The sequence below is a fragment of the Pigmentiphaga sp. H8 genome, from assembly GCF_003854895.1.
GTDB lineage: Bacteria > Pseudomonadota > Gammaproteobacteria > Burkholderiales > Burkholderiaceae_B > Pigmentiphaga.
In genome coordinates this window covers 4,053,385-4,109,356 of record NZ_CP033966.1, presented here as the reverse complement: position 1 = coordinate 4,109,356, position 55,972 = coordinate 4,053,385, and the positions used below count along the sequence as shown (strand labels likewise).

The 55,972-nt window shown below is 67.8% G+C and carries 54 protein-coding genes (1 of these 54 cut by a window edge); 33 read left to right on the top strand and 21 right to left on the bottom strand.

Translation table 11 applies throughout. The features are described from left to right. The 8 genes from EGT29_RS19410 to EGT29_RS19375 form a co-directional block, all read left to right on the top strand. Window positions 1–475, top strand: the end of a protein-coding gene (locus EGT29_RS19410) for an aromatic ring-hydroxylating dioxygenase subunit alpha (RefSeq protein WP_124690513.1). Its footprint begins 545 nt before the window's first position; the window shows 475 of its 1,020 coding nt (coding positions 546–1,020); its start codon lies beyond the left edge, outside the window; it ends in the stop codon at window positions 473–475. A 58-nt stretch (window positions 476–533) separates the two neighbouring features. Continuing rightward, window positions 534–953, top strand: a complete 420-nt coding sequence (locus EGT29_RS19405) for a RidA family protein (protein ID WP_124690512.1) — start codon at window positions 534–536, stop codon at window positions 951–953. Window positions 954–972: 19 nt separating this feature from the next. Further along, the gene (locus tag EGT29_RS19400) at window positions 973–1,929 is read left to right on the top strand and encodes a PDR/VanB family oxidoreductase (protein WP_124690511.1); all 957 of its coding nucleotides are present in this window, start codon (window positions 973–975) and stop codon (window positions 1,927–1,929) included. Between the two features lie 221 nt (window positions 1,930–2,150). Next, entirely contained in the window at window positions 2,151–2,621 is a 471-nt protein-coding gene (locus EGT29_RS19395; RefSeq protein ID WP_161567881.1) for a MarR family winged helix-turn-helix transcriptional regulator, read from the top strand. A gap of 47 nt (window positions 2,622–2,668) precedes the next feature. Further along, window positions 2,669–3,646: a tripartite tricarboxylate transporter substrate binding protein gene (locus tag EGT29_RS19390; RefSeq protein WP_124690509.1), complete on the top strand. Its 978-nt coding sequence runs from the start codon at window positions 2,669–2,671 to the stop codon at window positions 3,644–3,646. Between the two features lie 12 nt (window positions 3,647–3,658). Next, window positions 3,659–4,675: an amidohydrolase family protein gene (locus EGT29_RS19385; protein WP_124690508.1), complete on the top strand. Its 1,017-nt coding sequence runs from the start codon at window positions 3,659–3,661 to the stop codon at window positions 4,673–4,675. Continuing rightward, entirely contained in the window at window positions 4,672–5,901 is a 1,230-nt protein-coding gene (locus tag EGT29_RS19380) for a Xaa-Pro peptidase family protein (RefSeq protein WP_124690507.1), read from the top strand. The genes EGT29_RS19385 and EGT29_RS19380 overlap by 4 nt, the downstream gene beginning before the upstream one ends. Before the next feature lie 6 nt (window positions 5,902–5,907). Continuing rightward, window positions 5,908–6,843 carry a D-2-hydroxyacid dehydrogenase gene (locus tag EGT29_RS19375; RefSeq protein ID WP_124690506.1) on the top strand — a complete coding sequence of 312 codons (936 nt, stop codon included), beginning with the start codon at window positions 5,908–5,910 and terminating at the stop codon, window positions 6,841–6,843. A 21-nt stretch (window positions 6,844–6,864) separates the two neighbouring features. Here EGT29_RS19375 and EGT29_RS19370 read toward each other — a convergent pair whose 3' ends face one another. Beyond that, window positions 6,865–7,593 carry a GntR family transcriptional regulator gene (locus tag EGT29_RS19370; protein WP_238160112.1) on the bottom strand — a complete coding sequence of 243 codons (729 nt, stop codon included), beginning with the start codon at window positions 7,591–7,593 and terminating at the stop codon, window positions 6,865–6,867. 204 nt (window positions 7,594–7,797) lie between these two features. Here EGT29_RS19370 and EGT29_RS19365 point away from each other — a divergent pair, with 204 nt between their 5' ends. The 10 genes from EGT29_RS19365 (at window position 7,798) to EGT29_RS19320 (ending at window position 16,986) form a co-directional block, all read left to right on the top strand. After that, entirely contained in the window at window positions 7,798–8,661 is an 864-nt protein-coding gene (locus EGT29_RS19365) for a VOC family protein (protein WP_124690504.1), read from the top strand. After that, on the top strand, window positions 8,658–9,359 hold the full coding sequence (locus EGT29_RS19360) for a class II aldolase/adducin family protein (RefSeq protein WP_202865551.1): 702 nt from the start codon (window positions 8,658–8,660) through the stop codon (window positions 9,357–9,359). The genes EGT29_RS19365 and EGT29_RS19360 overlap by 4 nt, the downstream gene beginning before the upstream one ends. 10 nt (window positions 9,360–9,369) lie before the next feature. Further along, complete coding sequence (locus EGT29_RS19355) at window positions 9,370–10,824, top strand: 2-hydroxymuconic semialdehyde dehydrogenase (protein WP_124690503.1); 1,455 nt, start codon at window positions 9,370–9,372, stop codon at window positions 10,822–10,824. 10 nt (window positions 10,825–10,834) lie between these two features. Next, complete coding sequence (locus EGT29_RS19350) at window positions 10,835–11,026, top strand: 2-hydroxymuconate tautomerase (RefSeq protein ID WP_087840781.1); 192 nt, start codon at window positions 10,835–10,837, stop codon at window positions 11,024–11,026. Window positions 11,027–11,064: 38 nt separating this feature from the next. Beyond that, entirely contained in the window at window positions 11,065–12,225 is a 1,161-nt protein-coding gene (locus EGT29_RS19345; protein WP_124692442.1) for an ABC transporter substrate-binding protein, read from the top strand. 323 nt (window positions 12,226–12,548) lie between these two features. After that, window positions 12,549–13,463: a branched-chain amino acid ABC transporter permease gene (locus EGT29_RS19340; protein WP_124690502.1), complete on the top strand. Its 915-nt coding sequence runs from the start codon at window positions 12,549–12,551 to the stop codon at window positions 13,461–13,463. A 120-nt stretch (window positions 13,464–13,583) separates the two neighbouring features. Then, window positions 13,584–14,594 carry a branched-chain amino acid ABC transporter permease gene (locus EGT29_RS19335; protein WP_124690501.1) on the top strand — a complete coding sequence of 337 codons (1,011 nt, stop codon included), beginning with the start codon at window positions 13,584–13,586 and terminating at the stop codon, window positions 14,592–14,594. Further along, on the top strand, window positions 14,591–15,346 hold the full coding sequence (locus EGT29_RS19330) for an ABC transporter ATP-binding protein (RefSeq protein WP_124690500.1): 756 nt from the start codon (window positions 14,591–14,593) through the stop codon (window positions 15,344–15,346). The genes EGT29_RS19335 and EGT29_RS19330 overlap by 4 nt, the downstream gene beginning before the upstream one ends. A 15-nt stretch (window positions 15,347–15,361) precedes the next feature. Next, entirely contained in the window at window positions 15,362–16,057 is a 696-nt protein-coding gene (locus EGT29_RS19325; RefSeq protein WP_124690499.1) for an ABC transporter ATP-binding protein, read from the top strand. 149 nt (window positions 16,058–16,206) lie between these two features. Next, window positions 16,207–16,986, top strand: a complete 780-nt coding sequence (locus tag EGT29_RS19320) for an SDR family NAD(P)-dependent oxidoreductase (protein ID WP_124690498.1) — start codon at window positions 16,207–16,209, stop codon at window positions 16,984–16,986. 83 nt (window positions 16,987–17,069) lie between these two features. Here the strand turns inward: EGT29_RS19320 and EGT29_RS19315 are convergent, their stop codons facing one another. Together EGT29_RS19315 and EGT29_RS19310 are read right to left on the bottom strand one after the other, a co-directional pair. Beyond that, window positions 17,070–18,047 carry a tripartite tricarboxylate transporter substrate binding protein gene (locus tag EGT29_RS19315; RefSeq protein WP_238160111.1) on the bottom strand — a complete coding sequence of 326 codons (978 nt, stop codon included), beginning with the start codon at window positions 18,045–18,047 and terminating at the stop codon, window positions 17,070–17,072. Window positions 18,048–18,073: 26 nt separating this feature from the next. Beyond that, entirely contained in the window at window positions 18,074–19,228 is a 1,155-nt protein-coding gene (locus EGT29_RS19310; protein WP_238160109.1) for a M20 aminoacylase family protein, read from the bottom strand. 130 nt (window positions 19,229–19,358) lie between these two features. Here EGT29_RS19310 and EGT29_RS19305 point away from each other — a divergent pair, with 130 nt between their 5' ends. After that, complete coding sequence (locus EGT29_RS19305) at window positions 19,359–19,823, top strand: MarR family winged helix-turn-helix transcriptional regulator (protein ID WP_161567880.1); 465 nt, start codon at window positions 19,359–19,361, stop codon at window positions 19,821–19,823. Window positions 19,824–19,836: 13 nt separating this feature from the next. Here the strand turns inward: EGT29_RS19305 and EGT29_RS19300 are convergent, their stop codons facing one another. Next, window positions 19,837–20,751 carry a LysR family transcriptional regulator gene (locus tag EGT29_RS19300; protein ID WP_161567879.1) on the bottom strand — a complete coding sequence of 305 codons (915 nt, stop codon included), beginning with the start codon at window positions 20,749–20,751 and terminating at the stop codon, window positions 19,837–19,839. A gap of 84 nt (window positions 20,752–20,835) precedes the next feature. Here EGT29_RS19300 and EGT29_RS19295 point away from each other — a divergent pair, with 84 nt between their 5' ends. From EGT29_RS19295 to dnaE, 4 genes are all read left to right on the top strand, one after another. Further along, window positions 20,836–21,162: a hypothetical protein gene (locus tag EGT29_RS19295; protein ID WP_124690495.1), complete on the top strand. Its 327-nt coding sequence runs from the start codon at window positions 20,836–20,838 to the stop codon at window positions 21,160–21,162. After that, on the top strand, window positions 21,149–22,129 hold the full coding sequence (locus EGT29_RS19290; protein ID WP_124690494.1) for an alpha/beta fold hydrolase: 981 nt from the start codon (window positions 21,149–21,151) through the stop codon (window positions 22,127–22,129). The genes EGT29_RS19295 and EGT29_RS19290 overlap by 14 nt, the downstream gene beginning before the upstream one ends. A gap of 19 nt (window positions 22,130–22,148) precedes the next feature. Then, the gene (locus tag EGT29_RS19285; RefSeq protein WP_124690493.1) at window positions 22,149–23,120 is read left to right on the top strand and encodes a tripartite tricarboxylate transporter substrate binding protein; all 972 of its coding nucleotides are present in this window, start codon (window positions 22,149–22,151) and stop codon (window positions 23,118–23,120) included. A gap of 69 nt (window positions 23,121–23,189) precedes the next feature. Continuing rightward, on the top strand, window positions 23,190–26,681 hold the full coding sequence (gene dnaE, locus EGT29_RS19280) for a DNA polymerase III subunit alpha (RefSeq protein WP_124690492.1): 3,492 nt from the start codon (window positions 23,190–23,192) through the stop codon (window positions 26,679–26,681). Here dnaE and EGT29_RS19275 read toward each other — a convergent pair. The 4 genes from EGT29_RS19275 to EGT29_RS19260 are packed head-to-tail and all read right to left on the bottom strand — an operon-like array spanning window position 26,678 to window position 31,165. After that, entirely contained in the window at window positions 26,678–27,982 is a 1,305-nt protein-coding gene (locus EGT29_RS19275) for an O-antigen ligase (RefSeq protein WP_124690491.1), read from the bottom strand. The genes dnaE and EGT29_RS19275 overlap by 4 nt on opposite strands. Continuing rightward, entirely contained in the window at window positions 27,979–29,055 is a 1,077-nt protein-coding gene (locus EGT29_RS19270) for a glycosyltransferase family 4 protein (RefSeq protein WP_124690490.1), read from the bottom strand. The genes EGT29_RS19275 and EGT29_RS19270 overlap by 4 nt, the downstream gene beginning before the upstream one ends. Continuing rightward, the gene (gene rfaQ / locus EGT29_RS19265) at window positions 29,052–30,209 is read right to left on the bottom strand and encodes a putative lipopolysaccharide heptosyltransferase III (RefSeq protein WP_124690489.1); all 1,158 of its coding nucleotides are present in this window, start codon (window positions 30,207–30,209) and stop codon (window positions 29,052–29,054) included. Before rfaQ ends, EGT29_RS19270 begins: the two co-directional genes overlap by 4 nt. After that, a complete protein-coding gene (locus EGT29_RS19260) occupies window positions 30,206–31,165 on the bottom strand; it encodes a glycosyltransferase family 9 protein (protein WP_124690488.1) in 960 nt (319 codons plus the stop codon). The genes rfaQ and EGT29_RS19260 overlap by 4 nt, the downstream gene beginning before the upstream one ends. A gap of 129 nt (window positions 31,166–31,294) precedes the next feature. Between EGT29_RS19260 and msbA the strand changes: the two genes are divergently transcribed. Next, window positions 31,295–33,046 carry a lipid A export permease/ATP-binding protein MsbA gene (gene msbA, locus EGT29_RS19255; protein WP_124690487.1) on the top strand — a complete coding sequence of 584 codons (1,752 nt, stop codon included), beginning with the start codon at window positions 31,295–31,297 and terminating at the stop codon, window positions 33,044–33,046. Between the two features lie 34 nt (window positions 33,047–33,080). On the opposite strand, the gene EGT29_RS19250 is transcribed toward msbA, so the two are convergent. The 7 genes from EGT29_RS19250 to EGT29_RS19220 form a co-directional block, all read right to left on the bottom strand. Continuing rightward, a complete protein-coding gene (locus tag EGT29_RS19250; RefSeq protein ID WP_238160108.1) occupies window positions 33,081–34,046 on the bottom strand; it encodes a glycosyltransferase family 9 protein in 966 nt (321 codons plus the stop codon). Window positions 34,047–34,133: 87 nt separating this feature from the next. Next, window positions 34,134–35,300, bottom strand: a complete 1,167-nt coding sequence (locus EGT29_RS19245; protein ID WP_124690486.1) for an ABC transporter substrate-binding protein — start codon at window positions 35,298–35,300, stop codon at window positions 34,134–34,136. Window positions 35,301–35,391: 91 nt separating this feature from the next. Then, entirely contained in the window at window positions 35,392–36,567 is a 1,176-nt protein-coding gene (locus EGT29_RS19240; RefSeq protein WP_124690485.1) for an ABC transporter substrate-binding protein, read from the bottom strand. A 29-nt stretch (window positions 36,568–36,596) separates the two neighbouring features. Further along, on the bottom strand, window positions 36,597–37,493 hold the full coding sequence (locus tag EGT29_RS19235) for an MBL fold metallo-hydrolase (protein WP_124690484.1): 897 nt from the start codon (window positions 37,491–37,493) through the stop codon (window positions 36,597–36,599). Further along, window positions 37,490–38,026: a 3-hydroxyanthranilate 3,4-dioxygenase gene (locus EGT29_RS19230; protein ID WP_124690483.1), complete on the bottom strand. Its 537-nt coding sequence runs from the start codon at window positions 38,024–38,026 to the stop codon at window positions 37,490–37,492. The genes EGT29_RS19235 and EGT29_RS19230 overlap by 4 nt, the downstream gene beginning before the upstream one ends. Before the next feature lie 188 nt (window positions 38,027–38,214). Further along, a complete protein-coding gene (locus EGT29_RS19225) occupies window positions 38,215–39,183 on the bottom strand; it encodes a LysR substrate-binding domain-containing protein (protein ID WP_124690482.1) in 969 nt (322 codons plus the stop codon). Between the two features lie 47 nt (window positions 39,184–39,230). Next, complete coding sequence (locus EGT29_RS19220) at window positions 39,231–40,688, bottom strand: 2-hydroxymuconic semialdehyde dehydrogenase (protein WP_124690481.1); 1,458 nt, start codon at window positions 40,686–40,688, stop codon at window positions 39,231–39,233. A gap of 188 nt (window positions 40,689–40,876) precedes the next feature. On the opposite strand from EGT29_RS19220, the gene EGT29_RS19215 reads away from it, so the two are divergent. From EGT29_RS19215 to EGT29_RS19185, 8 genes are all read left to right on the top strand, one after another. Next, window positions 40,877–41,383, top strand: a complete 507-nt coding sequence (locus tag EGT29_RS19215) for a MarR family winged helix-turn-helix transcriptional regulator (RefSeq protein ID WP_124690480.1) — start codon at window positions 40,877–40,879, stop codon at window positions 41,381–41,383. Window positions 41,384–41,483: 100 nt separating this feature from the next. Further along, the gene (locus tag EGT29_RS19210; RefSeq protein WP_124690479.1) at window positions 41,484–42,305 is read left to right on the top strand and encodes a 2-keto-4-pentenoate hydratase; all 822 of its coding nucleotides are present in this window, start codon (window positions 41,484–41,486) and stop codon (window positions 42,303–42,305) included. Continuing rightward, a complete protein-coding gene (locus EGT29_RS19205; protein ID WP_124690478.1) occupies window positions 42,302–43,081 on the top strand; it encodes a 2-keto-4-pentenoate hydratase in 780 nt (259 codons plus the stop codon). Before EGT29_RS19210 ends, EGT29_RS19205 begins: the two co-directional genes overlap by 4 nt. Before the next feature lie 208 nt (window positions 43,082–43,289). Then, a complete protein-coding gene (locus EGT29_RS19200; RefSeq protein WP_124690477.1) occupies window positions 43,290–44,240 on the top strand; it encodes a sulfurtransferase in 951 nt (316 codons plus the stop codon). Window positions 44,241–44,260: 20 nt separating this feature from the next. Continuing rightward, window positions 44,261–45,418: a YeeE/YedE thiosulfate transporter family protein gene (locus EGT29_RS19195; RefSeq protein WP_124690476.1), complete on the top strand. Its 1,158-nt coding sequence runs from the start codon at window positions 44,261–44,263 to the stop codon at window positions 45,416–45,418. Window positions 45,419–45,434: 16 nt separating this feature from the next. Then, on the top strand, window positions 45,435–45,599 hold the full coding sequence (locus EGT29_RS28595) for a hypothetical protein (protein ID WP_192901763.1): 165 nt from the start codon (window positions 45,435–45,437) through the stop codon (window positions 45,597–45,599). A gap of 193 nt (window positions 45,600–45,792) precedes the next feature. Next, a complete protein-coding gene (locus EGT29_RS19190) occupies window positions 45,793–47,838 on the top strand; it encodes a TonB-dependent receptor domain-containing protein (RefSeq protein WP_238160106.1) in 2,046 nt (681 codons plus the stop codon). Between the two features lie 68 nt (window positions 47,839–47,906). After that, on the top strand, window positions 47,907–48,467 hold the full coding sequence (locus tag EGT29_RS19185) for a bacterioferritin (RefSeq protein ID WP_124690474.1): 561 nt from the start codon (window positions 47,907–47,909) through the stop codon (window positions 48,465–48,467). On the opposite strand, the gene EGT29_RS19180 is transcribed toward EGT29_RS19185, so the two are convergent. The 4 genes from EGT29_RS19180 to EGT29_RS19165 form a co-directional block, all read right to left on the bottom strand. Further along, entirely contained in the window at window positions 48,464–49,303 is an 840-nt protein-coding gene (locus tag EGT29_RS19180; protein ID WP_161567878.1) for an EAL domain-containing protein, read from the bottom strand. The two genes, EGT29_RS19185 and EGT29_RS19180, sit on opposite strands and share 4 nt — an antisense overlap. A gap of 109 nt (window positions 49,304–49,412) precedes the next feature. Further along, complete coding sequence (gene rsgA / locus EGT29_RS19175) at window positions 49,413–50,342, bottom strand: ribosome small subunit-dependent GTPase A (RefSeq protein ID WP_124690472.1); 930 nt, start codon at window positions 50,340–50,342, stop codon at window positions 49,413–49,415. Continuing rightward, window positions 50,339–50,683 carry a 4a-hydroxytetrahydrobiopterin dehydratase gene (locus EGT29_RS19170; RefSeq protein WP_124690471.1) on the bottom strand — a complete coding sequence of 115 codons (345 nt, stop codon included), beginning with the start codon at window positions 50,681–50,683 and terminating at the stop codon, window positions 50,339–50,341. Before EGT29_RS19170 ends, rsgA begins: the two co-directional genes overlap by 4 nt. Then, complete coding sequence (locus EGT29_RS19165; RefSeq protein ID WP_124690470.1) at window positions 50,680–51,990, bottom strand: M48 family metallopeptidase; 1,311 nt, start codon at window positions 51,988–51,990, stop codon at window positions 50,680–50,682. Before EGT29_RS19165 ends, EGT29_RS19170 begins: the two co-directional genes overlap by 4 nt. A 136-nt stretch (window positions 51,991–52,126) precedes the next feature. Here EGT29_RS19165 and orn point away from each other — a divergent pair, with 136 nt between their 5' ends. Beyond that, complete coding sequence (gene orn / locus EGT29_RS19160; RefSeq protein WP_124690469.1) at window positions 52,127–52,672, top strand: oligoribonuclease; 546 nt, start codon at window positions 52,127–52,129, stop codon at window positions 52,670–52,672. Here orn and EGT29_RS19155 read toward each other — a convergent pair. After that, window positions 52,669–54,105, bottom strand: coding sequence for an MATE family efflux transporter (locus EGT29_RS19155; RefSeq protein WP_238160104.1), 1,437 nt, complete (start codon window positions 54,103–54,105; stop codon window positions 52,669–52,671). The two genes, orn and EGT29_RS19155, sit on opposite strands and share 4 nt — an antisense overlap. Then, window positions 54,102–55,904, bottom strand: coding sequence for a glycosyltransferase family 39 protein (locus EGT29_RS19150; protein ID WP_124690468.1), 1,803 nt, complete (start codon window positions 55,902–55,904; stop codon window positions 54,102–54,104). The genes EGT29_RS19155 and EGT29_RS19150 overlap by 4 nt, the downstream gene beginning before the upstream one ends. Between the last annotated feature and the right edge of the window lie 68 nt (window positions 55,905–55,972).

Sequence of the window (55,972 nt, the reverse complement as noted above, 5' to 3'; positions counted from 1 at the left end):
GGCCGAGGGTTCCTCGGTGGCCGATTTCGGCGTGCGCGACACCGAGCACGGCTTCGTCTTCGAGAAGAAGGGCCAGCGCGGCGTGAACTTCGACTGGACCGAATGGGCGAACACCGGCCTGCACTGGCTGCGGCTCGAAATCCCGTATCCGTCCACCGGCGGCCCCGGCGGCAGCTTCGCCATCGTCGGCACCTACACTCCCATCTCCGAGAACCTCGCCGCCGTGTTCCACTGGCGCTGCCGCAAGGTCTCGGGCTGGCAGCGCCATGCGTGGCAGTTCCTGTACCGCAACCGGCTGGAAGCGCGCCACTGGGCGGTGCTGGAGCAGGACCGCGAAGTGCTGGAAGTCATGGAGCCCGACGCCAATCAGCGCGAGAACCTGTACCAGCACGACATCGGGCTGGTTCGCCTGCGCCGCCACCTGCGCAACCTGGCGACCGAGCAGTTCGAGCAACTGAAAGGGAAGACGGCGTGAGCCGCCTTGCCGGGTACGGATTCCCCGTCCGGGGAATCCGCGGCGCCTGGAGGCCGCGATGAGCGGCGGCGCGGCCGCGCGCCGCGTCGTCGCGTCGTCGGTGCCCGAGCGCGAAACGGCCACCTGGTCCAATTGCCTGGTCCTGGGCAATGAAATCTCGATGTCGGGCATGACGGCCAACCCCGAATCGACGGCCGCGTCGCCCCTCGGTACCTACGAACAAACCCTGATTGTGCTAGGCAAAATCCGAGCTTTGGTCGAGGCCGCTGGCGGAGGGGTGCAAAATATTTATAAACTGGTGATTTACGTGACGAACATTCAGGACAAGGATGAAGTCGGAAGGGCCCGCAAGGAGTTCTTCCAGTCGCCTTATCCGTGTTCCACGTTGGTCGAGGTGCGTGGCCTCGTTTTTCCCGGTCTGACCGTGGAGATCGATGCGTTTGCGCGGCTCGACATCGCCCTGCGTGCCGACGCATAACCGTTTCTTTCGACCTTTCATGAACAGCAGCTCACTCCTTACGGTACTGGTTCACGCCATCCGCCTTGAAGCGCAGGGCATCATCAGTGTCGAGTTCCGCTCGCCCACGGGCGATGAACTGCCTGCCTTCGCCGCGGGCTCCCACATCGACCTGCATCTGCCCAACGGCCTGGTGCGCAGCTATTCGCTGTTCAATTCGCCCGAAGAGCGGCATCGCTACGTGGTGGGAGTGCTGAACGACCGTAACAGCCGCGGCGGTTCGCGCTTCGTGCACGAGCAGCTGCGGGTGGGCTCGACCATCAAGATCGCGCCGCCGCGCAACAACTTCGAGCTGGACGAGTCGGCGGCCAAGTCGGTGCTGGTGGCCGGCGGCATCGGCGTGACCCCCATCTTCTGCATGTACAACCGCTTGCGCGCGATCGCCAAGCCGGTGGAACTGCTCTACTGCGCGCGCACCAAGAGCGAAGCGGCTTTCGTCGACGAACTGGTGGCCTCGGGTGGCCAGGTCACGACGCGCTTCGACGACCAGGCGGGCTGCCCGCCCAACCTGCGCGAGCTGCTGGCCGGCCATCCGGCCGACACGCACTTCTACTGCTGTGGTCCCACGCCCATGCTGGATGCCTTCGAGGCCACCTGCAAGGAGCTGGGCTACCAGAACGTGCACATCGAGCGCTTCGCCGCCGCCGGCGAAGTCACGGCCGCGCAGGAAGGCAGCTACCAGGTCGAACTGGCCAAGTCGGGCAAGACCATCGACGTGCCGGCCGGCATGGCGCTGCTCGACGCGCTGCTGGAAGCGGGCATCGACGCCGATTACAGCTGCCGCGAAGGCGTGTGCGGCGCGTGCGAGACCGCCGTGCTGGAAGGCACGCCCGACCATCGGGATTCGGTGCTGACCGAGCGCGAACGCGAGTCGAACAAGACCATGATGGTCTGCGTGTCCGGCTGCAAGGGCAGCAAGCTCGTTCTGGATATCTGACCCTCCCTGCGCCCTTCGGGCCCCCCAAGGGGGCGATGCGGGTGGACCGGCGGAGCCGGATCCACCCGCATCCTGGGGCGGGAGAGTGGGCATGTGAATGTGCGGCGGTGTCTTTGGGCACCGCTTTTTTATGTCTATTTGATAAGCATGCGTATCATGTTGCGGATTTTGATAAGCGTGCGTATTATTTGTCGGAGCCTATCCGAACCGCTTGCCGATCAATGTCCCTGCCCGAGAAAAAAGACCACCCGAACGTCGCCGCCCGCAACGACATCGACCGTTTCGCGGACAAGCCCGGCTTTCTGATCCGCCGCGCTCACCAGATCTCCGTGGCCGGACTGGACCGCCGGCTGCAGCCCTACGACCTGACGGTGCCGCAGATGGTCCTGCTGACCGCCCTGCATTTCCATCCGGGCGTGGACCAGGCCAGCCTGGCGGCCTCCGTGTCGGTCGACGTCGTGACCGTGGGCCGGATCGTCAAGCGCTTCGTCGAGCGCGGGCTGGTGGAGCGTTCCCGTTCCGAGCTGGACGGGCGTGCGCACGAGCTGCGCCTGTCGGTCTCGGGCGAATCGCTGCTGCAACGCATACAGCCCGAGATCGCCTCGTCCCAGAACGAGATCCTGGGCGACCTGAGCCAGGAAGAACGCCAGGCCTTCTTCGTCATCATGCGCAAGATCGTCGGCCTGGCCTGAATCGTCTCGCGCCGTTTCCGCAGCGTCCTTTCCTTGAAGGAACCGTCATGTCGCATCGTCGCTTGTCCTGTGTCCGTATCGCGGCCGTCGCCTGCCTGGCCGCTGTTCCGATGGCGGTGCCCGCGCAGAGCTATCCCGCGCGCCCGGTGCGCCTGATCGCGCCCTTCCCGCCCGGGGGCAGCGTCGACCAGCTTGCGCGCCTGCTAAGCGCAAAGCTGGCGCCGCAATGGAAGCAATCGGTGGTGGTCGAGAACCGTCCCGGCGCCGCCGGAGCGATAGGCGTGGACCTGGTGGCCAAGGCGCCGCCCGACGGCTATACCTTCGTGCTGAGTTCGCCCGGGGCGATCGCGATCAACCAGCACTTTCGCAAGATGCCGTATGACGCGGCCAGGGATCTGGCGCCGGTGACGATGATCGCCACCATTCCCACCGCCATCGCCGTTCATCCCTCGGTGCCGGTGCGCAACGTGGCGGACCTGATCGCCCTGGGCAAGGGCAGCAGGCAGGGCCTGCTCTACAGCGTTTCCGGCTCCGGCAGCCAGACCCACCTCGCGGGCGAATTGCTGGCCTCCATCACCGGCGCGAAGATGGCGGCGGTGCCCTACAAGGGCACGGCGCCGGCGGCGCTGGCGATCGCCTCGGGCGAGGTCAATTTCGGCATATCCGATCTCACCACGCTGCTGCCGCTGGTGCAGGACCGGCGCCTGCGCATCCTGGCCGTGGTCGACGCGCAGCGGCCCACATCGGCCCCCGACGTGCCCACCGTGGCCGAATCGGGCTACCCGGACTACGTCGCCAGCGGGTGGGTGGCAATGTTCGCGCCCGCGGGCACCCCGGCGGATATCGTGCGCAAGGTCAGCCAGGACGTGGGCCGCATTCTGAATTCGCCCGAGGGCAGGCAGGCCGTCATCCAGGGCGGCATGGAACCGGCGCCCGGTACGCCCGAGGCGCTGGGCGCTTTCGTGACGGCGGAGATCGGCAAATGGGGGCGCGTCATCAGGACCGCCCATATCAAGGTCGAGTGAGCGGCCGGCTTCATGAAGCTCGATGTGTTCTCGCATATCTGCCCGCGGCCCTTCCATGAGCGCATGGAGCGGGTATTGCCCGATGGCGGCGCGCGAGCCCGCCTGTTGTATGGCGTGCCGTCGCTGCATGACATGGACCTGCGGTTCCGCCTCATGGACAGGTTCGACGACTATGCGCAGATCGTCTGCATGTCCGGTCCGCCCATCGAAAGCATGGGCGGACCGGCGCTGGCCTGCGATCTGGCGCGTTGCGCGAACGACGAAATGGCGGAGCTCGTGGCGCGCCATGCCGATCGCTTTCCCGGCTTCGTCGCCGCGCTGCCGATGAACGACGAGGATGGACTGATGCGCGAAGCCGAGCGGGCCGTGCGCGACCTGGGGGCCGTCGGTGTCCAGGTCTATACGCATGTGCTCGGCCACCCGCTGACGTCGCCGCGAACGGTGGGCTTGTTCGGCCTGATGGCGGCGCTCGATCTTCCTATCTGGCTGCATCCCGAGCGGGAAGCCTCGCACGCGGACTACACCGCCGAGTCCAGAAGCCACTACGAGATCTGGTTCGCCCTCGGCTGGCCCCACGAAACCAGCGTGGCGATGGCGCATATCGCGCTGTCCGGACTGTTCGACCGGTATCCCGGGCTGAAGGTCATCGCCCACCAGATGGGCGGCACCATTCCGTACCTGGAGGGGCGCGTGACCAACGTCTGGGAACGGCTGGGCGCGCGCACCCCCGAGGAAGACTATTCATCCCTGCGGCGGGCGATGACGAAGCGGCCCGTGGACTACTTCCGCATGTTCCATGCGGATACGGTGGGCGCCATCGGGCAGCCGGCGATCGAATGCTGCCTGGATTTCTTCGGTCCGCGGAACATGCTGTTCGCGACCGATGCGCCGTTCGGCCCCGAACAGGGGGCGGGCTACATCCGCTCGGCCATCGCGGCCGTGGAAGGGCTGGCGTTGACCGATGGCCAGCGGCAGGACATTTTCGAGGGCAACGCCAGGCGCTTGCTCAAGCTCGGGGTAAAGGAATGAACGTATTCTCGATAGCCGATCGTCCGGTGATCCGGCTCGCGGCCGATGGCAGGACGCTGAATCCCGTGTCGCGCGTCGAACTGGAGCGTCGCTGGGCAGCGGTGCGCGGCGCCATGGCCGATGCCGGGGTCGATGCGCTGGTGGTGCAGGGCGCCAACGGCATTTCCGGCGGAGGCTATTTCCGCTGGCTGTCCGGCCAGCCTTCGGGCAACTACAACCCGCGAACCCTGGTCTTTCCCGCGGATGGGTTGATGACGCTGGTGGACCAGGGCCCTTTCGACGCCGTGCTGGAGTTCGACGGCGACGACCCGTCCAATCCCGGCGTGGGGCGCCGCTGCATGGTTCCGAGCTATCCGTCCGTGGCCTATACCGCCGACTACGACGCCGCGATCGTGGTGCGCGAGATACGCCGGCACGGCTACCGCCGCATCGGCATCCTGGCGGCGGCCAGCGCCTATTACCCGTTCGGCGCCTACCTGCGCGAGCAGATGGGCGCCGCGCTGGTGGACATGACGCCCGCGGTCGATGCCATCAAGGCCATCAAGAGCGAAGAAGAGATCGCCCTGATCCAGGACGCCGCCGCGATGCAGGACCGCATCGTTGCCGAGGTCGCCGCCGCGATCCGTCCGGGCATGCGCGACTTCGAGGTCATGGCGCATGCCCAGCACGCCGGGCAGTTGCTGGGCAGCGAGCAGGGCATGTTCTTCGGATCGTCCGCGGCGCCGGGCCAGGCGGCCGGTTTGCGGCCCCGCTTCCAGCAGGGCAGGGAACTGCGCGAGGGCGACATGTTCACGCTGCTGGTGGAAAACGCGGGGCCGGGCGGCATGTTCGCGCACATCGCCCGGCCCATCGTCCTGGGCCGGGTCGGCAACGACGTGCGCGATGCCTTCGACGCCGTGCTGGAAGCGCAGCGCGCGACGCTGGCACTGCTGCGGCCCGGGGCGCCGTGCGCGGACGTCTTCGCCGCCTACAATGCCTTCATGCGCGGCCGAGGCTGGCCCGAGGAGCGCCGGCTGCATTGCCATGGCCAGGGCTACGACCTGGTCGAGCGGCCCCTGATCCGGCAGGACGAAAGCCTGTGCATCGAAGCCGGCATGAACATCGCGGTGCATCCGGCGATCGGATCGGCGTCGATGTTCATGACCGTTTGCGAAAACTACCTGATCCGGCCCGATGGTCCGCCTTCGTGTCTGCACGGGACGCCGCAGCGGATCATCGAGCGCTAAGTCCCGATGACCGTACTCATCATCAACGCCGACGCCGACTATTATTGCCAGCAACTGGCGCGGGCTTGTCCCGGCGCGGATCTGCGCGCCGCCGCCACGCCCGAGGCGGCCTGGGAGCATGTCGAGGGCGCCCATGCCATCATGGCCTTCGCCAGCGCGCTGTCGCCGGGCCTGATCGCACGGGCCCATGGGCTCGAGTGGCTCCAGGCCCTGTCCTCCGGCGTGGATGGCATGCTCGATCTGTGCGCGGGGCGTCCGGATATTGCCATCACCTCCACGCGCGGCGTGCAGGGGCCGGCGGTGGCGGAGATGGCGTTCGTGCACATGCTGGCGCTGGCGCGCGACGTGCCTCGCCTTGCCGCGAACCAGCGCAGGGCGGTATGGGAACGCTATCCCCAGCCGCTGCTGCACGGCAAGACGGTGGTCATCGTCGGCACGGGAGCGATCGCGGGCGAACTGGCCGGGCGTTGCCGCGCATTCGGCATGTCGGTGCATGGCGTGTCCGCCGTCCCCCGTCCCATTCCCGGGTTCGATCGCGTGCACGACCGCCGTGACCTGGCCCAGGCGGCGGCGCTGGCCGATTTCATGGTGCTGCTGGTGCCGTTGTCCGACGAGACCCGGCATCTGGTCGATGCCCGCATCCTGGCGGCGATGAAGCCCGACGCGATTCTCGTCAACCTGGCGCGCGGGGGCGTCTGCGACGAGGCGGCCGTGCTGCGGGCTTTGCGCGAAGGGCGGCTGGGCGGGGCGGGGATGGACGTGTTCGAGACCGAGCCGTTGCCGGCCGATCATCCGTTGTGGACCGCCGACCGGGTCTTCGTGACGCCGCACCTGGGGGGAGAGTCCGATCGCTACGCGGACCAGGTGCTGCCCATCCTGCGGGCCAATCTCGCGGCCTTTCTGCAAGGCCGCCCACAGGACTTGCGCAATCTCGTGCGCTGAGGGCGAAGCCCCCGTGGTGTCCTACGAGGCCGCGCCGTCGGTGATCGGCGTGACGTTCGTGAAGAGGTCCGCGGGCAGGTGCTTGACTGCCTCGTAGGTCGTGCTGATGTGCTCGGACAGCAGGCGGCCGGCGCGCTCGCCATCCCGGGCCAGCGAGGCCTCCAGGATGTTGCGGTGTTCGTCGTGCACGTCGCGCGGTATGGGCTTGCGGGTCACGACCAGCCGCCGGTAGCGCTCGGCCTGCTGGTACAGGATGCCCAGGAAGTGGTGCATCCAGCGCGAGGTACAGGCGCTGATCAGCGCCTGGTGGAACTCGCGGTTGCGGTCTTCCCATTCGTCGAAGCGGTTGACGGGGTTGGTGGCCAGCCGTTCCTCGGCCCGGCTCAGGCGGTGGAAGGCGGCGATGATGCGGCTTTCCCAGACGTCGTCGCCGGCCTGGATGGCCTGCCGCAAGGCTTCGCATTCCAGCAGGATGCGATTGCGGGTGATGTCCAGGAAGTCTTCCATCGAGATGGGCGTGACGTGGAAGCCGCGCTGGCCGTGGGACACCACCAGCGCGTCCGACACCAGCAGCGACAGCGCCTCGCGCAGCGTGCCGGCGCCGACCCCATAGGAATCCTTCAGGTGCTCCACGCGCAGGCGCGAGCCGGGCGCAAGCTTGCCTTCGATGATGTCGCGCCGCAGGGCGGCATAGGCCGTGCCCACGAGCGTGGTGGGGGCGGCGGCGTGGGCCAGGGGCGGTAGTTCCAATGGAATTCCAGGCATGCGTCTCGGGCGGCTGGCTGCCCCCTCTCATGAGCGATGGCTAGATTCTAGTCCATTCTCGATGAAATCCATGGATATTAGGGAAATCCATAAAATCTCGATAAAAATATTTCCAACCGATATTTTGTGGCGTATCGTGTCCGTCTACGAAAGTGCAGGGGCTTTCCCGGCCCCCAGCTGGAGACACCAGTGATTCATCTACACGACATCCGCTACGTGCGGCTGGGCACGCCCGACCTGGAAGGCTCGGTGCGCTACGCGACCGAAGTGCTGGGCCTGGAAGTCGCCCGCCGCGTCGGCAAGGCGGTCTATCTGAAGTCCGATAGCCGCGATCACACGCTCTGCTATTTCGAAGGCGACGCGCGCGACCACACCTCGGCCTTCGAGGTGGACACGCCCGAGGAACTGGACCAGGCCATGGTGCTGCTGGAGCAGTCCGGCTACGCGGCCACCCGCGGCAGCGTCGAGGAAGCCGAGAAGCGCCACGTGCGCGACTTCATCAATTTCAAGGATCCGTCGGGCAACAGCGTCGACCTGGTCCATGCGCCGCACCACAGCGGCCGCCGCTATTTCCCGTCGCGCGACGCCGGCATCACGGGCTTCAGCCACATCGGCCTGCGCACCCTCAATCCCCGCCGCGACGAAGCCTTCTGGACCCAGCTGCTCAGCGCCAAGGTCAGCGACCGCATCGGCGAAGCGCCCCTGCTGCGCATCGACGAAGTGCATCACAAGATCGCGCTGTTCCCGTCCAGCTATCCGGGCGTGCAGCACATCAACCATCAGGTCGAGAGCATCGACGACGTGATGCGGGCCTATTACATCCTGCTCGAGAAAGGCATCCCCATCCGCTTCGGTCCCGGCCGCCATCCGACCTCGGGCGCGATGTTCCTGTATTTCGAGGGACCGGACGGGATGATCTACGAATACTCGACGGGCGTGCGCCTGATCACGGAAGAGGACGAGAAGACCTACCGTCCCCGCACCTTCCCCGCCATCCCGTCGTCGTTCTGCATGTGGGGATCCAAACCCGATATTCCGGAGTTCAAGACTTGAGCCAGCACGACCACGCACCGACCGCCCGGCAGCAGAGCCTGGTGCGGGCGGCGGCGCGCGCCCTGGCGCGCGCCAATCTCGTCCACGCCTACGGGCATTGCAGCCTGCGGCTGGACGCCGACCGGTTCCTGGTCTGCGCCGCCAAGCCCATGGGCATGATCGGCCCGCACGAAGACGGCACGGTGGTGCCGGTGAACGGCGAACTGCCCGAGGGCGTGCTGGGCGAAGTCCGCATCCACCAGCACATCTATCGCCTGCGTCCCGAGGTCGGGGCAGTGATCCGCAGCATGCCGCGCGACGTGATGACCCTGTCGTCCGCGCGCGTGACGCCGGCGCCGCGCCATGGCATGGGGTCGTATTTTTCGCCGGCGGTGCCGCTCTGGGACGATCCCCAGCTGATCCGCACCGACGAGCAGGCCGCCGGCGTGGCCGCGAAGCTGGGCACCGCCTCGGCCGTGGTCATGCGCGGCAACGGCGCGGTGGTGGCCGCGCCCAACATCGAACAGGCCGTGGTGCTGAACTGGTATCTCGAGGACGCCGCGCGCATCGAGCTGCAGCTGCGCGCGGCGGGCCTCGCCGACGGTCCGACGCTGTCGCCGGAAGAGGCCGCCCGCCGCGCCACCGGCGCCGGCCGCATCTTCGAACGCATGTGGGAATACCTGTGCGACGGGGATCCCGAATTTGCCAATGTCATCTAGGGGTATGTCCATGAACGAATTCAAGAATTTCATCAACGGCCAGTGGGTCGCCACAGGCAAGACCTTCGAGAACCGCAATCCCGTCGACAACAGCCTGATCGGCCCGGTGCACGAAGCCGGCCAGGCCGAAGTCGATGCCGCCGTGCGCGCCGCCCGGGCGGCGCTGTCCGGCCCGTGGGCCACGATGAAGGTCCAGCAGCGCGTGGAAATGCTGCACGCCATCGCCGACGGCATCAACCGCCGCTTCGACGATTTCCTGGCGGCCGAGATGGCCGACACCGGCAAGCCGCACGTGCTGGCCAGCCACGTGGACATCCCGCGCGGCGCCGCCAACTTCAAGGTCTTCGCCGACCTGATCCGCAACGTGCCGGGCGAAAGCTTCGACATGGAAACCCCCGACAACGGCTTCGCGCTGAACTACGCGGTGCGCGTGCCGCGCGGCGTGATCGGCGTGGTGTGCCCGTGGAACCTGCCGCTGCTGCTGATGACCTGGAAGGTCGGTCCGGCCCTGGCCTGCGGCAACACCGTCGTGGTCAAGCCTTCGGAAGAAACCCCCGCCACCGCCACGCTGCTGGGCGAAGTCATGAACGAAGTGGGCGTGCCGCCGGGCGTCTACAACGTGGTCCACGGCTTCGGCCCGGATTCGGCCGGCGAATTCCTGACCCGCCATCCCGACGTGGACGGCATCACCTTCACCGGCGAGACCCGCACCGGCGAGGCCATCATGCAGGCCGCCGCCAAGGGCGTGCGTCCGGTGTCGTTCGAGCTGGGCGGCAAGAACCCCGGCATCGTCTTCGCCGACGCCGATTTCGACAAGGCCGTGGCCGGCATCGCCCGCTCGTCCTTCGAGAACAGCGGCCAGGTGTGCCTGGGAACGGAGCGCGTCTACGTGCAGCGTCCCATCTTCGATAAGTTCGTCGCCGCGCTCAAGGCCAAGGCCGAAGCGTTCAAGCTGGGCGACCCGCACGACCACGCCACCAACTTCGGTCCGCTGGTCTCGCAGGTGCACCGCGAGAAGGTCCTGAGCTACTACGCCAAGGCCCGCGAGGAAGGCGCCACCATCGTCACCGGCGGCGGCGTGCCCGACATGCCCGGCAAGATGGCGGAGGGCGCCTGGGTGCAACCCACGATCTGGACTGGCCTGCCCCAGACCGCCGCGGTGATCCGCGAAGAGATCTTCGGCCCGTGCTGCCACATCACGCCCTTCGACACCGAGGAAGAAGTCATCAAGATGGCCAACGACACGCCGTACGGCCTGGCCGCCACGGTGTGGACGCAGAACGTGGGCACCGCCCACCGCCTGGGCAAGGCCCTGAACGTCGGCATCTGCTGGGTGAACTCGTGGTTCCTGCGCGACCTGCGCACGTCCTTCGGCGGCGCCAAGCAATCGGGCATCGGCCGCGAGGGCGGGGTGCATTCGCTGGAGTTCTACACCGAGCTGCGCAACGTCTGCGTGAAACTGTAAGGAGCGCGCCATGCCCCTCATCCAGGTGCAAATGATGGAGGGCCGCACCGACGAACAGCGTGCGGCCCTGATCGAGGAATTGACCGAAGCCACCCACCGCGCCATCGGTGCTCCGCGCGAGTCCGTGCGCGTGGTGCTGGTCGAAGTGCCCAAGACGAATTTCGGGATCGGCGGCAAGACCGCCAAAGCGCTGGGGCGCTGATTTCCCGCCATTTCCCGACGAAGGAGACATAGTCGATGATGAAGAAACAAACCGCCGCCCTGATCGCGGCGGCCCTGATGGCCGCTGGCGCGGCGCATGCCGAGGTCAAGGTCGGTTTTTCGGGGGTGCTGTCGGGCCCCATGGCCGCGCTGGGCCAGGACCAGTACGACGGCTTCATGCTGGCCGTCGAGCAACTGGGCGGCCAGCTGGGCGGCCAGCCCGTGACCGTGCTGCGCGAGGATGACCAGCTCAAGCCCGACGTGGGCGCGCAGATCGTCCAGAAGTTCATCGAGCGCGACAAGGTCGACGCCATCGTCGGACTGGGCTTCTCGAACGTGCTGATGGCCGAGACCCGCCGCATCAAGGACTCGGGCGTCGTCGCGCTGTCGACCAACGCGGGTCCGGCCCCGATCGCCGGCAAGGGCTGCATGGCCAACCTGTTCGTGATGGGCTGGCAGAACGACGGCATGTCCGAAGCCATGGGCAAGTACGCCAAGGAACAGGGCTACAAGAACGTCTACCTGATGACGTCGAACTACCAGGCCGGCAAGGACAAGCTGGCCGGCTTCAAGCGTTTCTACGGCGGCACGATCCAGAACGAGGTCTACACCCCGCTGGGCCAGCTCGACTACGCGGCCGAGATCGCCGCCGTCCAGAGCGCCAAGCCCGATGCGCTGTTCGTGTTCTATCCCGGCGGCGTGGGCGTGAACTTCGTGCGCCAGCTGAACCAGGCCGGCCTGATGGGCAAGCTGCCGTTCCTGTCCGAGAGCCTGATCGATTCGAACTCGCTGGCCGCGCTCAAGCAGCAGGCGATCGGGTCGGTCTACGGTACGCCGTGGGCCCCGGTGCTCGACAACCCGCAGAACAAGAAATTCGTGTCGGGCTACGAGGCCAAGTACAAGCGTCCTCCCACCGAGTACGCGGTGGCCGCCTATGACGCCGCCTACCTGCTGGACGCGGCGATCACCAAGCTGGGCGGCAAGGTGTCGAACAAGAAGGCCTTCGCGGCCGCCGTCAAGGAAGCCGGCTCCAAGTTCCCCACGGCCCGCGGCAAGTTTGCCTTCAACACCAACAACATGCCCATCCAGCACTACTACGCCTACGAGATCGTCAAGAACGGCGACGGCGTGGGCTACAAGCAGCTGTCGCAGGTCCTGACGGACCATAAGGACGCGTACGCTGCTGAATGCAAAATGTAGAAGATCCCCCCTACGCGCTGACGCGCGCAAGGAAAGCCCACCCCCTACGCCCTTCGGGCGCCCCCTCAAGGGGGCGATGCGGGTGGACCGGCAAAGCCGGATCCACCGCATCCTGGGTCTAGGTCCCTTATCTTGGGTCGGGGCACCTGTCTAAGTGGTACGGACTGGGCTTCCCTTCAGGGGTGGCACCGATGGATGATGGGGGCGGGCGCCGGTATGCTCGGATGGCGATCGCCGGAATGGGATCGGGGAGTGCATGGGCACTAAGAACGAAAGAACCGGGTATGCGGGGAAGACCTGGGTTTTGACACGGAAGTCTGTCAATGAATAGTTCGCTGTTTTTGTCGCAGTTGCTCAATGGTGTGCAGCTCGGCGTCCTGTTGTTCCTGCTGTCGTCAGGGTTGACCCTGATCTTCGGCATCATGAATTTCATCAACCTCGCGCACGGTTCGCTGTACATGGTCGGCGCGTTCATCGGGGCGGCCAGTTACAACGCGAGCGGGTCCTTCATCTTCGCCATTGCCGCCGCCATCATCGCCGCCGGGCTGGTGGGGCTGCTGCTGGAGCATCTGGTCGCCAAGCCGCTGTACCGGCACGACCACCTGTACCAGGTGCTCGCGACCTTCGGCCTGATGATGTTCTTCAATGAACTGGCGATCGTCATCTTCGGCAATCGTCCCTACTACGCGGCCATCCCGTCGGCGCTGAACGGCGCGGTGACGCTGTTCGGGTCGCAATATCCCGTCTATCGGATCCTGATCATCGCGGTCGGCGTGCTGGTGGCGCTGGGAGCCTGGTACCTGATCCAGAAGACGCGATTCGGCATGCTGATACGCGCCGGCGCCAGCAACTCGTCCATGGTCAGCGTGCTGGGCGTGAACATCGACCTGCTCAAGAAGCTGCTGTTCATGCTCGGGGCGGGGCTGGCCGGCCTGGCGGGCGCGCTGGCGGGTCCCATCCTGTCGGTGCAGTCCGGCATGGGCGAACCGGTCCTGATCCTGGCGCTGGTGGTCATCGTGGTGGGCGGCATCGGCTCCATCCGGGGCGCCCTGGTGGCGGCGATGATCATCGCCGTGATCGACACGCTGGGACGCGCCTACATCCCGCACCTGCTCGGCTCGTTCATGCAGCCGGCCTCGGCCAACGCCGTGGGTCCGGCCATGGCCTCCATGCTGATCTACGTGTTGATGGCGCTGGTGCTGGCGTTCCGGCCCAACGGCATTTTGAATAAGAAGTAGGCCCCCCCTACGCGCTGCGCGCGCCCCCCAGGGGGCGGCACTGGCGGACCGGCGGAGCCGGATCCGTGGTGCCCTGGGTCTGGTTGCGGCGGTAACTGATATTCCTGCAAGGTAGACGATATGAATCGCGTCAAATTCGGGGCCTGGATGATCCCGGTCCTGTTCATACTCCTGGCGGCCGTGCCATTCGTCGCGCAGGCGATAGGCGAACCGTTCTACGTGACGTTCTTCGCGCGCGTGCTGGTCTATGCGCTGGCTGCGTGCGCGCTGAACCTCGTGCTGGGCTTCGCCGGCCTGGTCAGCTTCGGCCATGCCATGTTCATCGGCCTGGGCTGCTATGCCGTGGGCATACTCAGCTTCTACGGCATCAGCGATGGCTGGCTGCAACTGCTGGCCGCCGTGGTCGTGTGCGCGCTGGTGGGCCTGGTGGTCGGCACGGTGTGCCTGCGCACCTCGGGCATCGGCTTCATCATGATCACGCTGGCCTTCGCCCAGATGTTCTACTTCCTGATGGTCAGCATGACCACCTTCGGCGGCGACGACGGGCTGAACATCAACGAGCCCAGCAACTTCGGGCTGTTCGAGCTGTCCGGCAGTACCGAGGTCTATTGGGCGACCTGGGCCGTCCTGCTGGCGGTCACGATCTTCCTGGCGCGGCTCAAGAAGTCGCCGTTCGGGATGGTGCTGCAGGCCACCCACATCAACCCGCGCCGCGTCAACGCGTTCGGCTATTCGGTCTTCCGCGTGCAACTGGCCGCCTACGTCATGTCCGGCGTGCTGACCGGCCTGGCGGGCCTCCTGCTGGCCAATCTGACGGCCTTCGCCTCGCCCAGCTACATGTCGTGGCCGGTGTCGGGCGAGCTGATCGTCATGCTGGTCATCGGCGGGCTGGGCACGATCACCGGTCCCATCGTCGGCGCGATCGCCTTCCTCGTCATGGAAGAATTCTTCAAGGGCCTGACCCAGCACTGGATGCTGATCATGGGGCCGGTCATCGTCGTGATCGCCCTGGTCAGCAAGAACGGCTTCGCGTGGCTGATCCGCCGGCGCGAGGAGCCCGCCCCGGCGCCGTCCGCGGCGCCTGCCGCGGCACCCAAGGTCGCCGCCGTTTCCGCGGGAGAGTCGCAATGAACGCCATCGGACTGCGTACCCAGGACCTGGTCAAGCGCTTCGGCGGCCTGCGCGCCACCGACGGCGTGACGCTGGAGATCGAACCGGGCGAACTGCACGCCATCATCGGCCCCAACGGCGCCGGCAAGACCACGCTGATCAACCTGCTGACCGGTGAACTGCGCTCGGACGAGGGCAGCATCGTGCTGGGCGGCGAAGAGGTCAGCGGTACCCCCGTGCAGCAGCGCGTGGGCATGGGCCTGCTGCGCTCCTACCAGATCACGTCCATCTTCGATGCCTTCACCGTGGTCGAGAACGTGTGCCTGGCGGCGCTCCGCAAGAATGGCGTGCGCTGGGCCGTCTGGAAACCCATGTCGTCCTACGGGGACGTCATGGAGAAGGCGCGCGGCATCATCGAGCAGTGCCATCTGTCCGACGTGGCCGACACCGTGGTGTCCAACCTGGCCTACGGCCAGCGGCGCCAGCTCGAGGTCGCCATGGCGCTGGCGGCGGATCCGCGCATCCTGCTGCTGGACGAACCCATGGCCGGCATGAGCGCGGCCGAAGGCGCCGCGGCCATCGAGCTGCTGCGTTCGCTGAAGGGCCGCTACACCATCCTGCTGATCGAACACGACATGAACGCCGTCTTCTCGCTGGCCGACCGCATCAGCGTGCTGGTCTACGGCAAGATCGTCGCGACCGGCTCGATCGAGGAAATCCGCAACCATCCCGAAGTGCGCCGCGCCTATCTGGGCGACGACGCCGACGCCTGAGGCAGGAGTTCACGCATGCTTTCCATACAAGGACTGGCGGCCAAGTACGGTTCCTGCCAGGCGCTGTTCGACATCGACATGGAGGTCAAGCGCGGCGAGGTCGTGGGCCTGATCGGCCGCAACGGCATGGGGCGCACGACGGTGATCAACTGCCTGTTCGGCCTGCTCAAGCCGGCGGCCGGCAGCATCACCTTCGACGGGCAGACGCTGAACGGCATGGCGCCGTACCGCGTGGGCCGGCTGGGGCTGTCGCTGGTGCCCGAAGGGCGCCAGATCTTCCCCACGCTGACCGTGGAGGAAAACCTGATCGCCACGTCCAAGCGCACCGACGCCTCGGCATGGACGCTGGACAAGATCTACGAGTTGTTTCCCCGCCTGAAGGAGCGGCGCGCCAACCTCGGCACGCAGCTGTCGGGCGGCGAGCAGCAGATGCTGGCCATCGGCCGCGCGCTGATGACCAACCCCCGCCTGCTGGTGCTGGACGAGGCCACCGAGGGCCTGGCCCCCATCGTGCGCGCCGAGATCTGGAGCGTGCTGGCCCGGCTCAAGCAGGAAGGCCTGACCATGATCGTGGTGGACAAGAACACCAAGGCCTTGCTGCGCTTGTCCGACCGCAACTTCATCCTGGACAAGGGCGTGACGGTCTGGCGCGGCACGTCGCCGGAGTTGTCGGAACGCCCCGAACTGATCGCCCAGTATGTAGGCGTCTAGGTCCCACCCCCTACGCGCTTCGCGCGCCCCCTCAAGGGGGCGGCACTGGCGGACCGGCAAAGCCGGATCCGCTGTGCCCTGGGGCACCACCGGGCTGATGATGGCCGGTGTTTTTCCCGTTTGTAACCATGGGATCGATTGGAGTAGCAATGAGGTTGAAGGACAAGACGGCGCTGGTGACCGGCGCCGCGGGCGGGATCGGACTGGCGATCGCGAAGCGGTACAGCCAGGAGGGCGCCAACGTGGTGCTGGTGGATCGCGCCGAGAAAGTCGACACCGAGGCCCTGGCGGCCATGGCCGGCCCGGCGCGCGCCATGCGCGGCGACGTCACCGACCCGGCCCAGGTGGCCGAGATGGTGGCCTTGTGCGAGCGCGAGTTCGGCGGGCTGGACATCTGCGTGTGCAATGCCGGCGTGATCCGCGCCGCCGAGTTCCTGGACGTGACGCTGGAGGACCTCGACTTCGTGATGAACGTCAACGTCCGCGGCACTTTCCTCGTGGCCCAGGCCGCGGCCAAGGCCATGGTGCGGGGCGGACGCGGCGGCAGCATCATCACGCTGTCGTCGATGACGGCCGAACTGGCGATGTCCAACCAGCTGGCCTACGGCGCCAGCAAGGGCGCGGTGCGGCAGATGACCAAGGCCATGGCGCTGGCGATGGCGCCGCACGGCGTGCGCGTCAACGCGCTGGGGCCGGGCAGCATCGACACCGACATCATGTCGACCATTACCGACAATCCCAAGGCGCTGCACACGGTGCTGTCGCGCATCCCGATGACGCGGCTGGGCCGTCCGGAAGAAGTGGCCGGCGCCGCGGTGTTCCTGGCCAGCGAGGACGCCAGCTACGTGACCGGGCAGACGGTGTTCGTCGATGGCGGCCGGCTGGCGCTGAACTACACGGTGGAAGTCCCGGGCGCGCCCCGGGAGTGAGCGCCGCGCGGTGATCGACGAAGGCCCCGGGGCATGCGCCGCCGGGGCCTTCGTATTTCAGTGCCGGGTTTTCGGACCGCGCGTCAGTCGAGCGAAATGTTCGCCTTCCTGATCACCGGCCCCCACAACGCGTGATCGGCCTTGATGCGCGCGGCGAATTCCTCCGGACTCGCGGTGTAGACCACCGAACCGTGCGCGTCATAGAGCTTTTTCATGTCCTCGGCCTGGACCGCCTTGGCGATCTCGCGGTTGAGCTTGCGGACGATGTCGGCCGGCACGCCGGCCTGGGCCACGATCCCCAGCCACACGGTGTCTTCCAGGCCCGAATAGCCCTGCTCGGCGAAGGTGGGGACGCCAGGCAAGCTGGGCAGGCGTTCCCGGGTGTTCACGGCCAGGGCCTTGAGCCGGCCGTCCTTGACCTGCGGCTCGATCAGGGCGGAGCCGGCCAGGTAGAGCTGGGTGCGGTCGCCGATCGTGGAGTTGAGCGCATCGGGGCCGGACTTGAACGGCACGTGCAGGACGTCGGCGCCGGTTTGCAGCTTGAACATCTCGAACAGCACGTGGGGCGGCGAGCCGGTGCTGGAGGACGCGTAGTTCAGCACGCCGGGCTTGGCCTTGGCCAGTGAGACCAGTTCCTTGAGCGATCCCGCGGGCAGGGCGGGGCTGGCGGTCAGCACCATGGGGATCACGGCGATAGGGCTGACGGCCTGGAGGTCGGCCTGCGGGTCGTAGGGCAGCTTGCTGAACAGGTACTGGTTCCAGACGGCGTGCGCGTTGGTGACCACCGCCAGCGTGTAGCCGTCGGCGGCGCTGTTCTTCAGGTTGGTCATGGCAAGCAGGCCGCCCGCGCCGGGGCGGTTGTCGATGACCACGGCCTGGCCCAGGGACGTCCGCATCTTCTCGGCGATGGGGCGGGCGAACAGGTCGGGCAGGCTGCCCGGCGCGCCGTTGACGATCAGGTGGATGGGGCGCGCGGGATAGGCGGTCTGGGCCTGGGCCGGCGCGGCGGCAAGCATGAGCAGCCCCAGAAGGGGGGCGGCAAGGTAGCGGGGTGCGTGCATGGCGGTGTCCTTGCGGGGGGATGGGGTCAGGCCACCAGACGGCGGCGCGCGATCTCGATCATCATCGACATGCCCACGGGCAGCACGTCGTCGTTGAAGTCGAACTTGGGGTGGTGGCACATGTGGCCGCCGTTGCCCAGGAAGAAATAGCAGCCGGGCTTTTCCTGCAGCATGTAGGCGAAATCCTCGGAAGCCATCAGCGGCGGGATGTCGGGCTCCAGGCCGTCCGGGCCCACCACCGCCAGGGCGGCCTCGCGAACGACCTGCGCCTGCTCGGCGTTGTTGATGGTCGCCGGCGAGGTTTGCAGGTGCTCGAATTCGATGCGGCAGCGATGGGCCTGCTCGGCGCCAGCGCAGATTTCCTTCAGGCGTTTGAGGACCTCGGCCTGTACGCCGTGGTCCAGCGTGCGCACCGTGCCTTCCAGCACGGCCTGGTCGGCGATGACGTTGATGGCGGTGCCGGCATGGAACTGGCAGACGCTGACCACCGCGGTCTGCAACGGGTCCACCGAACGGCTGACGATGGTTTGCAGCGATTGCACCAGCGCGCTGCCGACCACCACCGGATCCACCGTGCGGTGCGGGCTGGCGGCATGGCCGCCGACGCCATGGATGCGGATGCGGAACAGATCGCAGGCCGACAGCGTGGCGCCGTTGCGCACGCCGACTCGGCCGGGTTCCAGCGGAGGGTGGTTGTGCAGGCCATAGAGTTCGTCGCAGGGGAAGCGTTCGAACAGGCCGTCCTGGATCATGGTCGAGCCGCCGCGCAGGGTTTCCTCGGCGGGCTGGAAGATCAGGTTCAGCGTGCCGCGGAAGTCGCGGTGGGACGCGAAATGGCGCGCCACGCCCATCAGGATGGCGGTGTGGCCGTCGTGGCCGCAGCCGTGGAAGCGGTTGGGCCGCACGGACTGGTAGGGCAGGCCGGTTTGTTCCTGCATGGGCAGGGCATCCATGTCGGCGCGCAGGCCGAGGTTGCGGCCGGGGCCCAGCGCGCCCTGGATGACGCCGACCACGCCGGTGCCGCCGATGCCGGTATGGGTTTCGATGCCCCATTCGCGCAGCCGTTCGGCGACGAAGGCCGCCGTCTCGTGTTCCTCGAAGCCGAGTTCCGGGTTGCGGTGGAGCGTGCGCCGCCATGTGGTCATGTCCTGGGCGTGGGTGTCCGAGACCTCGATTTTCATTGCAATCCTATCGCGTGAAGCAAAAAATAGGATGCTATTTCAACTATTGAAAATTGCACTAAGTATTTACCCCGCTGGCGGCGCGCGGGCATACAATGCCGCGATGCCCCGCCGCCCGCACGAGACCGCCGTGACCAAGAAACTCGAGACCTATTTCACCTACAAGCTCGACCTCATCAAGAGCGAGGCGGTGCGGCAGGTCAACGAGCTGTATCGCAAGGAACTCGGGCTGGTGGTGCGCGACCTGCGGGTGCTGCGCCAGATCGGCGATGCGCCGGGCATCAGCGTGTCGGCCCTGCAGGCCGCCACCTTCATCGAAAAGACCGTGCTGTCCAAGGTCGTGTCGCGGTTGATCGCACTCGGTCTGGCCGAACGCCGCATCAGCACGCGCGATGCGCGGGCGTTCGAGCTGACCCTGACCGCCCGCGGCCGCCGCGTGCGCGAGCAGGCCGATCGCATCGGCGGCGGGCACGAGCGCGAGGTGATGTTCGGCGATTTCAGCGAGCAGGAGCTGCGCCAGCTCGATGGGCTGCTGGACAAGCTCATGCAGTCGCTGCGGGCCGCGCGCGACGGTGGGGCCGGGGAAGCGGCCTGAGCGTTCCGGCCCGTCAGCCGGCAGGATCTTCGGCCGGCGCGCCGGCGATGCTGCGCGCCAGTTCGTCCCACAGGGCGCGCGCGGGCCGGCTGAGCGTGGCGTCGCGCCGCCGCACCAGGCAGATGCGCCGCGCGATGGTCGGTCCGGTCAGGGGGATGGTCGCGACCCGCGTCGTCGCCGCCAGCGCCAGACGGGGCAGCACCGCCATCCAGCCGCCGTGTTCCAGGAAACCGATCATGGACGACAGGTGCTCCACTTCGTCGAACCAGGGAGCGGGCACGCCCGCCACGGCCAGCGCGGCATCGATCTGCTGGCGATTGGCGCTGCTGCGGCGCAGGGCCAGTACCCGCTGCCCCGCCAGGTCGGCCCAGGCGGCCTGGCCGCGAACCGCCATGGGATGGCCGGGCGCGCAGGCCAGCACATAGGGGTCGTCGCGCAGCAACTGGCTGGTCAGCTCGGGCTCGTCTTCCCACATGACGGTTATGCCGAACTCGGCCTCGCGCCGCAGCACCGCATCACGCACCCGTGCGCCGGTATCGTCGCGCAGGTCCACCCGCACGTCCGGATGGCGCTGCCGCAGGCGCGACAGGGCGGCGGGGAACAAGGAATACGCCACGGTCGTGATGCAGGCCACGGTCAACTGGCCGCCTTCGCCGCGCGCCATGCGCGCCGTGCCCGCCAGGCAGTCGTCCAGGCTGTCCAGCAGCGGCGCCAGGCGTTCGTGCAGGGTCTGGCCCAGCGGCGTCAGCACCATGGTGCGCGTGGTGCGTTCGACCAGGCGCCCGCCCAGGGCTTCCTCCAGCTTGCTGATGCGCCGGCTCAGCGCGGAGGGCGAGAGCGCGAGCATGTCGGCGGTCTTGTTGAAGCCGCCGCAGCGCACGAGGGCGCAGAAGGCCTGGAGATCGGGAAGATCGCAATTGGTGCGCATGGCGCAATAATATAGCAATAGTTTGCACTGGATTTCATTATCGGGCGCCGGCATCATGGTCGTCACGTCTTGTCCGTGACCGCCATGCCCGTCATCAAAGCTTTCGTTTCCAGCCCTTTATTGGCCGACGCGCCGCTCGCCGCGCTGGGTGCCGCCACCGAGCGCGCCTGCGTGGACCTGCTGGGCGCGCAGGCCGCCCAGGTGCAGATGGTGGTGGTGGCAGCGCACGCTGTCCCGCGCGGCTGCCCGGTCTACCTCGAGGTCCAGTTCCGCCGCAATGAACGCCGCGGCGCCGAGGTCGTCGCGCGCTTCATGGACGTCATGGAAGGTGCCCTGGACGCCTGTTTCGGCGCCGTGCCGCGCATCCGCTGCTTTTCCGAGGACCAGGATTTTCTCCATGCCCGCAACTGAGACCGCCCCGGACGAGATCTGCCTGCGCGCGATCGACAGCTTCCACGTCGGCGGCGCCGTGCGCACGCTGCGCGGCCTGCCGGTGGAAACCCGGCGCCTGGCCCAGGGCGCGGCGCCCCGGCCGGTGGATCCCAACGGCGATCATGTCGTCGGCCAGATGTACGTGCAGGCCTACCGACTGGCGCGCCCCCGGCATGCGTTGCCCGTGCTGCTCTGGCATGGCGGCGGCATGACGGGCGTGAACTGGGAGACGACCCCCGACGGGCGCCCGGGCTGGCTGTGGCGCTTCCTGCGGGCGGGGTACGACGTCTGCGTGTCCGACGCCGTGGAGCGCGGCCGCGCGTCCTGGGCGCGCCATCCGGAGCTGTATGCCGACGCGCCGCTGTTCCGCACGCTGGACGAAGCCTGGGACATGTTCCGCATGGGGCCGGCCGATGGCTACCGCACCGACCCCGCCGCGCGCCGGGCCCATCCCGGCCAGCAGTTCCCGGTCGATGCCTTCGATCAGTTCGCGCGCCAGTGGGTGCCGCGTTGGGCCGGCCACGAAGCGATTACCAGCGCCGCCTATCGCGCGCTGCTGGACCGGGTGGGACCCTGCATCGTCGTCGGACACAGCCAGGGCGGCGGATTCGCGCTGCTGGCGGCGCAGGAGCGTCCCGAGACCGTGCGCGCCGTCGTGGCGCTGGAACCGTCGGGGGCGCCGGGCGCCGGGCGGGCGGGGATTCAGCCGCACCTGCTGGCCTGGGGCGACCATGTCGACGATCACCCCGTCTGGCGCCGCTACCGCGCCACGGTGGATGCGCATGCCGCCGCGCTGGCGGAGCGGGGCGCGCCGGTCGAGGTGCTGGACCTGCCCGCCGGCGGCACGCGCGGCAATTCCCATTTCCTGATGATGGACCGCAACAGCGATCTCATCGCCGACCGGGTGCTGCATTGGCTCGACGCGCTCGACCTGCGGCATCCTTGAACCAGAAACCGGAGACAGCATGACCAAGCACATCCGCATGGGCGCCCGCGCCCTGGCTTGCCTGGCCGCATTCGGCGCCGCGGGCGCCGTGGCGGCCGATTCCTATCCCCATCGTCCGGTGACCGTGCTGGTGCCGTTCGGCCCGGGCAGCGGCGTGGACACGACCGCCCGCATCGTCGGCGAGGCGTTGTCGCGCGAACTGGGCCAACCGCTGGTGATCGAGAACCGCGCCGGCGCGCAGGGGGCCATCGCGGCCCAGGCCGCGGCGCGCGCCGCCGCCGACGGCTACACCCTGTTCTTCACCACGCAAACGACCCAGGCGGCCAATCCCGCGCTGATGAAGAAGCCGGGCTACGACCCCATCAAGGACTTCGCGCCGGTGGGGCGCGTGGCCTACACGCCGGCCCTGCTGATCGCCAATCCCGCGCTGCCGGTCAGGACCCTGGCCGATCTGGTCAAGCTGGCCAAGGCCCAGCCCGGCAAGCTGTCCTACGCCTCGGGCAGCGCCGGGACCCTGGTGCCGGGGGCGATGCTGACGACGGCCGCCGGCATCCAGATGCTGCACGTACCCTACAAGAGCATCCCGCTGGGACTGAACGACGTCATGGCCGGCCATGTGTCGGTCATGTTCACCGACATCGTGACCGGCACCCAGCAGGTCAAGGCCGGCAAGGTCCGCGCGCTGGGCATCAGTTCCGCCAAACCGTGGCCGCTCCTGCCCGAGGTGCCGCCCATCGCCGAGCAGTATCCCGGGTTCGAGCTGCTGGCCTGGTATGCGTTGTACGTGCCGGCGGGCACGCCCGCGCCGGTGATCGAGCGTCTCAGCCAGGCGCTGGAGAAGGCCACCCGCGATCCGGCCGTGCGCGAGCGCCTGGTCGGCCTGGGATTGGAAATGTCCTACAGCAGCCCGGCGGAGCTGGCCGTTTTCGGCCGCGCGGAACTGGAAAAATGGAGCCGGGTCATCCAGGCCGCCGGCATCGAGAAGGAATAGAGCGGTCCCAGGGAAAAGGGGCGCCCGGGGGGTAGCCCGGACCCGGCGCCGAGGGGCTAAAATGCCGGCATGTCCCAGTCGCCTACCCCCCCCTTCGTCCATCTGCGCGTCCACTCCGAGTTCTCGGTGTCGGACGGCATCGTCCGCATCTCCGACCTGGTCAAGAAAGTCGCCGCGCTGGAGCAGCCGGCGATCGCGCTGACCGACCTGTCCAACCTGTTCGGGTTGATCAAGTTCTACAAGGCGGCGCGGGGCAAGGGCATCAAGGCCATCGCCGGCTGCGACGTCTGGGTGACCAACGATGCCGACCGCGACAAGCCTTACCGCATGCTGTTGCTGGTGCGCGACCGCGCCGGCTACCTGAACCTGTGCGAACTGCTCACGCAGGCCTTCCTGACCAATCAGCATCGCGGCCGCGGCGAGATCCGGCCCGAATGGCTGGACACCTACGGTCCGGGGCTGATTGCCCTGTCCGGCGGGCGCCAGGGCGACGTGGGCCAGGCGCTGGAGGCCGGCAACCACGAGGCCGCGCTGGCGTTCGCGCGCCACTGGCTGAAGGTATTCCCGGGCGGCTACTACGTCGAATTGCAGCGCGCCGGCCGCGAAGGCGACGAGACCTACGTGCAGGCCGCGATGCGGCTGGCGGCCGAATGCGGCGCGCCGGTGGTCGCCACCCACCCGGTGCAGTTCATCGAGCGCGAGGATTTCCGCGCCCACGAGGCCCGGGTCTGCATCGCCGAAGGCGAGATCCTGGCCAACCCGCGCCGCCAGCGGCTGTATACCGAAGAACAGTACCTGCTGTCCTCGCAGGAAATGGCCGAACGGTTCGCCGACGTGCCCTCGGCCCTGGCCAATACGGTGGCCATCGCCACGCGCTGCAACCTGACGCTGGAACTGGGCAATCCCAAGCTGCCCAACTTCCCCACGCCCGAGGGGGTGACGCTGTCCGAATACCTGGTGCAGCTGTCCAAGGAGGGCCTGGCCCGCCGCATGGAACAGCTCTTCCCGGACGAGAAGGAACGCGCCGCGCACCAGGAGGAATACGACCAGCGGCTGGACAAGGAATGCCAGACCATCATCGACATGGGCTTTCCCGGCTACTTCCTGATCGTTCAGGACTTCATCAACTGGGGCAAGAACAACGGCGTGCCCGTCGGCCCCGGCCGGGGATCGGGCGCCGGCTCGCTGGTGGCCTTCAGCCTGGGCATCACCGACATCGATCCGATCCGCTACGACTTGCTGTTCGAGCGCTTCCTGAATCCCGAGCGGGTCTCCATGCCCGACTTCGATATCGACTTCTGCCAGGACAACCGCGACAAGGTCATCGAGTACGTCAAGCAGAAGTATGGGCGCGACGCGGTCAGCCAGATCGCCACCTTCGGTACGCTGGGCGCCAAGGCGGTCATCCGCGACGCGGGCCGGGTCCTGGACCTGCCCTACCTGTTCTGCGACGGCCTGTCCAAGATCATCCCGCACTCGCCGGCCGATCCGTGGAGCCTGGAACGCGCGCTGAACGAAGAGCCCGTCTTCAAGGAGCGCTACGACAACGACGAGGAAGCGCATGCGCTGATCGACCTGGCCCAGCCGCTCGAGGGCCTGACCCGGAACATCGGCATGCACGCCGGGGGCGTGCTGATCGCCCCGGGCAAGCTGACCGATTTCTGCCCGCTGTACTGCCAGCCGGGCCAGAGCCACATCGCGGTGTCGCAGTTCGACAAGGACGACGTGGAAGCCGTGGGCCTGGTGAAGTTCGACTTCCTGGGCCTGCGCAACCTGACCATTCTCGACTGGGCCGTGCGCTACGTGCGCGAGTTCAACGAGGGCATGCGCGACTTCGACGTCATGGCGCTGCCGCTGGACGACCTCGATTCCTACAAGCTGCTGAGCGACGGCAACACCACCGCCGTGTTCCAGCTGGAATCGCGCGGCATGAAGGAACTGCTCAAGAAGCTGCGCCCCAGCAACTTCGAAGACATCATCGCCGTGCTGGCGCTGTACCGGCCGGGCCCGCTGGGTTCCGGCATGGTGGACGACTTCGTCAACCGCAAGCACGGCCGCGCCAAGGCCGAATACTTCCACTCGGATCTGGAGGCGGTGCTCAAGAGCACCTACGGGGTCATCGTCTACCAGGAACAGGTGATGCTGATCTCGCAGATCATCGGCGGCTACACGCTGGGCGGCGCCGACATGCTGCGCCGGGCCATGGGCAAGAAAAAGCCCGAGGAAATGGCCAAGCACCGCGAGATCTTCCAGTCGGGCGCCGAAAAGAAGGGCTATGACCCCGACATCGCGGTCACGCTGTTCAACCTGATGGAAAAGTTCGCGGAATACGGCTTCAACAAGTCGCATACCGCCGCCTACGCGCTGATCGCCTACCAGACCGCGTGGCTCAAGGCTCACCATCCGGCCGAGTTCATGGCCGCCACCATGTTGTCCGACATGGACGACACCGACAAGGTCCAGATCTTCTGGGCCGATACGGTGGCCAACAAGGTCAAGGTGCTGCCGCCCGACATCAACCTGTCCAACTACCGCTTCGAACCGGTGCTGGACGAACATTCGGCGCGCGGCCTGCCGCCGCGCACCATCCGCTACGGGCTGGGCGCGGTCAAGGGCACCGGGCAGAGCGCGGTCGAGGAAATCCTGCGCGCGCGGGCCGAGAAGGGGCCGTTCGTCGATCTGTTTGATTTCTGCCGGCGCATCGACCGCCACCTGGTGAATCGCCGCGCCATCGAGGCCTTGATCAAGGCCGGCGCCTTCGACACGCTGTCGCCGAACCGCGCCGCGGTGCTGGCCACCCTGGGCACGGCCATGGACGCCGCCGAACAGGCCGCTCGCGCCGCCAGCCAGGTGTCGCTGTTCGGCGGGGACGACCACGCCGACCTGGCGGGCGACCTGGCCGATGTCGAACCTTGGGACGAACGCGAGCGCCTGGGCCAGGAAAAGACCGCGCTGGGTTTCTACTTCAGCGGCCACCTGTTTGACGCCTACCGCACCGAGGTCCGCCGGTTCGTGCGCAATCCCTTGTCCAACCTGCAGCCCAGCCGCGACCTGCAGTGGATGGCGGGCATCCTGTCCGCCGTGCGCACGCAGATGACGCGGCGCGGGAAGATGGTGTTCGCCGTGCTGGACGACGGCTCCGCGCAGGTGGAGATCTCGGTGTTCAACGAGTTGTACGAACGGCATCGCAGCCGGCTGCGCGAAGACCAGTTGCTGATCATTTCCGGCAAGGTCAGCAACGATGAATATTCGGGCGGCATGCGCATCGTGGCCGACGACCTGTTCGACCTGCAGATGGCGCGCGAGGCCAAGGCCCGGGCGCTGTCCATCCGCCTGAACGGCAACGCGCACGCGGATTCCCTGCGCGAAGTCCTCAACCCGCATCGCGCCGACCCCGAGAACGGCTTCCCGGGTACGCCCGTCGAGATCGTCTACAACCGCGGCGACGCCAAGTGCGTGGTGCGCCTGAGCGAGGACTGGCGGGTGCGGGTGCCGGACGTGCTGATCCAGCAGTTGGGCAAGCTGACGGGGCAGCCGGCCGATGTCGGGCTGGAGTACTAGGCGGCCGGGTCGTCCCGGCCGGCGCGTATCGCGATGGCCATCAGCGCCGCGATCATCAGGGTGTAGAACGCGGCGACCATCGACATCGCGAACATGACCTCGGTCATGCCGAATACCAGGAAGCCGATCGCCAGCAGCAGGCCCATGGTGCCGGCGATTTTTTCATCGCGGCCGCCACGGCGCGTGGCACGCGCGAAGAAGAGGGCGGGAACCAGCCAGGCCGCCGCGATCGCAATTCCCCCCAGGATGCCGAGCGTGGCCAGGTTGAACAGGAACTCGTTGTGCGAGTGCCGGAATTCGGCGGCGTGCTTGGTGATCAAGCCCTGCTCGGCCGCCTCGCGCATCGTGCGGCGGTAATCCTGCCGGCTCACGCCGACCAGCGGATGGGCCTCGAACACTTCCAGCGCCGCCGACCAGAGCTGCAGCCGGTTGCCCACCGAGGAATCGAGGGCCTGGCCCTTGCGATATTCCTGTATTTCCGTATAGGCCTCGTCCACGCGCTGGTTGACCAGGTCGCTGGCATGGTAGACGGCCAGCACCGCGCAGGCCAGCGCCGCCATGGCGAGTAGCTTGCGCCAGACGCTGCCCGACATCAGGAAGAAGAACACCAGCGCGAAGGCGCCCAGCGCCAGCCAGCCGCCGCGCGTGCCGGAGGCGTAGGCGACGTACAGGCCCGCCGCGCCGCCCAGCAGCTTCAGCGCGATGCCGATCCTGCCCCACACCGTGGCGCGGTCGGACCAGCCCAGGGTCAGCAGCGAGAACAGGCCCAGCAACAGCGTGATATTGCTGAACGGCAGCAGGTTGGAGAACAGGATCTGTCCGGGCCGGCCGTCGGGCGACAGGCCGAACTGGTGGTGGAGGATGCCGGCGCCGATCAGCGCGCCGGCCACGCAGCCCCACTGGATCTGCCTGAGCCAGCGTGAGGGCACGTTCAGCAGCAGCCACAGCAGCGGGCCGAACAGCGCCATGCGCAGCGGCGTATCGAGCACGCTGGGATCGTCGAACACGCGCGCATCGCGCAGGCCCACCACGACGGTGCTTGTACAGGCGGCGAGAAATTGCGCCGCCAGCGCGGCCCAGATCGGCCAGTATCGGCGGACGACGGGAACGAAACGGTCCTGGGGCGCCAGGCGGCCGCGCCAGGCGGTGCCGATCAGGGCGAAGAGCAGGAGCAGGAACAGCAACTGATTGGCGCTTCCCCGCACCCACAGTGCAAGAGCGGGTACCAGGGAAACGGCCAATGCGGAAAGAAACAGCAGCGGGACAGGCAGCCCGCCGTGCCGGGGCATGGAACGGCTCATGAAACCTCGGAGGGGGAGCGCAGGGATGCGGACAGGTTCAGGAGGGCCTCGACATGGGCGCGGGTGTCGGGGGCGTAGGAGAGATGGTTCAGCGGATCTAGCAGGCGGGCACGGCCCTCCCTTGCCCGCGATTCGGCCCGCACGACGGCGTCCGCGAGCGACGCCGGCGCATCGACGTCGAAGGTCAGGCAGGCTTCCCCGGACAGTGCCTCGGTGCTGCCTATGCCGCCCGGCAGCACGGTGGGCGTGCCGCACAGCACCGATTCCGGTCCGACCAGGCCGAAGGGCTCGTAGCGCGAGGCCAGGATGGTGTAGTCGGCCGCCCGATAGCAGTCGGCGATGTCCTGGCGGTAGCCGACGTAGCGGATCCTCGGGCAGCGCGACTCCACCGGCCGGCCGGCGACCAGCAGCGAGACCGGCAGGTCGGTCGCGCCGAAACAGGCTTCCAGCATCGGATAGCCCTTGCGTTCGTGGCCGGTGGAGGGAAACAGGAAGGCGGTGGTGCCTTCCGGAATGCCCAGTTCACGGCGAAGCTCGGCGCGCCGCGCGGCGTCCACCGGGCTGAAGGTCTCCACGTCCACCGGCGGGTACAGCACGCGTATCCGCGCCTCGGGTACGTCGTAGTAGCGGCGCAGTTCATCCGCCATCATGCGTGAATGCGCCAGCACCAGGTGCGCCTGGGCATAGTGGGCGCGTTCGAGCCGGATCTGCCAGCGGTCCCAGTGCGTGGGCCGCCGGTTCGCGTGGGCCAGGTGTCCCAGGTGCGTGCCGCCGCAGATGGCCACGTCGGACACGGCCGTGCGGCTGCAGCCGATCAGCAGGTCGACGCCATGCACGGCCTTCAGCGTTCGCAGGCGGGACGAGAAATAGTGGTCGCGCAGTTTGCCCGGCAGGGCCCAGACGGCGATGCGTACCGGTTCGACGAACGCGTACTCCGGGATGGCCGTATCGAAGCTGCGGGCGAAGACGACCGGCCGGATGCCGAGTTGGCGCAGGCCCTTGACGAGGTCCATGGCATAGCGCTCCATGCCTCCGCCGTAGCCGAAACGATGGCAGGCGATCCCCAGCTTCATGCGCCGGCTCCTTGCCTGGCCGGCGCGGCGGCGTCCACCAGGGATTGCGCCGCCGCGACCACGGTGGAGGTCGCGAGCGCGTCCAGGCAATCGCTGTGGCTGCCGCGATGCCGGTCGCAGCCTTCGCGCTGGCAGGGCACGCAATCGCGGACCAGCTCCTGCAGCATGAGCACGTTGCCGCGTACCTGCCGCGGCGCGGCCCTGGACCACGGCTGGTCCAGTCCGGCGGCGGGGCTCGGTCCCCACTGGCGGGGATCGGTGGGGCCGAACAGCGCCAGCGTGGGCGTGCCGCAGGCCGCCGCCAGGTGCGTGGTGGCGGTGTCGGGGCCGACGTAGACGTCGGCATGGCGCAGCAGGTCGGCAAGTTCGGCCAGGCTCAGCCGGCCCTGGACCCGGACGATGGCCCGCCGGACGTTCTCGTCCAGACCCTCGAGCAGGCTGTCGAGATATTGCGACTCGGCTTCGCCGGGGCCGCCGCTCAGGACCAGTTGCAGGCCGCGCGCGTGCAGGCTGGCGAACAGGCCGCGCCAGCCGTCGGCGTGCCACTGCTTGTAGCGCCAGCGGGGGGAAGGATGGATGACCGCATAGGGCCGGCGAGCATCGAAGGGCGGTGCTTCGGGAGCGAGGGCGGCCAACCGGGCGGTCCAGGCGTCGCGCAGGAGGTGGGCGGTGGGCGGCACGAGCGTGCGCGCCGGAGCAAGATCCAGCAGGGCCGCCACTCTTTCGTTCTCGTGCACGCGGTGCATGTGTTCGTCGATGACGAGCGGACGGCGCAGCGACAGCCGCTTCCACCAGGCGTGGCCGGCCTCGGGCGGCACCAGCCCGACGCGTACCCGGGCCGACGTCAGGCCGAACAGGTGGGGCTTGTCGCCGGGCTGCGGGACCAGCGCCAGATCGTAGCGGCGCCAGAGGCGGCGGACCATGGCGCGGACTTCGCCCTTGGCCGGGCGTTCGGCAATGGTGAAGACTTCGTGGACGTCGGGGTTGTTTTCCAGCATGCCCTCGGTTCCGCGGAACACCAGCATGTCGACCTGGCAGTCCGGGTAGCGTGCGCGCAGCGCATGGGGCAGCGGAGTGGTCAGCAGGACGTCGCCGAGGTAGCGCAGGGCGATGACCAGCACTCGTTGGGGGGCGCGGACGGGTATGGGGTTCATGTCGAAGAAGGGGGCACCAGGTGCCGTACCGCGTCGAGCACGTCGGGAAGGGCGGGCCAATGGCCTTCGGCGCCCAGGCAGATCGCGTCGGGGGACCAGGGGCCGGTGCGCTCGCGGCGCGTGACGCCGAACAAGGTGATCTGGCGCGCGCCGGCCGCCGCGGCGACGTGGGAAGTGCCCGAGTCGTTGCAGACGACCGCCGCGGCGCTGGCGGTCAGGGCGGCGAAGGCGCCCAGCCCCAGGGGCGGGAGCACGGTCGCCGCCGGGGCGGCCTGGCGGGTGGCTTCCATTTCGTGGGGCGGCGGGCAGACCACGCAGGCCACCCCCTGCGCGGCCAGCGCCCGCGACAGGTCGGCGAACAAGGGCCAGGCCTTGGGCTGTCCGTGATGCAGGCCGGTCGCGACCGGGGCCAGCAGGACGAAGGGGCGGCCGATGCCCGCATCGGCCAGCACACGAGCGGCCATGTCCCGGTGCGCGGGTGTCAGGGGCAGCTTCAGCCGCGGGCCGGGGGAGGCCGGCAGGTCGATGCCCGGATGCCAGCGTTGCAGCGTCTCGCGCGCCAGGTGGTGGAAGACCTCCACCTCGTGGAGCCCTTCCGGCTTGGTCAGGGCCCAGCTCAGGAACAGCGCCCGTCCGTCGCCGCGGTAGCCGGCCGCGCGGATGCCGGCCAGCCGGAACAGCGCCGCGCTGGAAAGCGAATTGGGAAAGACCACGCCGCGGGGCTTGCCGCCCGTGACCGCCGCCTGCCGGGTGGCGGTCAGGTTGGGGCCGAATGCCTTGCCCAGCGAGACGAATCCCGCGGGGGACAGCCCCTCGAGCAGTTCGCGCGCCCAGGGGCGGCCATGCAGGACCAGGGGGTGCCCGGCATGCCGGATCAGGTCCAGCGCGGGCAGGCACATGCAGGCGTCGCCCACCCAGTTGGGCAGCCGGACGTGTACGGGATCGGCTTCAGGCATCGAGGACGTCAACAAGGCAGGTCGGGCGTGGCGGCTGCGCGTACAATCGGAAGCTTTCTATTGTAAGCGGCGGGCCAGCCGTCGCGCGAATCGCGCGCCACTCGCGGCCGGGCCCACCACGAGCACCTTGTGAACTCCCAACCCGTCAAATCCGAACTGTGGCGCCGCGTCTATAGCCGTGTCCTGAAATACTGGAAGGCACTGGCCCTCGGCATGCTGTTCCTGGTCGGCGTGGCCGCGTCCCAGCCGCTGTTGGCGATCCTGATGAAACCGCTGCTCGACGGGGGCTTCAACGGCCAGAATCCGGACTATGTGTGGAAGATCCCGCTTGCCATCGTCGGTATCTTCCTCGTGCGCGGCACGCTGAATTTCCTGAGCGACTATCTCATGGCCTGGTCCGCCAACCACGTGCTGGCCGACCTGCGGCGCGAGATGTTCGACCGCCTGCTGCGCCTGCCCGACGGCTATTTCAAGCGCATGGGTTCGTCGGTCCTGCTGAACCGCTTCGTGGTCGACGCCTCCAACGTCATGCAGCTGGCCACCGAGGTCATCACGGTGCTGGTGCGCGAGACCCTGATCGTGATCTCGCTGGCCTGCGTGCTGTTCTACCTGTCGTGGAAGCTGACGCTGATCGCGCTGGTGGCCTTCCCGCTGTCCACCTTCATCATGCGCGCCATCGCGCGCCGCATCCGCCGCATCAACCGCGAGACCATCACCATGAACGGCGAGCTGACCCGGGTGGTGAGCGAGGCCATCGATGGGCAGCGGGTCATCAAGCTGTTCAGCGGCTATGCCCACGAGGAAGAGCGCTTCCTGCACATCAACGGCCGGCTGCGGCGCTTCGCGATGCGCAACACGGTGGCCGGCGCGGCCTCGGCACCCATCACGCAAGCCATCGCCGCCGTGGCGCTGGCGGTCGTGGTGTCGACCGCGCTCGGGCAGTCGGGCGCCAACCAGATCACCGTGGGCGGCTTTGCCGCCTTCGTGACCGCCATGCTGCAGATGCTGGATCCGCTCAAGCGGCTGGCCAATGTCGCCAGTCCCATGCAGCGCATGCTGGTGTCCGCGGAAAGCGTGTTCGCGCTGGTGGACGAGGAACCCGAAAGCGATAACGGCGTGCGCCTGCTGCCCCGGCCGGCGCGCGGGCATATCGAGTTCGAACAGGTCTCCCATCGCTTTCCCGACGCCGGCCGCGACACCCTGGAGCGGATCTCGTTCACGGTGGAGCCGGGCCAGACGGTGGCTTTCATCGGACGATCCGGCAGCGGCAAGACCACGCTGGTCTCCATGCTGCCCCGTTTTGCGCTGCCTACGGCGGGATCGATCCGGGTGGATGGCATTCCCGTCGACGAATTGACGCTGACCAGCCTGCGCGACGCCATCTCGCTCGTGAGCCAGGACGTGGTGCTGTTCGACGATACCATCGCCGCCAACGTGAGCTATGGCGCGAATACCGAGCCGTCGGAAGCGGCCATCCGCCAGGCCCTGGCCGACGCGAACCTGCTGGAGTTCGTCGATTCGCTGCCGCAGGGCATGCACAGCCAGGTGGGCGAGAACGCCGCCCGGCTGTCGGGCGGCCAGCGGCAGCGCCTGGCCATTGCGCGGGCGCTGATCAAGGACGCGCCCATCCTGATCCTGGACGAGGCCACCTCGGCCCTGGACAACGAGTCCGAACGCCAGGTCCAGGCGTCGCTGGAACGCCTGATGGCGGGACGCACGACGCTGGTCATCGCCCACAGGCTGACCACGGTGCAGAACGCCGACCGCATCATCGTGCTGGACCAGGGGCGCATCGTCGAACAGGGCTCCCATACCGACCTGCTGGCAGCGGAAGGCTTGTACGCGACGCTCTACAAGATGCAGTTCAGCGAAGCGGCGTGATCCCGGGCTGAAACCGGGGCGCGGCCGCCGGCCCTCAGGCGTTGCCGCGCTGGGCTGCCATGGTTCCGTCGTTCCAGGGCAGGCGCCCGGCCTGGACCGCCTCCTGGCCCCGCAAGCGTGCGAAGGTCCGGGCGACCCGGCCAGGCGTCAGCACGTACTTCCACAGCTTTTCCTTGAGCCGGCCGGTGGGTATGCCAGCGCTGCCTATCAACACTTGTCCGGGCCCCCAGTCGGGTCGCCAGGTCCTGGCGCCCCCCTGCCGCATGAACAGCGACAAGGTCGGGACATGAAGGTTGGAGGCGAGATGGCCGATGCCCGAGTCGTTGCCGATGAACCAGCCCGACTCGAATATCCACGAGGCGACGTTGTCCAGGCCACCGAGGTCCGGCAGCCCCAGCCCTTGGGCGCGCAGCAGGGGTTCCCATTGCGGGCGTTCGGCGGGGCCGACGATGAATTGCGGATCGAACCCTTCGTCGCGAAGACGGCCGGCCAGGGCGATGAAACGCGTGGGCAGCCAGCATTTGTCCGGCGTGCTGGCCGCGGGGTGGATGACCACGCGCGAGCCGTGCAGGCGGTGGACGAGGCCGGCAGGAGGCTGGAGACCGTTGTTCTTTTCCGCGTCCGCCAGTCCCAGGTCGTTCCGGCAGAACTCGGTCAGCCGGGTCGCCATGGACTTGGGCGAACGCATGCGGCACAAGTCTTCCAGGACCCAGGCGCGCGGATGCAGTTCGGTGAAGCGCGGGAGCGGCCTGTGATCGTGCAGCTGGATGGCGGTGTCGAACGCTTCCAGCGTGAGGCCGGCGCCGTCGGGCGAGAGGCCAGGCTGGATGTCGATGCCGGGGAACCAGCGCCGCAACGCGTGAATATGGGGGCCGAAGACGGTAACGGCCGATCCGGAGCGGCGGAGGTTGTGGGCCACTGTCATCGACAGCAGCGAATCGCCGATGGCGGGAGAGGTGACCAGGGCGACTTTCGCCAGGGAATCCTTGTTGGGCGGCACGATGTCTAGGCTAGGATGAAACCGTGGGCCGGGCGGCCCACGGGGTCCTATTGTATGCAACCCATGGCGATGCCACGGGTGCCTGCATCACTTCATCTGGCACTCGCCCGCATACGAGTCCTTGCTGTGCTCGTAGATCACGCCCTTGGTCACGAACGCCGGCTTGCCGCTGGCGTCCTTGGCCACGTCGACCCGGTAGAACGGCGCGATCGGGAACTGGTTGGTGTTGAACGCGAAGGAACCGCGCACGGAGTCGAACTTGGCTTCCCGCAGCGCCGCGCGGAACGCGGCCTTGTCGGACACGTTGCCCTTGGTCTTGGCCAGGGCCGAGGCGATCAGGCTGGCGGCGTCGTAGGACTGGGCGGCGTACATCGAGGGTTCGCGGTTGTATTTCTTGCGGAACGCGTCGGCGAATTTCTTGTTGGCCGGATTGTCGAGGTCGGGCGAGTAGGGCGCCGCCGTGACCGCGCCCAGCGCGGCGTCCTGCAGGGCGGGCAGGGTGGAGCCGTCGATGGTCGAGGTCGACAGCATGCGGACCTTGTCGAACATGCCGGCCTGCCGGTACTGCTTGACGAAGTTCACGCCCATGCTGCCGGGATAGAACGTGTAAATGGCCTCGGGCTTGCTGGCGGCCAGCGCGGAAATCTCGACCGAGTAGTCGGGCTGGTTGACCTGGGTGAAGGTCTCGCCCACCACCTGGCCCTTGAAGGTCCGCTTGAAGCCTTCCATGGCGTCCTTGCCGGCCTGGTAGTTGGCCGCCAGGAGCTGGACCTTCTTGATGCCCATCTTGTTGGCGAGCTCGCCGCCGGCCTCGTGCAACTGGTCGTTGTTCCACGAGGTGGAGAAGAAGTAAGGCGAGCAGCCCTTGCCCGTGATCGGGGTGGGCCCGGCGTTCGAGCCGACCAGGAAGACCTCGGCGCTGGTGATGGGGCGGTGGACCGCCATCATGACGTTCGAATAGATCAGGCCGGTGATGACCGGCACCTTCTCGCGCTCCAGCAACTGGCGCACGACCTGCAGGCCGACCTCGGGCTTCATCTGGTCGTCTTCCTTGAGGACCTGGACGTCGACGCCGCCCAGCTTGCCCTTGCCCTGTTCCACGGCCAGCATGAAACCGTCGTACTGGTCCTGTCCCAGCACCGAACCCGGACCGGACAGCGTGGAGACGAAGCCGATCTTGACGGCGGCGAAGGAGGGGGCGGCGAAGGCCGCTTGCAGTATCGATGCGACGGCTATCAGTTTGGCGGTTTTCATGCGGACTCCTGGCTTGCCTGCGGGGTGGATGAGGCCGGATACCCGGCCCCCTGGATACTGCGGTCGGCGGCGCGACGCCGGTGCCGGACGGCTATTTCAGCTTGCATTCCCCATGGTAGGGGTCCTGGTGGTCCGGGAACACGGTTTCCCGCGTGGCCAGCGTCACGCCGCCCGCGGGATCGCGCACCACTTCGAATGCGTAGTAATTCGATACGGGGAAGTGATTATTGTTAAATTTGAAGCCGCCCCGCACTGAGGGGAAATTCGCCTTGACCATTGCCTGTTCGAAGGCTTTCTTGTCGTCCAGGCGGCCGCCGGTGGCCTTGAGCGCGGCGTTCAGGGCCTGCGCCGAATCGTAGCCATAGGCCGCGTAGTGCGAGGGGACGCGTCCGTACTTCTTGCGGAACTGCTCGACGAAACTGCGGTTGGCCGCGTTGGGCAGGTCGGGCGACCACGGGCCGCCGGACATCACGCCCAGGGCCAGGTCCTGCAGCGCCGGCAGGGTCGTGCCGTCCACGGTCGAACCCGACAGCAGCGGCACCTTGCCCAGCATGCCGGCCTGGTGGTACTGCTTGACGAAATTCACGCCCATGCCGCCGGGGTAGAAGATGAACACGGCGTCGGGGCTGGCGGTGCGCAGCTGGGTGATTTCCACCGAGTAGTCGGGCTGGTTGACCTGGGTGTAGGTCTCGCTCAGGACCTCGCCCTTGAAGTAGCGCTTGAAGCCCGTCAGCGCCTCGCGGCCGGCCTGGTAGTTCGGCGCCATCAGGGCCACGCGCTTGTAGCCCTTCTGCTGGGCGTACTTGCCCATGGCCTCGTGCTGCTGGTCGTTCTGCCAGGACGTGGAGAAATACAGCGGCGAGCACATCTGGCCGGCGATCTGGCTGGGGCCGGCGTTGTTCACCAGCAGGAAGGTGCCGCTGTTGACGATGTCGCGATAGACCGCCATCAGCACGTTCGAGAAGCTCAGGCCGGTCACGATCTGCACGCGGTCGCGCTCGATCAGCTTCTTGGCGGCCTGGCGGCCCACCTCGGGCTTGAGCTGGTCGTCTTCCTGGATGATCTTGACCGCTTGCCCGCCCAGTTTGCCGCCGGCGGCTTCCACGCCCAGCATGAACCCGTCGTACTGGTCCTGGCCCAGCGTGCCCCCTGGCCCGGACATCGTGGCCAGGAAGCCGATCTTGATGTCGGCGTGCGCGGCGGCGGTGACGCCGAACGCGAGGCAAAGGCTGGCCACCAGGGCCGGAACGGGGCGCTGCAAAATCATGGACGATTCCTTGGACTTACGTTTTAAGTTTAAAGTAATTTTTGGAATTCGAAACGAAATTCGTGTTCGTCTTCCGGCGCCGCGCGGCGGATGTGGCCGGCGGTGGGGGCGGGGAAGTGGGCGGGCAGGACCAGCGTGCCGTCGCGGGCGCAGGCTTCCAGCAGCGATTGCCGGGTGCGGCGGGCGTGGTCGGGGTCGGCGCAGAAGCGCGTGCTCCACTGGGGGTAGCAGCACTGCAGCGGGTGGTGGAAGGCATCGCCGGTCAGCAGGACGCGCTGGTGCGTGCCCTGGATCTCGACGGCCACGTGGCCGGGCGTATGTCCGGGCGCGGGGACGAGGCGGATGGCTTCGTCGATGCGGTGGTCCATGTCGACCAGGTCGGCCAGGCCGGCCTCGAACACGGGCAGGACCGAGTCGCCTACGTAGTCGCCGGTGCGCACGAGGCCGGGATGGCCTTCGTGTGCCTTCCAGTAGGCCCATTCCTCGTGGGTGAAGAGGTAGCGCGCGTTGGGGAAGGTGGGGGCCCAGGCCCCGTCCACCAGCCGCGTGTGCCAGCCGACGTGATCGACGTGCAGGTGGGTGGACACGACCACGTCGATGTCCTCGGGGCGCACGCCGGCCGCTTCCAGGCGATCCAGCCAGCCCCAGTGCTGCCGGTCGAAATCGGCGCGTACCCGCGCCTTGCAGTCGCCCACGCAGGTGTCCACCAGGATCAGGCGGCCCTGGCTTTTCAGCAGGAAGGACTGGATGGAGATGACCAGCCGGTCGGAGGCCGGGTCGTAGAACCGCGGGGCCAGCCAGTCCAGGTTGGCCTGGATGGCCTCGGGGGTCGAATCCGGGAAGATCTCGGCGGGGCGCAGCAGAGGGCCTTCGGCCTCGACGATGCGGGTGAGTTCGACCCCGCCGAAGTCGAACCGTGCCGTCATGCGGTGCCCGGGATGTGCTTGCCGGGATGCACCGTGCCGCACGAGGGGCAGCGGCGCTTGTCTTCGCTGGCGTAGAAAGCCTCGAACAGCGGCGGCAGGTCGGTCACGATGCTCTTGAGCTGGACCTCGACGCGATGCACCAGGTGTCCGCAATGCAGGCAGTACCACTCGAAGCCGTCCAGCAGGCCTTCGGGGCGTTGGCGCTCGATCACGAGACAGGCACTGCCGGTCTCGGGACGCTGGGGCGAATGGCGCAGGTGCGGAGGCAAGAGGAAGATGTCGCCTTCCTTCAGGTCCACGCGCTCTTCCTTGCCTTCCACCCAGAGCTTCAGGTAGGCGTTGCCGCGGATCTGGTAGAAGAACTCTTCCAGCGGGTCGTCATGGTAGTCGGTGCGGTGGTTGGGGCCGCCGACCACGGTGACGATGAAATCGGAGTCCTGCCAGATCTGCTGGTTGCCGACCGGCGGTTTGAGCAGATGGGCGTTGTCGTCGATCCATTTCTGGAAATTGAGCGGAAGACCGTATTTGTACATGGTGCTCTCGTTGGGTCGGTAGGTCTGCGCCCGCGGAGCGGGCTCCCGCGCCGGGAGAAGGCAGTCGTGGCCTATCGTAGGCTAATTGCAGTCTATGTGAGCCAGGCGCCTGGCGAGAAATAGAAGTTGGCGCCCGGGGTATGCGTATTGGCTATGGCTCATCCAGGCCCCGCGCCCCGAGGGAAGCGTCAGGAGGCGGCGGCGCGCCGGCTGTCGCAGATGCGGTGCAGGTATTCGATCAGGTGCTGGCTGGCGGGCGTGAGCTGCCGGTTCGCCCGCACCGAATAGCCCACGCGCCCGAACAAGCCAAATTCGGCCAGCGGCAGGAGCTTGAGCAGACCGTGGTCCAGGAACTGCGCGGCGGCGTCCTGCGGCATCAGGGCGATGGCCTCGCCGCGCAGCAGGATGCCCAGGTTGGTCAGCAGCGACAGGGATTCGATGTGACGGGGCGGGATGCCCAGCCCCGTGCGGTGGAAGGTCTGCTCCACCGCCGAGCGCAGCGGCGATTCGGCGGAGGGCAGGATCCAGGGCAGATCCATCAACTGGCCCAGTTCCAGGTTTTCCGCGCGCGCCAGCGGGTGATGGGCGCCGACGACGGCATGCAGCTTTTCCTCGTACAGCGTATGGTGGGTGAGCGGATAGGCATAGCCCAGCGCGATGTCGCGCTCGGGCAGGCGTCCCACCACGATGTCGAGGTCGCCCGTGGCCAGGGCCGGAAAGAGCTGCGACGAGGGGCCTTCGGACACGGTGACGCGGATGCCCGGGTGCTCCTGCATCAGCATCGAGATCGCCTCGGGCAATAGCTTGGCCGACGCGGCGATCAGGGTGCCGACGATGACGTGCCCGCTTTCCCCCGTCAGCGCCGCGTTGAGCTCGTCGGTCATGTAGCGCAGCTCGGCCATCAACGTCTTGACCCGCCGTCCCAGCAGGTGCGCCAGATCGGTCGGGACCACGCCGCGGTTGGAGCGCTCGAACAGCGGCGCGCCCACGAACTTCTCCAGTTCGTAGATGGCCTTGGTGACGCTGGGCTGCGTCAGGTTCAGCTCATTGGCCGCGCGCGACAGCGACCGGCGCTCGAGCACCCGCTCGAATATCTGCAATTGGTGCAGCTTGAGCTTATGCCCCAGCGCGTTGGGAGTCAGACGAAAATTGGACATGGCGGCCGCAGGGGACATTCCCCTGCGATTATCGCCCATTCCTACTCTTACAGCTTCACGCAGACGTTGGTCGGCTCGGTGTAGAAATGCAGCGAGTGGCGGCCGCCTTCACGCCCGATGCCCGACAGGCCGCTGCCGCCGAACGGCGTGCGCAGGTCGCGCAGGAACCAGCAGTTCACCCAAGCCAGGCCGACTTGCATGGCCTGGGCCACGCGATGGCCCCGGGTCAGGTTGGTGGTCCAGACGGCCGCCGCCAGCCCGTAGTGGGTGTCGTTGGCGAGCCGGATGGCTTCTTCCTCGGTATCGAAGGGGGCGATGTGGCACACCGGGCCGAACACTTCTTCCTTGATGCAGCGGGCGGTCTCGGGCAGGCCGGTCCAGATGGTCGGCTGGATGTAGGCGCCCTGGTCGCGCTCGTCGCCGAAGGTCGGCACGCCGCCGCCGGTGACCACGGTGGCGCCTTCCTCGACCGCCAGGCGCAGGTAGGACAGCACCTTCTCGCGATGCTCGTGCGATACCAGCGGACCCATGGTGGTGGCGGTGTCCATGGGGCGGCCCAGCACCAGCTTCTCGGCTTCCAGCTTCAGCGCGGCGACGAAGCGGTCGTAGATCGGCCGCTGGACGTAGACGCGTTCGGTGCACAGGCAGACCTGGCCGCAGTTGGCGAAGACCGAGCGGGCCACGCCGGCGACGGCGGCGTCGAAGTCGGCGTCCTCGAACACCAGCGCGGCATTCTTGCCGCCCAGTTCGAACGACACCGGCTTCACGCCCGGCGCGACAGCCTTCATGATGGTGCTGCCGGTGGCCGATTCGCCGGTGAAGGTGATCCCGTCGATGTCCGGGTGGGTGGTGATGAATTCACCGGCCGAGTTCGGTCCGAAACCATGGACCACGTTGAACACGCCGGCGGGCAGGCCGACCTCGGCCGCCACTTCGGCCAGCAGGGTGGCGGTGGAGGGCGTGACCTCGGAAGGCTTGGCCACCACGGTGTTGCCGAAGGCCAGCGCGGGCGCGACCTTCCAGGTGAACAGCAGCAGCGGCAGGTTCCACGGCGAGATGACGCCCACCACGCCCAGCGGCTTGCGGTAGGCGTAGTTCAGCGCCTGCCGTCCGTCCGGGGTGTCGGTCATGAAGCTTTCCATGTCCAGCGTCCGGGCGATCTCGGCGAAGGCGCGGAAGTTGGCGGCGCCGCGCGGGATGTCGATCTGACCGGCCCAACCCACGGGCTTGCCGGTGTCGCCGATCTCGGCCGCCAGGAAGTCGTCGAAGCGGCGTTCGATGCCGTCGGCCAGCGCGTACAGATAGTCGGTGCGCTGGTTGACCGGCAGGGCCGCCCAGGCCGGCAGGGCCTGGCGCGCCGCCGCCACCGCGGCGTTCACCTGGTCGCGGCTGGCTTCATGCACGCGCGCCACCAGTTCCCCGTTGGCGGGATTGAGTTTGTCGAAGGTGCGGATGCCGTCTTCGAAGCGGCCGCCAATGAAGTTGCGCAGGGTTTTGACCGACATGGTGCTGGGTTCCGTTGAGGTTATAGTACGTATACGTCATAATATAGTGGAAATCAGCGCGACCGGTCCATCCCCGGGGGCATAACAACTTCGGCGCCAGCCATAACCGCTTCGAAGAATCGCCAGGGGGGTCGGCTGCCGGGCGCGCGACATCAGTTAAGATCTCAGGTCCGCTCCGGCTCGCCATCATGAATCGACCTTCCGCCCTGCGACGCCCGCCCGCCGCGCCGTCCTCCGAACCGGAAACCGTGCCCTGCACGGAGGCCGTGCGCGCGTTCGAGCTGACGGACGTCGTGTCGCACCTGCTGCGGCGTGCGCATTTCCGGGCCGAGGCGCTGTTCATGCAGACCTTCCACGACGAGGACCTGACGCCGCGCCAGAAGGCGCTGCTGATCACCGTCTGCAAGCATCCCGGCGCCACGCAGAACCAGTTGGCCGAGGACATCGCGCTGGACCGCAATTCGCTGGCCGACATGATCAACCGCCTGGTGCGCAAGGGATACCTGCGGCGCCGGCGCTCGGCCGACGACAAGCGCGCCTATGCCGTGACCATCACCCAGGCGGGCGTGGACGTGCTGGAGCGCGTGCTGCCCCGCGACAAGGAAGTCGAGGAGGCCATCATCGCGGCCCTCCCGCCCGAGTACCAGGCGCTGTTCGTCAAATGCCTCAAATTGATGGCGGGGGTGGGACGATGAGCCGCCACCATTGTCCGGGCACAGGTTTCTCCCGTATATTCGTACGTATACGGCATAAAGGTGTTTTTCTCTTTTCTTCAACTTCAAAACAGGACTACCCATGGGGCAGATAGGACAAGGGGGCGTCGCCGCCGAGGCGATCGCCGGGCTTGCGCAGCGCCTGCGCAGTGCTCATGAAAGCCGCGTCGCGATCGATCCGATCCGCGATCAGTTGCCGGCAGGCGACCTGGACGCCGCGTATGCGGTGCAGCAGGCCAATACCGACCACTGGGTCAAGCAGGGCCGCCGGCTGGTGGGCCGCAAGATCGGCCTGACGTCCAAGGCGGTGCAGGCGCAGCTGGGCGTGGACCAGCCCGACTACGGCATGCTGTTCGCCGACATGTCGGTGTGCGACGGCGAGGAAGTGCCGCTGTCCAGCCTGATCCAGCCCAAGGTCGAAGCCGAGATCGCCTTCGTCATGGAGCGCGACCTGGTCCAGCCCATGGCCACGATGGCCGAGCTGATCTCGGCCGTCGCCTATGCCGTGCCGGCCATCGAGATCGTCGACAGCCGCATCGCCAACTGGAAGATCAGCATCGTCGACACGATCGCCGACAACGCCTCGTCGGGCCTGTTCGTGCTGGGCAACCGGCCGGTCAAGCTGGGCGACTTCGACGCCCGCCTGTGCGGCATGGTCATGGAGCGCAACGGCGACCAGGTCTCGATCGGCGCCGGCGCCGCCTGCCTGGGCCATCCGCTGAACGCGGCCCTGTGGCTGGCGCGCAAGATGGCCGAGCGTGGCAATCCGCTGCGTGCCGGCGACGTCGTGCTGAGCGGTGCGCTGGGCCCGATGGTTGCGGTGCAGGGAGAGGAAATTCTGGAAGCGCGCATCGCCGGACTGGGCTCGGTGCGCGCGGTGTTTGGCGCCAAGGAGCAAGCATGAGCGGTCCGCTGTTGTCCCTACCCGAAGTGGCCCGCGAGCTGGACGAAGCCGCCAGCACGCCGCGCGCGGCCGAACAGTTCGTCGAGCGCCGTCCGCTCACGCTGGCCGAGGCCTACGAAGTGCAGCGCATGCTGATCCAGCGCCGCGTCGACCGCGGCCATCGCCGCATCGGCATGAAGATGGGCTTCACCAGCCGCGCCAAGATGGTCCAGATGGGCGTGCACGACATGATCTGGGGCCGCCTGACGCATGACATGCGCGTGGACGAGGGCGGCGAACTGAAGCTGTCGACCCGCGTGCATCCGCGCGTCGAGCCCGAGATCGCTTTCCTGCTGCGCAAGCCGCTGTCGGGCATGGTGTCGCCGATCGAGGCGCTGGACGCCGTCGAGGCCATCGCGCCCGCGCTCGAGATCATCGACTCGCGCTACAAGGCCTTCAAGTTCTCGCTGGAAGACGTGGTGGCGGACAATGCCTCGTCGTCGGGCGTGGTGCTGGGTGCCTGGCACAAGCCCAGCGTCGACTTCTCCAACCTGGGCCTGATCATGTCGTGCAACGGCAAGGCCCAGCAGGTCGGCACCACCGCCGCCATCCTGGGCCATCCCGTGCGTTCGCTGGTCGCGGCCGCGCGCCTGGTGGCGCAGGCGGGCGAGATCCTGCCCGAGGGGTCCATCGTGATGGCCGGCGGCGCCAGTGCCGCCGAGGCCCTCGTGGCCGGTACCTGGGTCGAGCTCGAGATGCAGAATCTCGGCCGCGTGGGCTTCCACGTCACGGCCTGAGGCGGCTCCCGGCCGCCGCCGGGCAGCCCCGGCCGGGGCTGCCCGATGCCCTGGCCCGCGCCCTCCGGGCGTATGGCCAGGAGCTATATCCCCCAGGTTCTTATATAACTTCATGTTATGTTGATATGGGGACTTGGTCTGAGCCAGCCCCTGGCCAGGTCTTAAAATTCTCAGGATGCCCACCCCCTGCGCACCGCGCGCAATCATCATGAGAATCCTTGCCATTCTTTCTGCCTGGCTGATCGCTTTTGCCGCAACGGCCGGCGCCCAGGCCGCTACGTCTCCCATCCTGTCGCCCGACGAACTGAAGGCGGTGCTGTCCTCGCCCTCGGTCACGGTCATCGATATCCGTTCGCCTGCCGACTACCTGCAAGGCCACATTCCCGGCGCCCTGTCTGCCCCTTATGGCTCGTGGCGGGGCCCGGCCAACAGCCCCGGCACGCTGCCGCCGCTGGACAAGCTGACCGCGCAGGTGCGCAAGCTCGGGCTGACACCCGAGCGCCATGCCGTGGTGGTGTCCTCGGGCGCGGACGTGACCGACTTCGGCGCCGCCGCCCGCGTGTACTGGACGCTCAAGTACCTGGGCCTGACCCAGCTGTCCATCCTGAATGGCGGCGTGCAGGCCTGGCAGCAGGCGCAGCAACCCCTGAGCCAGGATGCGCCGGCCCAGCCCGCGCCCAGCCGCTATGAACCCCGGCTGAACACCGCCATCAAGGCCACCCAGGCCGATGTGCTGGCGGGCACGAACGGCGGCGACACCCGGCTGATCGACGCGCGGCCCAAGAATTTCTTCGAAGGCCTGGTCAAGGCGCCGACGGCCGCGGTGCCCGGCACCATCCATGGCGCCCGGAACGTTCCGCACAGCGTCTGGTTCGCCCCCGGCAGCACGCAGATCGTCTCGGCCACCGAGGCCCGCGCCATTGCCGCCCGGGAGTTCCCGGACGCGGGCGGCGACAACATCGCGTTCTGCAACACCGGCCATTGGGCCGCCACCGACTGGTTCGCGCTGTCGGAGCTGGCGGGCCTGCCGCACGTGCGCATGTACCCGGAATCCCTGGCCGACTGGACCAATGCCGACCAGGCCCTGCCCATGGACAACGCGCCGGGCCGGGCCAGCCAGATCTCGGAAAAATTCAAGAAGTTGTTCGGCAACTCGTAACGCGGCAGAGGATCCCCCTGATGCAAACGACGCTTTCCCAGGCGGGCGCGCCCGCCGTATCGTCCCCCGTTTCGCCCGCGCTTGGCCAGGCGCGCTGGCCGCTGACCGCCGCCATCGTGCTGGCCGTGCTCGCGCTGGCCTGGTTCGTGACCGTGCGCCAGTCGGTGCTGTTCGTCATCGGCATCGGCATGGGCGGCCTGCTGGCCGGTGCGCGCTTCGGCTTCACCACCGGCTGGCGCCGGTTGATCGAGGCCCGCGACGCCAGCGGCGTGTTCGCCCAGATCGTGCTGCTGGCGGTGGCGGCGGCCATTTCCATTCCGCTCCTGGCGAAGTTTCCCGGCGACCTGGCCGCGGCCCTGGGGCCTCCCAGCATCAGTCTGCTGATCGGCGCCTTCGTGTTCGGCGTCACGATGCAGATCGCCGACGGCTGCGGTTCGGGCACGCTGTACAAGGCCGGGCTGGGCATTCCGCTGAACATGGGCGTGCTGCCGCTGTTCGCGCTGGGCAGTTTCCTGGGATCGGTGCACCTGCACGGCTGGCTGTCGCTGGGCGCGGTCGCGCCGGTCAGCCTGGTCCGCGACTGGGGCGCGGGTGGCGCGCTGGCGCTGACCTTCGCCGGCCTGGCCGTTTTCGGCCTGGCGGCCTGGATCTGGAGCCGCAAGGGCGGCGCGGCCGCGCCGTCCTCGCCATGGAACCGCAAGCTGCTGCTGGCCGGCATCGGCCTAGCCCTGCTGGCGGTGGCCAACCTGGTGGTGGCCGGCCAGCCCTGGGGCGTGGTCTACGGTTTCGGCCTGTGGGCAGCCAAGGTGGCGACCGCGGCCGGCGTGTTCGATCCCGCCGCCAACGCCTTCTGGGGCCAGGCGGGCAACCTGCGTACGCTGGACCAGAGCGTGTTCCTGGACGTCACCTCCATCACCAACATCGGCATCATGGCCGGCGCGCTGTGGATCGCCGCGCGCAAGCCGTCCAGCGGCAAGCCGTTGACGGGTCGCCAATGGGCGGCCGTGCTGGTCGCGGGTTTCCTGCTGGGCTACAGCTCGCGGCTGGCGTTCGGCTGCAACGTGGGGGCCATGGTCAGCGGCATTTCCACGGGCAGCCTGCACGGCTGGATCTGGGTCGTGCTGGCGTTCGCCGGCTCGCTGATCGGTGTGCGCCTGCGCCGCCGTCTCGGCGTTTGAACGGGAGGACATGGACATGACTTCCCGTACTTCCGCCATCCTGCTGTTCTGGGCCGTGCTGATCGTCTTCTTTGCCTGGGACTGGACCCACGCCAGCCCGGTCAACCACCGGAAGGAACCCGCCATCCTGGCCATAGGCTCGGGGCAGGCGCCCAGCGGAGGGCATTGCTCGGCGTTCTGACCCGCGCCCGCAAGGGTTTCTTAAGTGCAACAGCCATGCATATGCAATAGAGTTGCATTAACTTCGGATTTGAGCAAGAATGCCGCTCGCGGCCTGGCAAGGATGCCTTGTCGGCCGCCAGCGGCATTTTTGCGCCATCCATGAAGAAGGAACCGTGATGTTGGGAAGGCTGAACCCCCTCGTATTGGCTTTGATGAGTGTTTCCTGGGGCCTGCCCGCGGCCGCCTGGGCGCAGGCCGCCTCGCCGGCCGAGCCCGCGCCGCAGACCTTGAAGGAGGTCACCGTGTCCGCCACGCCCCTGTCGCGCAGCGAACAGGACCTGGCGGCGCCGGTCACCGTGCTGGATGAGAACGAACTGCTGACCAAGCGGGCCGCCACGCTGGGCGAGACGCTGGAGCAGGAGCCCGGCATCACCTCGTCGCATTTCGGCGCGGGCGCCAGCCGGCCCATCATCCGGGGCATGGACGGCGCGCGGGTCAAGATCGTTTCCGACGGTGCCGAGGTCCAGGATGCCTCCACCATCAGTCCCGACCACGCGGTGGGTCTGGAGCCCATGCTGTCGCAGCGCGTGGAAGTGCTGCGCGGGCCGGCTGCGCTGCTGTACGGCGGCGGGGCGATGGGCGGTGTGGTCAACGTGCTCGACAACAAGATTCCCACCGAGATGCCGGAGAACGCGGTGGAAGGCAGCGTGGAGCTGCGCGGCGCGACCGGTCCGCGCGAGACGTCGGGCGCGTTCGAATTGACTACCGGCGGCAAGGGCCTGGTGTTCCACGCCGAAGGGCTCAAACGCAACGCCAACGACTACAAGGTGGGTCGCGGCTGGGCCGGCGGCAACCGGGTGGACGGTTCGTACAACCATACCGAGACCGGCAGCGTGGGCCTGTCGTGGGTGGGCGACCGCGGCTACATCGGACTGGCCTACACCAGCCAGCGCAACCGCTACGGCCTGCCGGGCCATGACCACGCCTACGAGGGCTGCCATGCGCACGGCACGCACCTGCACTGCCCCGACGACGGCCATGGCCACGACCACGGCGACGAAGACGGCCACGATCACGACCACGGCGAGGACGGCGACAGCCACGGCGTGCCTTTCGTGAAGCTGCGCAGCCAGCGGTGGGACGTGCGCGGCGAGCTGCGCGACCCCTTCGCCGGCTTTACCCGGCTGCGCGTGCGCGCGGGCTTCACCGATTACCAGCATGACGAGATCGAGGGCGACACGATCGCCACCACCTTCAAGAACAAGGCGCATGACGGCCGCGTGGAACTGGAACACGCGCCCATAGGCGGGCTGCGGGGCGTGATCGGCGCGCAGACGACGCGCCGCGCCTTCAGTGCGCTGGGCGAAGAGGCCTACGTGCAGCCTACCGTCACGCGCAACAACGGCCTGTTCGCGCTCGAGGAATACACGGTGGGCGACTGGCGCTTCGAGGGCGGGCTGCGGCATGAATGGCAGCGCATCGACGTGCAGGGCGGCGCGCCCGATACCCGGCATCGCGGCACCTCGGTGTCGGCGGGCGCCGTCTGGAAATTCGCGCCGCAATATTCGCTGGGCGTGTCGGCGTCGCGCTCGCATCGCCTGCCGACCGCCGAGGAACTCTATGCCAATGGCCTGCACCTGGCCACGTCCACCTACGAGATCGGCAACGCCAACCTGAAGAAGGAAACGTCCAACAACATCGACCTCACGCTGCGCAAGTTCGCCGGACCCACCACGTTCTCGGTCTCGGTGTTCCACAACAAGATGGACAACTTCATCTATGGCCGCACGCTGGACGTCTACCAGAATCTGCAATTGCTGGAGTACACGCAGCACGATGCCACCTTCACCGGGCTCGAGGCCAAGGTGCGCCACCAGATCGACCGTATCTTCGCCGTCTCGCTGATGGGCGACTACGTGCGCGCGAAACTGGACGGTGGCGGCAATCTGCCGCGCATCCCCGCCTACCGGATCGGCACGCGGCTGGACGCGCGGTGGCAGGCCTGGAGCGGCGACGTCGAACTGTCGTACGTGGGGCGTCAGGACAAGGTGGCCGAGTTCGAGACCGAGACGGCCGGCTACACGATGCTCAACCTTGGCGCCGCCTATGAAGGCCGCATGAGCGGGACCCGTTACCAGATCTACGTCCGGGCCAATAACCTCACGAACAAGCTCGCCTACCGGCATACGTCGTTCATCAAGAATGCCGCGCCGCTGATGGGCCGGAACATCGTCATGGGCGTGCGGCTGACGTTCTGATTGTTACAGCGGTGACCGGGGGCGCGGCCTATCCTGAGTGGAGGTTTCACTCGAGAAAGGAGAGCGATATGGAGCAGGCCGTCAAGCCGCAAGCCCCCAGTGCCGAGAAGTTTTCCGTCGATGTGGAGGCCATCCGCGCCCGGGCGCGCAAGCACCTGGACGAGGGCGCGGTGACCCAGGATTACGGCGCCGATCGCGGCGTCGTGCTCGAGATGCTGAACGAGGCCCTGGCCACGGAGCTGGTCTGTGTGCTGCGCTACAAGCGCCACTATTTCATGGCGCGCGGCATCCATGCCGATCCGGTCGCGGCCGAGTTCGCCGAGCATGCCACCCAGGAACAGCAGCATGCGGACCAGATCGCCCAGCGCATCGTGCAACTGGGGGGCGAGCCGGATTTCGCGCCCGACAGCCTGTCCCGGCGCAGCCATTCCCAGTACGTCGAAGCCGGTACGCTCGAAGGCATGATCAAGGAGAACCTGGTGGCCGAGCGCATCGCCATCGACAGCTACCGGGCCATGGTCCGCTACCTGGGGGACAAGGACCCGACCACGCGCCGCATGCTGGAGGAAATCCTGGCGGTCGAGGAAGAGCACGCGGACGACATGTCCGATTTGCTCGCGCGCGGCTAGGCTGGACCTTGGGCGGAGGGCGGCTCGTGGCCCGCTCCCGCTCGCGGGGATGGCTGCGCCAGCGAAGCCGATGGCGCGCCGAACAGATAGCCCTGCGCGTATTGCGCGCCCAGCGCTGCGAGGCGGGCCAGGCTGGCCTCGTCCTCGACGCGCTTGAACACCACCTGGCACGAAAGTCCGGCCGCCGCCTCCAGCAACGGCGGCAGTTCGTGCTCGGGGTCAGCCACGGTGCGCAGGTCCAGCTTGATGACTTCCGGCGCATGCAGGTGCAGCAGCGATTGCGCCTCGCCCACGTTGTTGGCGTGTACGCCCGACAGGAAACCCGCCTTCTTGTAGTTGCCCAGGATCATGCCGGCCAGCAGCACGTCCTGCGCGGCCTCGCCAGGCAATTGCAGCACGATGCGCGCAGGCGGGACGCCCAGTGCCTCGACCATGCGGCGGAACGCCTGCCCGTGGTCATGCGTGATGGCGGCCAGCAGCCGGCCGTGGACGCGCAAGTACAGGGGATGGGTGGCGTCGGCCTTGGAGAAATAATTCAGCGTATGGACCAGGCGGCACAGCCGGTCCAGCCGCACCAGCGTGGCATCGTCGGCCGCGCGCGAAAACAGGCCCCAGGGGCTGATGACGTCGCCGTCGGTCGCGTGTGAACGGGCATAGGCGTCATAGCCGGCCACCGTCCGCGTATCGATCCTGACCACCGGCTGGAAGCCGCTGGCCAGCTCGAATTCGTAGAACCTGCCCAAAACGGTGCCGTCGGGCGCCAGGCGCAGCGACGCATGCAGGTCGGGCTGGCTGGAGAGTTTTTCTATCAGTGTCCGGACTGCCGCATAGGCCACGGAAAGCTCCTGAAGGGGACGCACGGAAGATTTCCCCGAGCGTACCGCCGATCACCATAACGCCAAACGATTGTTTTGCCGATCGGATATTCCTTCCGGTTCTGAAGGCTCAATAGCGTTGGCCGAGCTGCAGTTCCTCCAGCAGCCGGCCGTAGAGCGCATGGCGCTGGGGCGCGATCCGGCCGGCCTCCAGGGCTTCCAGTACGGCGCATCCCGGTTCGTGGATGTGGGTGCAGTTGTAGAAGCGGCAGTGGCCCAGGTAGGGCGAGAACTCGGGGAAGCCCTTCACGATCTGCGCGCCGTCCAGGTGCTGCAGGCCGAAGGCCTGGAACCCCGGCGAATCGATCAGGTCGGCTCCGGCGGCAAGCGTGGCGGGCAGGTGGTACAGGCGCGTGCTGGTGGTGGTGTGCTTGCCGGCGCCCAGTGCCTGCGAGTGTTCCTGGGTGGCGGCCAGGGCATCCGGAACCAGGGCGTTGAGCAGCGTGGACTTGCCCATGCCGCTCTGGCCCAGCAGCAGGCTGGCCTGGCCGGCTAGCCGGGGCGCCAGCGCGGCCTGCGTGGCGGCGGTGTCGCGGGCGCTGAGTTCCAGTACCGGCACCCCGAGGGCCTGGATCGGCGCCAGCTTGCGGCGTGCGACTTCCAGGCCGGCCGTGCGGTCGACCTTGTTCAGGATGACGATGGGGGCGATATCGGCGTTGAAGGCACCCACCAGGGCTCGGCCCACCAGTTCGTCGGAGAAATCGGGTTCGGTCGCCACGACGATCAGCAACTGGTCGACGTTGGCGGCGAATTGCTTGGTCCGCATTTCGTCCGAGCGATAGAGCAGGTTGCGGCGCGGCAGGACCGACTGGATGGCGCCTTCGGCCGGCCCCTCGGGCGCCACCTCGACCCGGTCGCCCACGGCGGCGGTGCCTTTCTTGCCGCGCGGGTAGCATTGGCGGGTCGAGCCGTCGTCGCATTCGACCGTGAAGTGGCGGCCGAAGGCGGCCACGACGCGGCCCTGCAGGCCGGCACCCGAAGCGCGCCGTGGCGGCTTCATGATTCGTAGCGCGCGTCTATCTTGGCCGCACAGATGAAGTCGTTGATGGAAATGCCGCCTATCTCGTGCGTGGTGTAGTGCACGCGTACGCGCCTGTGCGCGACCAGCATCTCGGGGTGGTGGTTCTCCTGGCCGGCGACCTCGGCGACGGCGTTCACGAAGGCGATGGCCCCGGCATAGTCGGCGAATTCGTAGTCGCGTTCCAGGACCTCGCCGCGCCGCGCCCAGATGGGCAGCACATGGATCTGCTCGTCGATGTGCGCCGAGCTCATCGGCGCCCGGTTCTTCATGGGCACGCAGCGGCCCGAGCGCAGCTGTTCGATACTCAATACGCGGTTCATGCCGGTTCCTGGAGGCGGTCGAGTGGGGCGGCATGCGGCGCGGCGGTCCGCAGCCGGCCTATGCGTATGCCGGCGGGCGGGTGCGAATCGTAGAAGGCCGAATGCACGGGGTCGGGGGTAAGGGTGGCGGCGTTGTCGTCGTAGAGCTTGACCAGCGCCGAGACCAGGTTCGCGGGATCGGTCTGTTCGCTGGCGAAGCGATCCGCCTCGAATTCGTGCTTGCGCGAGTACCAGCTCGCGAGCGGAATGAAGGCGAAGGTGAAGACCGGCGCGACAAGGAAGAACAGGATCAAGGCCAGGCCGTCGTTATGCCCGCCCAGCAGGGGTGCGGTGCCGAGACCGGTGTAGAACCACACCTGCCGGGACAGCCAGCCCAGCAGGGCGAAGAACACCAGCGACACGCCGAAGCTGAACATCAGGCGCTTGAGGATGTGCCGGTGCTTGAAATGGCCGAGCTCGTGCGCCAGCACGGCCTCGATTTCCTCGGGGGCCAGGCGGGCCAGCAGGGTGTCGAAGAAGACGATGCGCTTGCTCTTGCCGAAGCCGGTGAAATAGGCGTTGCCGTGCGCCGACCGCTTGGAGCCGTCCATGACGAAGAGTCCGTTCAGCGCAAAGCCGGTGCGGCGCGCCAGCGCCTGGATGCGCTCGGCCAGCGCCTGGTCGGCCAGCGGCGTGAACTTGTTGAACAGCGGCGCGATGACGGTGGGAAACAGCAGCATGACCGAAAGGTTGAAGACGATCCACAGGCCCCAGCCCCACAGCCACCAGTAGGTACCGGCACCGGCCATGAGCCACAGCAGGGCCGACAGCAGCGGCAGCCCGAACACCACGGCCAGCGCGAGACCCTTCACGGTATCGGCAGCGAACAGCCGCAAGGTCATCCGGTTGAACCCGAACCGGGCCTCCAGCACGAACTGGCGCCACAGGGTGAAGGGAAGATCCAGCAGCGAGAGCAGGGCGGCGGCCATCGCGACCAGCAGCAACTGGCGGACGAAGTCGGACGAGGCCAGCGAGGCGGCCAGCTCGTTCAGGGCCTGGAGTCCGCCCAGCAGCGTCAGGCCGATCAGCACCGCCGTATCGAACAGCAGCGCGACGATGTCGAAACGGATGCGGGCGATGGTGTAGTCGGCCGCCCGCCTGTGGCTGGTTTCCCCGATGCGGTCGGCGAATTCGGCGGGGACGCGATCGCGATGCAGCGCGACGTGGCGGGTCTGGCGGGTGGACAGCCACAGCCGGGTGGCGACGCCGGCCAGCAGCATCAGGACGAACAGCAGGGTAAACACGATGACGGCTCGTAGTCGGGGCATACGCGCAAGCCCCGATGGATCCCGACGCGGGTTCGGAAAGCGGAGGCGCCAGCCTGTGAGAAAATTGACATTTGTGCCCGCGCCGCCGTCATGGCGCCGCGCGCGCGATCATGCATAGTTCCGGAGCACCGATTATATGGCGTTGAACGAAAATCACCTGGTTTGGCTCGACATGGAAATGACGGGCCTGGATCCGGAAAAGGAAAGGATCATCGAAGTCGCGGTGGTCGTGACCGACGCCCAGCTCGAAGTGGTGGCCGAAGGGCCGGTCCTGGTCGTGCACCAGTCCGACGAACTGCTCGATGGCATGGACAACTGGAACAAGGCCACCCACGGCCGCAGCGGCCTGATCGACAAAGTGAAGGCTTCCTCGCTGGCCGAAGCCCAGGCCGAGGACATCCTGCTGGAGTTCCTGGGCCAGTACGTGCCGGCCGGCAAGTCGCCCCTGTGCGGCAACACCATAGGCCAGGACCGCCGCTTCATGGTCCGCTACATGCCCCGGCTCGAGGCCTTCTTCCACTACCGCAACCTGGACGTCAGCACGCTCAAAGAGCTCTGCCGCCGCTGGAAGCCCGAGATCTACAAGGGGTTCGAGAAGAAAAGCCGGCACGAGGCGCTGGCCGACATCTACGAGTCCATCGACGAGCTCAAGTACTACCGCGAGCACTTCCTGCGCGTCTAGGCCTGGGGGCGGGACTGCGCCAGCGTGGGGCCGGCCGGGCGCCGGGCGGCCACCCGCCAGTAGAAGAACTGCAGCATGAGCGACGAGACCGCCATGCTGAAGGTCGCCATCAGCCACATGGTCCCGGCGCCCGTGGGCGCGCCGGGCATCAGCACCGCGACCATCCCGCCCAGCGCGCCGGCGCCCGGGCCGAATGCCAGCCACCATCCTCCCAGCAGGCCGATGCCCCACAGCGCGCCGGCCTGGATCAGCATGGGCCCGACCGCCATCTTGTAGGCGCGCAGCAGGTAGCTGGTCATGCACTGCAATGAATCGAACAGATGGAAGAAGGCCAGCATGCCCAGCAGGCCGAGCGCGACGACACCGACCTCGGTATCGCTGGTGTAGGCCTGGACGATGGGGCCGCGCGCCAGGATCACGACCGCGATCGTCAGCAGCGCGCCCGTGGTGCTGATCATCAGTCCGGCCGATCCCGTACGCCGCGCGCGCAGCGGATCTCCCGAGCCGATGGCCTGCGCGGTGAGCGCGCCAGTCGATATCCCCAGCGCCAGCGGCATCATGAAGCACAGCGCGACCAGGTTCGCCATGATCTGGTGCCCGCCGGTGGCGTAGATGCCCTCGCGGGCCACCAGCAGCGCCATGAATGTGAAGGACGTGACCTCGATCAGGTAGGAGCCGCCCATCGGCAGGCCCAGCCGCAGCAGTTCTCCCAGTGTCTTCCTGTCGGGACGGCCGATGCGCAGGCCGAACTGCCGGTAGAACGGGTCGCGGCGCAGGATGAAGGCGCTCAGGCCCACGCTGATCCAGAACACCAGCGCGGTGGACAGCCCCGCCCCCACCGCACCCAGCGCGGGCAGGCCGAATTTGCCGTAGATGAAGAGCCAGTTGAACAATGCCTTGAAGCCTATGCCCGCGATGTTGATCATCATCACGACCTTGGGCCGCGACACCGCGGTGTTCAGGGCGTAGACCGTGCGAAAGACCAGCGCGGCGGGCAGGGCAATGATCAGCATGGCCAGATAGCCGCGCACCTGGTCCCGCACGGCCGGGTCGACATTGCCGGACATCGCCAGCCAGGTGTCCGGAAACAGCATCGCCAGTCCGCCCACCACCGACAGGCCCAGCGACAGCCAGACCGCCTGGCCCCAGGCGCGGCCGATCTCGGCCAGCCGGCGGCCGCCGAAGTGCTGGGCGGCGATGGGGATCAGCGCGTGCAGCACGCCGGTCAGGCCGATGAACACGGTGACGTAGATGGATACCGCCAGCGCCATGGCGGCCAGCGCCACGGGCGACGCATGGCCGGTCATCGCGGTGTCGAGCACGCCGAAGGCCATGCTGGCCCACTGGCCGACCAGGACCGGCCAGCCCTGCTGGAGGATGCGGCGCAGGGTCGCGCCCCAGCTGGAAGGGAGCGCGAGCCCGGTATCGGTCACGGGGCGGGGCGTCCGGCCGGGACCGGGCGCAACAGGATGAAGTATTCGCGGAACTGAGGGGCGCGGCGGAATTCCGCCGCGCGGGTGCCTTCCCACAGCACGCGGCTGCCGGCGTATTCGCCGCGCTGGACCGCGTTCAACAGCACGCTGGCGTTGCCTTGCAGCAGGACCAGCGGGCAGTCGCCGGACAGTTCGAAGCGCAGGTTGTCGAAGACCGCGAACGCGGCGCGCTGGGACAGCCCCAGGCCGGAGCTGCGCACGCACTCGTGCCGGCCGGTGCGGCCCTGTTCGGCGGCCAGCGCGTGGGCCATGCCGTTCGAGACTTCGCGGTAGCTCTTGTTATAGTTGATCGAGGGCAGCCACAGCGTCATGATCAGCAGCCAGCACGCGACCACGCCGCCCGCCGACAGCACCGTTCCGCGCCACAAGCCGGTGGGGCGCGAGCGGAAGCGCCAGATGATCAGCGCGATCCAGGCCACGCTGGCCGCGACCGCGGCGGTGAAGGCGAACAGCGAGAAATCGGCGTCGAAGCCCGGGGTCTGGCGCGCGATGTTGCGGGCGATCTTGGGCGGCACGCCGGTCATGATGGCGATCCAGCCCATCCAGACCACGCAGGCCGTTGCCGAGAACACCATGACGGCGAACCAGTCCAGGGCATTGATCAGGCCCCGCCGCAGCGTGGGCAGCGCGAGCGCGGCCAGCATCGCGCAGGGAATGACCAGCGCCAGGTATTCGGCGTCGACCGGCTCGCGGGTGGCGAACAGCATGACCAGGCCCGCCAGCATCAATGCCACGGGAATCTGCACGTGGGGCGAGCGCAGGTAGCCGCGCCATCGCCACAGCGCCAGCAGCGCCAGCGGTCCGGTGGGCCACAGGAACCAGGGCATGTTGCGCAACACGTCGGACAGCCCGCGCGGCGTCAGGATGCCGAACACGCTGGCGTTCCAGTGCCACCAGCCGCTCATCCAGTAAGGGTGGAGCTGGGCCGTGGCGAGCCACCAGGCCAGCGACAGCGCCAGGCCGAGCGGCAGGCTCAGGAGCGCGATCCAGCGCGCCGCCGGCCGCAGCGCCGAGCAGGTGCCGGCCAGGACGGCGACGGCCAGCAGTTGCGGCATGACGGCGGGAAAGCCGCGCGCCAGGAATGCGCCGCCCAGCGCCAGCCCCAGCGTCAGGGCGCCGGAGCGCGGGTGATCGAGCATGCGGGCGAGCGAATAGAAGGCGAGCGCGTGGAAGGCGAGGGCGGCCGGTTCGGCGGACGTTTCGTGGGACCGCCACAGGATGCCCAGGGTGGCCAGGAACAGGAGCAGCGCGGCGTCGGCCAGCATGCGTCCGTAGTCGCGCGGTTCCGGCTGGCCGCCGAAAGGCAGCGCCAGCGGCTGCGCCTCGGCCCGCCGGCCCAGCAGGTAGGCGCCGTACCAGAGGCTGGTACTGGCGATGCCGAACCAGATGAGGTTGGGGATGCGTCCTGCCAGGATATGGCCCAGCAGCGGCGAAAAAATGGCCATGCACAGCGCGCCCACCCATGTCGCCAGCGGTCCTTCCTGCGACACCGCCACGCCGGCCGCCTCGGGCGCCAGCCATTGCGCCCAGCCGCCGTCGTAGGCGGTCCACATCTGCGCCAGGCCGATGACGTCCTCGCTCTTCCAGGGCTCGCGCATGACCAGGCCGGTCACGATGTACAGCAGGCACAGGGCCAGCAGGCCCCAGCGCGGGAGTTTCGTGGCCGCGAGCGCGGTCAGCCGCGCGGGGGTGGGCGGCAGGATGGACGTATGGAAGGGCGACGGGAATCGGTGGGGCATCGAACCGCTGGGATTACCTAACAGGCGACAAGACGGATTCTAGTGTCCCGGCAGGCCGCGACACGCAA

Coding starts and splice junctions, on each gene's coding strand:
- EGT29_RS19355 (WP_124690503.1), top strand. CDS start 9,370: ATGAACGAATTCAAGAATTTCATCAACGGCCAGTGGGTCGCCACAGGC.
- EGT29_RS19225 (WP_124690482.1), bottom strand. CDS start 39,183: ATGTCCAATTTTCGTCTGACTCCCAACGCGCTGGGGCATAAGCTCAAG.
- EGT29_RS19350 (WP_087840781.1), top strand. CDS start 10,835: ATGCCCCTCATCCAGGTGCAAATGATGGAGGGCCGCACCGACGAACAG.
- EGT29_RS19390 (WP_124690509.1), top strand. CDS start 2,669: ATGTCGCATCGTCGCTTGTCCTGTGTCCGTATCGCGGCCGTCGCCTGC.
- EGT29_RS19185 (WP_124690474.1), top strand. CDS start 47,907: ATGGAGCAGGCCGTCAAGCCGCAAGCCCCCAGTGCCGAGAAGTTTTCC.
- orn (WP_124690469.1), top strand. CDS start 52,127: ATGGCGTTGAACGAAAATCACCTGGTTTGGCTCGACATGGAAATGACG.
- EGT29_RS19400 (WP_124690511.1), top strand. CDS start 973: ATGAACAGCAGCTCACTCCTTACGGTACTGGTTCACGCCATCCGCCTT.
- EGT29_RS19330 (WP_124690500.1), top strand. CDS start 14,591: ATGAACGCCATCGGACTGCGTACCCAGGACCTGGTCAAGCGCTTCGGC.
- EGT29_RS19325 (WP_124690499.1), top strand. CDS start 15,362: ATGCTTTCCATACAAGGACTGGCGGCCAAGTACGGTTCCTGCCAGGCG.
- EGT29_RS19395 (WP_161567881.1), top strand. CDS start 2,151: ATGTCCCTGCCCGAGAAAAAAGACCACCCGAACGTCGCCGCCCGCAAC.
- EGT29_RS19190 (WP_238160106.1), top strand. CDS start 45,793: ATGAGTGTTTCCTGGGGCCTGCCCGCGGCCGCCTGGGCGCAGGCCGCC.
- EGT29_RS19195 (WP_124690476.1), top strand. CDS start 44,261: ATGCAAACGACGCTTTCCCAGGCGGGCGCGCCCGCCGTATCGTCCCCC.
- EGT29_RS19200 (WP_124690477.1), top strand. CDS start 43,290: ATGAGAATCCTTGCCATTCTTTCTGCCTGGCTGATCGCTTTTGCCGCA.
- EGT29_RS19380 (WP_124690507.1), top strand. CDS start 4,672: ATGAACGTATTCTCGATAGCCGATCGTCCGGTGATCCGGCTCGCGGCC.
- EGT29_RS28595 (WP_192901763.1), top strand. CDS start 45,435: ATGACTTCCCGTACTTCCGCCATCCTGCTGTTCTGGGCCGTGCTGATC.
- rfaQ (WP_124690489.1), bottom strand. CDS start 30,209: ATGAACCCCATACCCGTCCGCGCCCCCCAACGAGTGCTGGTCATCGCC.
- EGT29_RS19320 (WP_124690498.1), top strand. CDS start 16,207: ATGAGGTTGAAGGACAAGACGGCGCTGGTGACCGGCGCCGCGGGCGGG.
- EGT29_RS19270 (WP_124690490.1), bottom strand. CDS start 29,055: ATGAAGCTGGGGATCGCCTGCCATCGTTTCGGCTACGGCGGAGGCATG.
- EGT29_RS19405 (WP_124690512.1), top strand. CDS start 534: ATGAGCGGCGGCGCGGCCGCGCGCCGCGTCGTCGCGTCGTCGGTGCCC.
- EGT29_RS19240 (WP_124690485.1), bottom strand. CDS start 36,567: ATGATTTTGCAGCGCCCCGTTCCGGCCCTGGTGGCCAGCCTTTGCCTC.
- EGT29_RS19210 (WP_124690479.1), top strand. CDS start 41,484: ATGGGGCAGATAGGACAAGGGGGCGTCGCCGCCGAGGCGATCGCCGGG.
- EGT29_RS19290 (WP_124690494.1), top strand. CDS start 21,149: ATGCCCGCAACTGAGACCGCCCCGGACGAGATCTGCCTGCGCGCGATC.
- EGT29_RS19220 (WP_124690481.1), bottom strand. CDS start 40,688: ATGTCGGTCAAAACCCTGCGCAACTTCATTGGCGGCCGCTTCGAAGAC.
- EGT29_RS19340 (WP_124690502.1), top strand. CDS start 12,549: ATGAATAGTTCGCTGTTTTTGTCGCAGTTGCTCAATGGTGTGCAGCTC.
- EGT29_RS19150 (WP_124690468.1), bottom strand. CDS start 55,904: ATGCCCCACCGATTCCCGTCGCCCTTCCATACGTCCATCCTGCCGCCC.
- EGT29_RS19335 (WP_124690501.1), top strand. CDS start 13,584: ATGAATCGCGTCAAATTCGGGGCCTGGATGATCCCGGTCCTGTTCATA.
- EGT29_RS19385 (WP_124690508.1), top strand. CDS start 3,659: ATGAAGCTCGATGTGTTCTCGCATATCTGCCCGCGGCCCTTCCATGAG.
- rsgA (WP_124690472.1), bottom strand. CDS start 50,342: ATGAAGCCGCCACGGCGCGCTTCGGGTGCCGGCCTGCAGGGCCGCGTC.
- EGT29_RS19295 (WP_124690495.1), top strand. CDS start 20,836: ATGCCCGTCATCAAAGCTTTCGTTTCCAGCCCTTTATTGGCCGACGCG.
- EGT29_RS19165 (WP_124690470.1), bottom strand. CDS start 51,990: ATGCCCCGACTACGAGCCGTCATCGTGTTTACCCTGCTGTTCGTCCTG.
- EGT29_RS19205 (WP_124690478.1), top strand. CDS start 42,302: ATGAGCGGTCCGCTGTTGTCCCTACCCGAAGTGGCCCGCGAGCTGGAC.
- EGT29_RS19310 (WP_238160109.1), bottom strand. CDS start 19,228: ATGAAAATCGAGGTCTCGGACACCCACGCCCAGGACATGACCACATGG.
- EGT29_RS19275 (WP_124690491.1), bottom strand. CDS start 27,982: ATGAGCCGTTCCATGCCCCGGCACGGCGGGCTGCCTGTCCCGCTGCTG.
- EGT29_RS19300 (WP_161567879.1), bottom strand. CDS start 20,751: ATGCGCACCAATTGCGATCTTCCCGATCTCCAGGCCTTCTGCGCCCTC.
- EGT29_RS19170 (WP_124690471.1), bottom strand. CDS start 50,683: ATGAACCGCGTATTGAGTATCGAACAGCTGCGCTCGGGCCGCTGCGTG.
- EGT29_RS19260 (WP_124690488.1), bottom strand. CDS start 31,165: ATGCCTGAAGCCGATCCCGTACACGTCCGGCTGCCCAACTGGGTGGGC.
- dnaE (WP_124690492.1), top strand. CDS start 23,190: ATGTCCCAGTCGCCTACCCCCCCCTTCGTCCATCTGCGCGTCCACTCC.
- EGT29_RS19235 (WP_124690484.1), bottom strand. CDS start 37,493: ATGACGGCACGGTTCGACTTCGGCGGGGTCGAACTCACCCGCATCGTC.
- EGT29_RS19375 (WP_124690506.1), top strand. CDS start 5,908: ATGACCGTACTCATCATCAACGCCGACGCCGACTATTATTGCCAGCAA.
- EGT29_RS19285 (WP_124690493.1), top strand. CDS start 22,149: ATGACCAAGCACATCCGCATGGGCGCCCGCGCCCTGGCTTGCCTGGCC.
- EGT29_RS19315 (WP_238160111.1), bottom strand. CDS start 18,047: ATGCACGCACCCCGCTACCTTGCCGCCCCCCTTCTGGGGCTGCTCATG.
- EGT29_RS19230 (WP_124690483.1), bottom strand. CDS start 38,026: ATGTACAAATACGGTCTTCCGCTCAATTTCCAGAAATGGATCGACGAC.
- EGT29_RS19245 (WP_124690486.1), bottom strand. CDS start 35,300: ATGAAAACCGCCAAACTGATAGCCGTCGCATCGATACTGCAAGCGGCC.
- EGT29_RS19215 (WP_124690480.1), top strand. CDS start 40,877: ATGAATCGACCTTCCGCCCTGCGACGCCCGCCCGCCGCGCCGTCCTCC.
- EGT29_RS19345 (WP_124692442.1), top strand. CDS start 11,065: ATGAAGAAACAAACCGCCGCCCTGATCGCGGCGGCCCTGATGGCCGCT.